Consider the following 56,576-nt stretch of genomic DNA (forward strand, 5'->3'; position numbering starts at 1 on the left):
GCCGCGCCATGCGGCTGATCGGGGACGGCGTCGTCGACCGGGAAGGCGTCACCGGACTCGCCGACCGGCTCGGCTACAGCGCCCGCCAGGTGCAGCGCCAGCTCAACGCGGAACTCGGCGCGGGACCGCTCGCCCTCGCCCGGGCGCAGCGCGGCCACGCCGCGCGCGTGCTGCTCCAGACCACGACCCTCCAGACGGCGGAGATCGCCTTCGCCGCCGGGTTCGCCAGCGTCCGCCAGTTCAACGACACCATCCGGGCGATCTACGCCGCCACCCCCACCGAACTGCGGGCCGCCCGCCCGGGCCGTACCGCACACGCCGTACGGCTGGCGCCCGCCGACGCGCCCGCGGGCGTACCGCTGCGACTGGCCCACCGGGGGGCCTGCGACGCGGCCCAGGTCTTCGACTTCCTCCAGGCCGGGGCGCTCCCCGGGGTCGAGGAGATCACCGGCCCGCCGGGCCGCCGGATCTACCGGCGCACCCTCCGGCTGCCCGGCGGCCCCGGTATCGCCGAGGTCGCCGAGGCCGGCGGCGGGCGGGACGGCGGTACCGGCTGGCTGGAGTGCCGGCTGCGGCTGAGCTGTCTGCGCGATCTGACCACCGCCACCCACCGGATCCGCCGGCTGCTCGACCTCGACGCCGATCCGCTCGCCGTCGCGGAACACCTCGGCGCCGACCCGGTCCTCGCCCCGCTCGTCGCCGCCCGCCCGGGACTGCGCGCCCCCGGCACCGCCGACCCCCATGAGACGGCGCTCCGGATCGTCGCCGGGGCCGACGGGCCCGGCCCGGACGGCAAGTCCCGGGCCACCGGTCTGGTCCTGGCGTACGGGGAGCCCCTCACCCAGCCCAGCGGCGGGCTCAGCCATCTCTTCCCGGAGCCCGCCGCGCTCGCCGACGCGGCACTCGGCGGAATCCCGGCCGGCCGCCGCGAACCCCTGCGCGCCCTCGCCGCCGCACTCGCCGACGGGACCGTGCCGCTCGACCCCGGAGCCGATCGGGCGGAGGCCGAGCGACTGCTGCTCGCCCTGCCCGGAACCGGCCCCTCCACGGCGGCCCGGATCCGGATGCGGGCCCTCGGCGACCCCGATGTCTGGCCCCCGGGCGATCCGGTCCTCGCGGCGGCCCTGCGGGGCGCGGGCGCGACCGGTGCGGCGCCCCTGAGCTGGCGCCCGTGGCGCTCGTACGCCGCCCATCACCTCTGGGCCGCCCGGACGCCGGGGCCGACGGCCCCGGGCGGGCCGCGAGAGTACTCTGGGAAGAGGAAAGCCCTGGTGAGGCCCGCGAGCAGGTGATGGCCATGGCGGACGACGACTTCTACACCCGCGACCGCCCCCCGGGCGCCGAACTTCCGGAGGACCGCCCGCGCGGTATCGGAGCGGGCCCTCCGGGGCCGAAGCTGCCCCACAGCGCGATCTGGCGGATCGTGCTCTTCGCCGTCGTGATCGTGGTGGTGATCGCCTTCGGGATCATGCTCTTCCCGTGACCCCGTGACCCCGTGACCCCGTGACCCCGTGACCCCGTGACCCCGTGACCCCGTGACCCCGGTCCCGGGCGCGGGGGGCGGCGTACCTCTTACGGCCCGTCGGGACGGACGGACGTGCGGACCGTGAGAGCGCCCCGGAAGGATCAGCCCTCGGTCCAGCCGTGGTTCTTGCCGAACTGGAGCAGCGCCTGGCGGACCTGGAGCAGCTGCTCACCGGTCAGCGACGGTGCCGACGCCAGCAGGACCTCGGTCAGTTCGTGCCGCAGCTCCTCCGGGGTGAAGACGTCGCACAGCGGGTCGTCCCCGTCCGCGGAGGTCCGGGTCGCCGCCGGTACGGCGCCGTGCCCGGCCGCCACCGGGGGCCGCCCGCCGCCGTTGAGAGGAACGGCGCCCGTGCCGTCGGCGAACCGTACCGACGACGCCTTGAGCCCCCGGTCGCCCTCCTCCACCTCGAACTGCACGGCCAGCCCCGGGCGTACGTACTGCTCGGGGATCAACAGATCGTTCACATGCAGGAAGACGTCCTCACCGCCGTGATCGGGAGCGATGAAGCCGTAACCCCGCATACCGTCGAACCGCACCACGCGACCGGCGACCATGCCAACAACCCCCCAACCGATCCGGACCCTGTGCCCGGATGACCACCTGGGGTAGACGATAAGCCCGGAGGGCGCGCCGCGGGAGAACCCCCGGACGGTGTACGCGCCCGGTGTCCGCCGGGCGCCGGGGGTAGCCTCCTGCACACGGTCGGCTCTGCTGTGGTACATGTGAACAGCTGTACGGAACACGGGAGTTGGCGCCGGTCGCGGCGACCGGCGGAGCCGGGGCGCACCCGGTGACGCACGGCCGATGGGCGGTCGGCGCGCGCAGGCAGGGGAGTGGTCACAGGTGGGCGAAGGACCAGGGCACGGGACACCGCCCCCCGCACTCCGGCAGGACACCGGTCCCGGTGGCCGGGGCACCGGCTCCGGTGGCCCGGGCGATGTCCCCGGCGGTCCGGCGGGCCGGAGCTGAGCCGTGCGGAGCACCGACTACTATCTGCCCGCCGCGACCCTGACGATCGCGTTCATCGCCAAACTGCCGTCGCTGCGGTACGGCTGGCGCGACCCCCTGGTCCGCTCCGTGTGCTTCCTGGTCTTCACGGCTGCGGCCTGCTTCTTCTTCGCCGCCCCGCCCACCATCACCTCGGTCAACCGGATCACCGGAGTACCCAATGTCTCCGGCCCCCTGGTCTATATGATCATGGGCTCGTTCAGCGCCGCCTGTCTCGTCCTGATCGTCAACTGGCGCGGCGGCCCCGAGGAGCGGGTCCGGCGCGCCTCCCGCCGCTGGCTCGCGCTCTACACCCTCGCGATCGCCGCGATCCCCGTCCTCTTCGCCCTCGGCGAAGCGCCGGTGGAGCGGCTCCGCGATCTGGACACGTACTACGCCACCACCCCGTACATCCGCGAGATGATCGTCATCTATCTCGTCGCGCATCTGCTCTCCGCCGCCGTCACGACCTGGATGTGCCTGCGCTGGGCGCGGGCCGTCGCGGGCTGGCTGCGGGCCGGACTCCTCGTCCTGATCGCCGGGTTCGGCCTCAATCTCACCTTCGCGCTGACCAAACTCTCCGCCGTGGTGGCCCGCTGGACCGGCCGGGACTGGGACCACCTCAGCACCACCGTCGCGCCCCCGATCGTCGCCGTCGGCGGATTCGTCGTCACCTGGGGCTTCCTGCTGCCGCTCATCGGCCCCCGGCTCGGCGCCTTCATCGGCGGCTGGGCCGCGTACCTCCGGCTCGGCCGGCTCTGGCGGCTGCTGAAGGACACCCGCGGCCCGGCCGACACGGCCTTCCACTCCGCCGTCCCCTGGTGGTCCGACGCCGATATGCGGCTGACAGTAAGGGAGACCGGTATCCACGACGCGCTGCTCAGGCTCCACCCCCGGCTCGACGACGCCGTCCGCCGCCGGACCCTGGCCCGGCTCGACGCCCGCGGACCCGCCGCCGCGCCACCGCCCGGGACCGACGCCGCCGACGCCGTCGCGATCGCCGCGATGATCCGGTACGCGGTCACCGGCCCGGCACCGGACCGGGCGGACGGCGAACGCACCCCGGCGGAGAAGCCCGCCGACGGCGCGGGGGCCGACGCCCTGGCCGAGTTCCTCGGCCCGGGCCGCCGACGCCTGCTGCTGCTCTCCAAGGCCCTCGGCTCGGCCGCGGTCACCGCCGCGACAGCGGCCCCCGGCCCGAGGGACCGCGCCACCGACGCCCATGCCACCGCCGTCGCGCCGGAGCCCCCGGCCCACCCAGAAAGCCGATCCGCGTCATGACATCACCGTCCTCGCCCGGCCCCTCCGCGTCCTCCGCGCGCCCGGCCCCCTCCGCCGTCGCCGTGCGCTCCGGCCCTCCGGCCGGGCCCACCCGCGCCGTCGTCATCGGCGGCGGGCTGACCGGAATGCTCGCCGCCACGGCCCTGGTCCGCCATATCGACGAGGTGACCGTGGTCGAACGGGGCGAACTCCCCGACGGCCCACGGCCGCGCCGGGAACTCCCACAGGCCCGGCACGTCCATGTCCTCTACTCCGGCGGCGCCCGGGTGATCGAGGACCTGATACCGGGCGTCACCGAAGGCTGGCTGGCCGCCGGGGCCCGCCGGATCCCGCTCCCCACCGGACTGGTCTCCTACACCGCCCAGGGCTGGCTCAGACGCTGGCCGGTCGAGATGCAGTACCTGATCGCCTGCACCCGTGACCTGCTGGACTGGGTCGTCCGGGACCGGGTGCTGCGCCACCGGGCCGTACACCTGCTCGACCGGCACGAACTGATCGCCCTCACCGGTGACCGCGACGGTGTCACCGGCGTCCGGGTCCGCACCCCCGACGGCACCGAACGCACCCTCGGAGCCGATCTCGTCGTCGACGCGTCGGGCGCGGGCTCCCCGACCCGCGAACGGCTCGCCGCAATCGGTGTCACCGGCATCGAGGAACGCGAGGTCGACTCCGGACTCGGCTACGCCAGCCGCTTCTACCGGGCCCCCGCCGGAACCGAGAACTTCCCCGTCGTCAATGTGCAGTCCGCGCCCCGGACCCCCGTACCCGGCCAGACCGCGACCATCGTGCCCGTGGAGGACCGCCGCTGGCTGGTCACCCTCTCCGGGACCCGCGGCGGCCGGCCCACCGGCGATCCGGACCTGTTCGAGACCTTCGCCCGCGGGGTCCGCCACCCCGTCGTCGGGGAACTCCTCTCCCGTGCCGAACCACTCCCCGGCGAGATCGCCGTCAGCCGCAGTACGGTCAACGGCCGCCGCTACTTCGAACGCGCGCCCCACTGGCCCGAGCGGTTCGTCGTCCTCGGCGACGGCGTCGCCACCTACAACCCCCTCTACGGGCAGGGCATGAGCGTCGCCGCCCAGGGCGTGGCCGCCATGGCGGCCGAACTCGCCCGCGCGGGCCGGGTCGACGCCCCGGGCCTGGCCCGGCGGATCCAGCGCGCCGTCGCCCGGCCCGTGGGTGTCGCCTGGGAGATGGCCACCTCCCAGGACGTGCTCTACCCCGGGGCCGAGGTGAAGTCCACCGGCGGCCCCCGGCCCCGCCCCTCCTCGTCGCTGGTCGCCGGGTACGTCGACCGGATCACCGAGGCCGCGACCGGCCGGATGAGCGTCACCCAGGCGTTCTTCGACGTCGTCACCCTCTCCGCGGGCGCCGCCCGATGGCTGCATCCGGACATCGTCGTCGCCGCGCTGCGCGGACCGGGCCGCCCGCCGCTGACCGCGCCGCCGCTGACCGCCAAAGAATGGGAGGCCATCGGGGGGTACCCCGGGCGGTAGCACGCGAACGAGCCCCGGGGCTGGGGGGTGTTCGGGCCACTTTCCGCGCTCTGTGGCGGAGCACCCCCGGGCGTCCCTAGAGTGAACCGTGACGGCCGCCGTCCGGCAGCCGGAGCGGAGGCGTCCGCCGGCCGGCCGGACCACCGGCCCGTGCGGAGACGAGAATCCGGGAGCGGCACGTGGGCACCAGGCGCGAGATGCGCAGACTCCGGGGCGAGCTGGCGCGCGCGGTGGAGCGGGAGTGGCCGGGGCCCGATCCCGACGCCGTCTTCACCGTGCTCTGCGACCGGCTCGGCGGCCTGCGCGAACGGCCCGTGATCCACCGGCTGGTGCCCTTCCCGCCGGGCACCGCCAGCGGCCTCTACCTCGACACCGCCGACCGGGACATCATCTGCGTCGAGGAGCGCACCAGCCTCCTCCACCAGCTGGTCATCTTCGGCCACGAGGCATGGCACATGATGGCGGGACACTGCTCGGCCCACCCCGACGGCGCCGGTACGGCGGCCCGGGTCATCGGCGACGACACCGATCTGACGGCCGTAGTCCAGCGACTGGCCCTGCGGACCGGGTTCGTCGCCGCGGAGGAGGCCGAGGCCGAGCAGTTCGGCGTCGGCCTCGCCACCCGCCTGCGCCCCTGCCTGGAGCGGTACGGCTGCGGCCCGCGCAGCCCGCTGGAGCGGCGCATCCAGGAGACGCTCTCCCACACGCCCGCCTGGCCCGGGTCCTTCCCCCGGCCCGCGCCCGTCCGCTTAACCGGATTAACCGGGCCCGCGACCCCGGATCCCGCCGGGCCGGACGGGACCGGTGGGGACGGCGATCCGCCGGACACCGAGGGGTGCCCCGGCCGCGGCCCGGCCGGGCGGGGCTGACCGGCCCGTGCGCAGCAGCGACTACTACTTTCCCGCCGCCCTGCTCGCCGTCGTCCTCGCCGCCAAACTCCCCGCCCTCGTCCGGGGCCGGGACAATCCCCTGATCCGGTCCGTCTGCGCGCTGATCGCCACGGCCGCCCTCTGCTTCTTCTTCGCCGCCCCGCCGACGATCTCCGCCGTCAACGAACTGACCGGGATCCCCAATGTGTCGGCACCGCTGGTCTACACGATCATGGGCGTCTTCGACTGCTCCTGCCTCGTACTGATCGTCAACTGGCGCGGCGGGCCGCCGGAGCGGGTCCGGCGCCGGATCCGGCAGTGGATCGCCGGGTACGCGGTGGCCACCGCCGCCGTGCCCGTACTGTTCCTGCTCGGCGAAGCGCCGGTGGAGCGGCTGCGCGATCTGGACACGTACTACGCCGGTACGCCGTACGTCCGCGAGATGATCGTGGTCTATCTCGGCGCGCACCTGGTCTCCGCCACCGTCACCACCGTGCTCTGTCTGCGCTGGGCCCGGCTGGTCGGCGGCTGGCTGCGGGCCGGGCTGATCGTCCTCGCCGGAGGATTCGTCCTCAACTGGGCCTTCGGCGCGGCCAAGCTGACCGCCGTCGTCGCCGCCTGGAGCGGTACGGACTGGTCCCGGCTCAGTACGGTCGTCGCCCCGCCGATCGCGGCCGTCGGCGCCCTGGTCATGGCGGCGGGCTTTCTGATTCCGCTGGTCGGGCCGCGCCTCGGCGAGCAGGCCGTGTCCTGGACCACCTATCGCCGGCTCGACCCGCTGTGGCGGCTGCTGCGGGGGACGCCCGGGGCGACCGCGGGCGGTCCCGGCGCCTCCGCGTGGGCGTCGCCCCGGACCCGCCGCACGGTCCGGGAGACCCTGATCCACGACCGGCTGCTGACGCTCGGACCGCTGCTCGACGACGGCGTACGGCGGACGGCCCGGGAGCTGGCCGCCGCGGGCGGTGCCCGGCCCGAGGACGCCGAGGCCATCGGTCTGGCCGCGATGGTCCGTACCGCCGTCGCCCACCGGGCCCCCGACGACGAGCCCGCACCCGATCCGGACCCGGGGCCCGGGGTATGGCAGGTATCGGTGGGGGCGGTGGCGCTGAACGCGGCGGTCCGGCCGGGCGGCGACGGTCTGGTCAGGCTCTCCCTGGCGGTCGGACGCGGGCTCGCCCCGGCCGACGGATGACGATCCGGGACAGCGGGCGCGGGCGTTCCCCGGCCGGTCAGACGCGTTCGATGACGAAGACCTGGCCGTCCGACCCGGTGCAGCGGCTCATCACGGCCTCCGTGCCCTCGTCGCCGGACCCGTCCCTGATTCCCGCACAGCCCCGGCCGGGGACCCGCAGTACGAACCCGCTGTCACCGGGTGGCCCGGACGGCTCGATATGGAACCGGCTCGCCCGCGCGCAGTCGTCCCACGGCTCCAGCAGCCCCTTGCCGACGCCGTCCGCGAGGGCCTTGAGACAGCCGGTGCCGTAGTCGGGGTGGTGCCACAGGACGCGGTACGAGTCTTTGCCCGTCGACTCCAGCGTCGTCGACTGCGGGGCCACCTCGTCACAGGGCCGCTGGACGGCAACCAACGGGGTATGGCGGCGGTCGGCGACCCGGCCGTCCGTGAGACACAACTCCGGTGCCGAGAGCGGCCGCAGCCGGACATAGCCGTCCGGCGGGGCCGCGACGGCGGAAACCGGGCCGTCGTCCGACGGGGGCCGGGGCCGCTCCGACGCGCCCACCAGCCAGACGGAGAGCCCGGCGAGCAGCGCCGCGGCGGGCAGCCCGGCCAGGACGGAGATCCGTCTCCGGGACGGTCCCGGCGGCCCGCCGCCCCGGCTCTCCCCGCCGCCCGGGGGGCCGCCGCTGTCCCGGAGCGGGCCGGGACCGGCGACGGCGGTGCGCGGACCGCCCCCGGCTCCGGGGCCCGTCCCGTCCTGTCCCCGGGCGGCCCGTCCCGCGCGCTGTCCCGCGAGCCTGGACCGGGCCGCCAGCCACTCCCCGACCCGGTCGCCCTCGCCGCAGACCCGGACGAAGACGGTGAGCAGTTCGGCGCGTGGCAGACCGCGCCCGTTGAGTACGGCGGCGCACGTACTGCGCGGCAGTACCTCGCCGCGCCGGGCCGCCGCTTCCTCCAGGCCCCGGTACGTCAGACCCGACTGTTCCTTCAGGCCCCGTAACAGGGCGGCGAAATCGGCGGCGTCCCGCGCCTCGCGTGGCGACATCTCACGCTGGTTCCCCACCTCGAACATCCTTGTGGACATTCCGAACGACCGCCAGAAGGGTTTCGGTCACGCCCGAAAGTGGTGAATGACCGGACAGGACGGTGGACGGGACGGTGATCCGCTCCAGGACACTGTCCAGGACACGGCGGAACTTCTGGCGCCACCTGCGGCGATGGTGTCCCGCCGCGGTGCGCGCCGGGATCCGCCGCTGTCCGTAACCCGCTTTCGGCGGTCATGCCCGACCGGGGCGCCCCTCGTCGTGAGGGCGCCGGAACAGGCGGTCGGCAGCCGTCCCCGCCGCCCCTTCGCGGGCCGGGCGCCGAGTTCTTCCGCCCGTCCGGTGGCCCCGCCCGGTCGTGGTCCGGTGGTGCCCCGGTCGCGGGCCGCTGGTGGCCGGCTGGAGACCGGCTCGTGTAGGGGCCGCCTAGGGGTTTCCCGCCGGGCGCCGCGGATCTACGTTGACGGTGAAGACCGGTCGGACTCCACCGGTCCCGTCAGGAGCGGACGGGAACCGTCCAAGTCCGCCGGTTTTCATCAGACCAGGACGCTGTGTGATCGCCGCCGTACCGGTGACCGACGGCAGCGGACGTCGAGAGGAGTCTCCCGCATGACCGTGGCCCGGCCGAATGTGGTCCTCCGAGGCTGCACCTCGCCCTATCTCGCCGAGGAGCAGCGCATCCGCCATGTACCGGACCCCGGCGAGAAGGTGAAGTTCCTCCTCGGCAACCGGTACGAGCATTTCACCGCGACCGCCGAGTGGGAGGACCACGAGGGCGTCTCCCTCCGGGTCTTCGCCTGGTCGGGAGCCACCAGCCCCGCCGAGTGATCCACCCCGGGTGAAGACGCCCGGGTCTCGTGCCCCGTACGGCGAAGGGCCCGGAACGCGCTGCGCGTTCCGGGCCCTGCCGTGTACCGGTACCTCAGCCCTCGACCCATCCGTGCTTCCGGCTGAACCGCAGCAGTCCCTCACGCACCTGGAGGATCTGCTCACCCGTGAGCGTCGGCGCGGCGCCCAGCAGCACCTCCGTGACCTCCTGCCGGAACTCGGCACCCCGCAGCACGTCGCAGAGGGCGTCGTCACCGTCGGCCGGACGCGCCGGCGCGGTACCCGTACCCGTACCCGGAACCGAAGCCCGGGGCGCCGCCCCGTCTGCGAGCCGTACCCCGGCCGCCTTCAGACCCCGGTCGCCCTCCTCGATCTCGAACTCCACCTCCAGTCCGGACCGCAGATACTGCTCGGGGAACCGCAGATCGTTGACATGGAGGAAGACGTCTTCCCCCTCGTCGTCCGGAGCGATGAACCCGTAACCCCTTGAGCTGTCGAACCTCACCACACGACCGGCAACCACGTCACAACCCCCAAAATGCCCTCTAGCCCCAGAAGGGCCACTGTTCCGCCGAGGATAGGACATCGACATCCAGACCGGTGAGCCCGGGGTCGGGGCCGGGGCGCGCGCCGGGTCCGGCCCGTGATGGCATCGGCGGATGGAGCAGACCCGGCGCGTGCTCGTCGTCGCCTACGACGACGCCCAGATCCTCGACATCGCCTGCCCCAGCGGGGCGCTGGACATCGCCAACCGGTACGGGGCCGACCCGCCGTACACCGTCGAACTCGGCACCCTGGGGCGCCGGGCCGTCCGCAGCTCGACCGGGATCGTGCTCGGCGCGGCCCGGCGGCTGGAAGGGGTGACGGGGCGGCTGGACACCCTGATGGTGGTCGGCGGGGCGGGCTCCGAGGCCGCCTCGGCCGATCCGCGGCTGGTCGCCCAGGTGGCCCGGCTCGCCGAACGCAGCCGCCGGGTCGCCGCCGTCTGCACCGGGGCGGCCGTACTCGCCGCGGCCGGACTGCTCGACGGCCGCCGGGCGACCACCCACTGGGGGTACGGCGAAGGGCTCGCGGCCCGGTATCCCCGGGTCGCCGTCGACACGGCGCCGCTGTACATCCGGGACGGGAACGTCTACACGTCGGCGGGTGTCACCAGCGCCCTGGACCTCACGCTCTCCCTGATCGAGGACGACCACGGCGCGTCGCTGGCCCGTTCGGTGGCCCGGGAACTGGTCACCTATCTGCACCGGCCCGCCGACCAGGCACAGCTCAGTGTCTTCCTGTCGGCCCCGCCGTCCGGGAGCCGGGCGGTCGCCGAGCTGATGGCCTACGCGGCGGGGCATCTGACCGCGGACCTCGGCCCCGGCGCGCTGGCGGCCCGGGCCGGGGTGAGCACCCGCCAGCTCACCCGGCTGTTCCGGGCGCATACGGGCACGACCCCGGCCAGGGCCGTTCGGGCGGCGCGGACCGAGGCCGCGGCACATCTGGTACGTACCTCCCGGCTCTCCCTCGCCGCCGTCGCCCGCCGCTGCGGATTCCGGTCGGCGCAGACCCTGCGGGAGGCGTTCATCGGCCACTACGGCATGAGCGGGGACACGATCCGCAGGATGCCGGACACACCCGTACCGAAGGCGGCGGCGGGACAGCAGACTCCGGCGGTATGACCAACACACCAGAATCACGGCCGACGGCCTCCCGGCGGTCCCTGATGCGTACCACCGCGGCCGCCGGGGCCCTGGTCGCGGCCGGGGCCGCGGGTACCGCCCCGGCCTCCGCCGACCCCGCGACCGGACGGCGGAAACCGGGCGGCGGCGGACCCCGGATCGGCATCGTGCTCTACGACGGCTACAGCCTGCTGGACCCGACCGGACCCGCCGAGGTGCTGTCCCGGCTCCCGGGCGCCGAGGTCACGATGGTCGCCGCCCGCCGCGGCCCGGTCCGTACCGACACCGGGGACGTGCGGGTGATGGCCGAGCTGTCGCTCGCCGAGGTGGACCGGCTGGACGTCCTGGTGGTGCCCGGCGCGGGCAACCGGGGCATCGTCGCGGCCCTCAACGACCGCGAACTCCTCGACTGGATCCGGCGGATCCACCGGACCACCCGCTTCACCACCTCGGTCTGCACGGGGAGCCTGGTCCTCGCGGCGGCCGGACTGCTCGACGGGCGCGAGGCGACGACCTATTGGGCCTCCGCGCCGTATCTGGAGGCCACGTTCGATGTGACGTACCGGCCCGAACGGTATGTCCGCTCGGGCCGGATCATCACCGCCGCCGGGGTCTCCGCCGGGCTCGACATGTCCCTCTACCTGGCATCGCTGATCGCCGGACGGACCACGGCGGAGGCGATCCAGCTCGCCCTGGAGTACGACCCCAGGCCCCCGTTCGACGCCGGGAACGCCGCCGAGGCCGACGACCGGCGCAAGGAGCTGGCGCTCCGGCTGCTGGCGGACTCCCAGACTCCGGCCTGACCGAGCCCGGAGCCCGGGGCCCCGGCCCCGCTCGCGCGCGGCGGTGACCGGGCTCCGGCCGCCCCGGCTCAGGCCAGCGGCTCGGACCTGATCCGCCGGATCGCGAGCGGAGAGCTCCAGTCCCGGTGTCCGGCCGCCGCCATGGCCTCCAGTTCCCCGGCGGTCCCCTCCAGCAGACCGGTGGAGACCCCCGCCTCCCGGGCGGTGAGGATCTTGTTCAGGGTCGCCGCCCGCTGGAGGTCGAGCGTCTGGGTCAGCACGGGGGCGGTGCCGTCGGCGCGATGCGCGTCGATCTCGGCCGCGAAGGCGGGCATCACCCTGGTCATGTTCGTCAGCCAGGAGACCAGATGCCCGGTCAGCCCGGTGGCGCTGCCGCCCTCCTGTGCCACCGCCAGCGCCACCGCGTGGTGGAAGCCGTCGAACATCATGTCCATGGCGGTCAGTAGGGCCAAGTCGTAGCCGGCGGCCAGTCCCGGCCCGGCCCCCAGGTAGTGCGGAGTGCCCAGCACCTCCAGCACCGCCCGGTGCTCGGTGAGTACGCCCTCGTCGCCGCTGTAGAAGAGGAAGGACTCCTCGGTCGCGACCGTCGACGGGATCGCCATGATCCCGCCGTCGAGATAGTCCGCCCCGTGCCCGGCCGCCCAGGCGGCGAACTCGGCCGCCTGGCCCGGTGTCCCGTTGGTCAGATTGACCAGGGCGCGTCCGCGCAGGGCACCGGCCGCCGGATCCAGCACCTCGTGCACCGAGTCGTAGTCCAGCAGACAGACCAGGACGAGCCGCCCGGCGCCGACCGCCGCCGCGGGCGACGGCGCGACCACCGCGCCCCGCTCCGCCAGGGCATCGGCCCGGGACCGCGTACGGTTCCAGACCGTCACCTCCAGCCCCGCGTCGAGGAGGGCCGCCGCCAGGGCCCCGCCCATCGCCCCGAGTCCGATCACACTCACCGTTCCGTCGGCCATGCCCGCTCACTCCCGTTCGCCCGGTCCTCGGCGGTCTCTTTCCCGCTGCCTCCACCCTCCGGTCCGGCGCCGGGACCGGACAAGTACCGACTTGAAAGTGCGTCACTTACCAGCGGGTAAGCGACCGGGTCGGCGACGGCCCGCCCGGACCGGGTTCCCGGCGGGTGTGGGGACCGCGTCGGCGGGGCAGGCAGCGTCCCATGGCAGCTATTCCGGACGAGCTCCGCCCCAGGGTCGGAGCGCCCCATATCTGGTACGTCGCGACCACCGCCGCCGACGGAGCACCGCACGTCAGCCCCATGTGGGTGGGGATCGACGGCGATACCGTGCTCCTCAACACCTCCGTCGGCCGGGTGAAGGAACGCAATCTCCGCCGCGATCCGCGGGTCTGCCTCTCGCACGCCGATCCCGCCGACCCGTACGACCGGATCCAGATCCACGGCCGGGTCACGGAGTTCGTCGAGGGCCCGGAGGCGGATGCCGTCATGGACCGGCTGGCCCGGTCGTATCTCGGTGTCGAACGCTATGAATGGATCGTTCCCGGTGAGCGGCGCGTCGTGCTGCGGATCGAGCCGACGCGGGTACGCCGGGTGACCGGCGTGGAGCCGCTGCCATCCGGCGCCCCGGGTGCCGGGCACCGCCCGCCGAGCCCCCGGAAAACCGATGGCGACAGCGCTGACCAGGGGCGACCATGACGCCTATGAGCGACGCACCCGCACGATGGACCCGGGCCACCGTCTACCCCGATATGTGGACGGACCCGGACAAGGACCCCCGAAACAATGAAGGGGGCGGCCCGGACGGCGAGCGCGCCACCCTGCTGGACTTTCTCGTCAACTACCGGCTGACTCTCCGGATGAAGTGCGAAGGGCTCGACCCGGAGCAGCTGGCCCGCCGCTCCGTACCGCCGTCGACCATGTCGCTGCTCGGGCTGGTCCGCCATCTCGCCGAGGTGGAGCGCGACTGGCGCAACTGGATCACCGACGACGAACCCCTGCCCAAGCTGTACGGCCGTCGCGACGCCGACTTCGACGAGGCGACCGGGGACCGGGCCGCGGTCGACGCCGCCTTCGCCGATCTCGAACGCGAGCAGGCCGCCACCGACGCGGCGCTCGACCGTTTCGACGACCTCGGCGAGCGCGCAGGGAAGGACCGGGTCTCCGTCCGCGAACTGATGGTCCACCGGATCGACGAGTACGCCCGGCACTGCGGACACGCCGACCTGCTGCGCGAGTGCGTCGACGGCCGGGTGGGGCAGTGACCCCGTCCGCCGGGCGGGCCGGAGGACGCGGACCGGCCCGACCGGCCCGCGCCCACCGGGTCACTCGCGCCAGAAGAGGTGGTGCGTCACCCCGCTCGGGCTGGGCACGACGTCCCGGTGGAACCGGTCCAGCAGCTCGTCGGGGGAGTCCCAGAGCCGCAGCCCCGACCCGGCTTCCACCGGTGAGACGGCCACATGGAGCGTGTCGACCAGATCCGCTTCGAGGAACTCGCGGATGGTGGTGACCCCGCCGCCGAGCCGGACGTCCTTGCCGTCCGCCGCCCGCCGCGCCTGTTCGAGGACGGCCGCGGGTTCCCCGGAGACGAAGTGGAACGTGGTGTCGGAGAGGGTGAGCGACGGCCGCTCGTGGTGGGTCAGTACGAAGACCGGGGTACGGAACGGCGGCTCGTCGCCCCACCAGCCCTGCCAATCGTGGTCCTCCCAGGGACCCCGCAGGGGGCCGAACTTGTTCCGCCCCATGATCTCCGCGCCGATGTTCCGCGCGTAGTCACGGGTGAGGTAGTCGTCCAGGCCCCGGCTGCCCCCGGGCTCCGTCCGCATCGGCCAGCTCGCCGTGGCGCCCGCCCAGGAGAACAGCCGCCCGGGGTCGAGAACGGTGCCGAAGGGGTGTTCGAGGCTCTGATCCGTACCGGCGGCGACACCGTCGCTGGAGACATTGAAGTTCTGGACCCGCAACAACTGGGGCATCTGCTACTCCCGTAGATGGTCGTGACGGTGATGGGACTCCTCCGGCGGGTACGACTCATCGGCCGGCGGAGCCGTGCCGGTTCGCGGCACCGCGGACGCGGCGACGGCTCAGAAGATCCGGACGATCCGCAGATCGCGGAAGACGAACTCGTTCGCGGGGATCGGGACGAAGCGCGTCGGATCGGCCGCGTCCTCCTGCCGCCACCGCTTCCCGACGCACCGCAGATACACGGTCGCGTTCATCGAGTCGTTCCGGACCGCCCCCACGCACACCCAGTCATGGGCGTCGACGTCATTGCGGGTGTACGCGGCGAAGTAGGGGCCCCGCCGCTCCAGCCGCAGCCGGGCCGCGAGTACCCGTCCGTCGCCGACGGGCGGCCCGTACTGATTGGTGTCGTAGAGCGTGCCCAGATTCCAGTTGATCCGGTAGCCGTCGTTCTCGTCGTGTTCGGCGCCGACGAACGGCGGCGCCCCGTGCGGATCGTAGAAGGCGTCCTTGTCCCGGGCCGAGCCGGGGAAGAACGGCGAGCCGTCCGCCCGGACCGGCGGGTGGTGGGTGCCGGGGTCGGCGTTGACCACCGCCATCTCGCACATGGTGGCCTGGACCGCCACGGCCGACTCGACCCGTACCTCGGCGGCGAAGTCCCCGCGCAGCCCCCGGTTCACCCCGAAGCCGCCGCCGCTGTAGAACGGCCAGTCCCCCAGCGCGTACCAGCTGCGTTCCTCCAGTTCGGCCAGCCGGCGTTCGACCGGGTCGGCGGGCCGGGGCGGCTGCGGGTCGCCCGGGAAGGGGGTGATCCGGACATGGACCCCGTCGTCCTGGAAGACCTGGCAGTGGCGGTTGGCCTTGGCGTAGCCGAAGGCGAAGCGGCGGGTGTCGACCCGGGTCCCGGCGAAGGACTCCTCGACCACCGGGGTGCCGGGCCGCAGGACCTCGGCGCTGTCGAAGGTGGACTCGGTGCCGACGGCCCAGGTGTACGGCTGCGCGGCGGCGAGCGCGTAGCCGTCGCGGCCCCGGCCCGGCTCGGGCAGGACGAGGGCGCCGCGCCGGACGCTGCCCGAGCGGGTGGCCCCGTCGAGTTTCCGGCCGAGTTCGGTGGGGCGGCCGTCGGGGCCGACCAGATCGCCGACGGCCGCGAGGACCAGATCGAGGCCGCCGTCCTGGATGGCCGTCTCCAGTGCGGCGGGGCCGGGGGAGGAGCCGGGCCCGGCGGCGGTGGGCGGCCCGGTCAGGGCGGTCCCCACCTCGGGGTCCAGCTCGCGGACCCGGCGCAGCGGCCCGGTCCCGGGCGCGGCGACCACCAGCCGGGCGGCGGCGGCGCGCCGGGCGAAGAGCTCCACCACGGCGGGGACCGGGTCCGCTCCCTCGCCGCCGACCCGTACGACGTAGACGAGGTCGTCGGGGAGGGCGTCGACGAGGTCGTCGAGGGCTTCGGCGCGTACGGGCGCGTGCCCCGGGGGCCGGTAGCGGAAGCCGGGGGAGCCACGCGGCCGGAAGGCGGCACCGAGGTCGAGCGCGCGGAGCCGGGTGAGGGTGAGTTCGCCGACGGCGGCGGCCGATCCGGCCTGGCGGGTCAGCCCGTGCGCGGAGCCGGGTACGACGCGTCCGTCGGCGGTCAGGGCGATGTCGAAGACCAGGACGTCGGCGCCCTGGACATAGGCGGAGGCCAGCGCCGTCCGGGTATGGGGCGGGGCGTGCAGGGCGTTGCCGCCGATCGCGGCGGTCCTCACGGCGGTCCTCATGGCGTCGTCAACTCCTCTTCCCGGATCGGACCGGCGGCGCAGAGCGCGTATCCCTGCGGGGGGAAGGGCGTGTTCTGCGCGAAGACCCTGATCGAGTACGTGCCGGGAGCCGGAGCGCCGATCCGGACGGTCTCGACGGTGTTGGCGCGGTCGAGGGGCAGTCCGGTGAGGGCGGCGACGGCGCTGCGGTCGAAGCCGGGGACCTTGTTGTAGGTGTGCTGCTCGTTGCCGACGTGGACGGTGCCGTCGGGGGTGGTCACCGCGAGGTCGAGATTGTTCTGCACGGCGCTGCCGGGCCGGTCGGTCCAGGCCAGGACGATCCGCAGCTCGTCGGTGTGCGGGCCGTCCGGCACGGTCAGCCGGTACGTCCGGCTGCCGCGCCGGTCGCCCTCCGGGTCGGCGAAGGCCTCCAGGGCGCCGGGGTCGGTGTCGGGCAGATCGGCCCAGATCAGCCGCCGGTCCGCCGGGGCGTCGGGGGTGGGCAGTACGGTCGTCAGCACCAGCCGCCCGAAGCCCTGGTCGAAGTCGGGGTAGCCGAGGTCCTGCGGCGTGTTCGGGGTCCGCAGCGACGGCAGCCGGCGGGTCGCGGCCACCAGCAGGGCCTTCATCAGCGCGGCGGACGGCGCGGCGAGCGCCCGGACCTCGCGCAGATACTGCCGGAGTACGGCGGCGGCGCCCGCGACCACGGGGGCGGCCATGCTGGTCCCGCCGATGTACACATAGCGCCCCTGGTGGTCGGGGCAGTCGCGCCAGGGCAGCCGGGGGTCGATCCGGTCACTGCTGCTGCGGGCCGAGAGGACGAAGGTCCCCGGGGCCAGCAGATGCGGTACGACACTGCCGTAGTCGCTGGGGCCCCGGCTGCTGATCGCGGCGGGCAGATCGGCGTCGCCGCAGACGTGCTCGCCGCCCGCCGGGGGCAGCGGGAACTGCGGCTGCCGGAAGCGGTCCCAGGTGAGGTCGGCCAGGCCGTCGTTGTCGCGGTCGGTGTCGCAGGCGCCGACGGTGAGCGCGTTCTTGGCGGTGGCGGGGGTGCCGCAGGTATTGAACTCATGGGTGCCCCGGGGGGCCGTACCGCTGTTGCCCGCCGCGATGATCACCAGCACGTCGGGGTGGTCGGCGACGAACCGGTCCACCGCGAGGCTGTACTGGTCGTAGCTGCCCGAGAGGGGATTGCCCCAGCTGAGGTTGAGGATCCGGGCCCCCGCGTCGACGGCCCGGGAGAGCATCGGGCCCAGGCTGGGTCCGGCCCGGAGCCGGTTGTCGTCGTCGAAGACGCGGAAGACGGCGAGTTCGGCGCCGGGGGCGACGCCGGTGATCAGACCGCCGCTGGCCGCCCCCGTACCGGCGACGATGCCCGCCACATGGGTGCCGTGGCCGCAGTCGTCGAACGCCTTGCCGCCGACCAGGGATTCGCTGACGGCGATCCGGCCGGTGAGATCGGGATGGGTGTCGTCGACCCCGCTGTCGAAGACTCCGACGGTCTCACCCGCCCCGGTCCAGGGAGCCGGGCCCGCCGCCGCGCCGCCGTCGGCCCGGGGCCCGATCCGGTCCACGCCGACCAGCCGCCTGGCGTGGTCGGCGTAGAGCAGCGGCGGCCGGTAGGGGGTGACCTGCCGGGTCTCGTACCGGGCGGCGACCACCGCGAGCAGATCGCGCAGCCGGTCGCCGCCGAGTCCGGTACGGAACCGCAGCATCACATCGGCCGCTGCCAGCACCTCCACCCCGGGCGTCGCCTCCAGCACCGGCCGGAGCGTGGCGAGGTCCCGGGGGTCGTGGACGAGGACGTCGAAGGTGTCGGCGTACGGCTCCGGCGCGGCGGCCCCGTCGTCCGCCAGCAGCCGGGGCCCCGGGGCGCGCTCCTCGTCCTCCTCCCGGGCGAGGACGGTGTCCAGGGTGGGCGTCACCGTGTCGGCGAGTTCCCAGGGGCGGGCCGCGACCACCCACGGCAGGGCGGCGACCAGGTCGCGTTGTCCGGGGGTGAGCCGGAGCCGGTAGGTCCCGGGCGGCTGGAACTGGACGATCCGGGCGCCGATCCCGGCGAGCACGGTCCGCCGGGCCCGGTCCAGCGGTCCCCGGAGCCGGACCAGATAGGTGTTGTGGTCCGGTTCGCCCGAGGGGACGGTGAGCGGCGCGGTGGCCTGCCGGTCCGCCGCGTCCGGGCCCCACGCCTGGTCGGCGCGTTCGGTGAGGTCCGCCAGGAAGGCCCGGTCGGGGGCGGGGTGGTCGGTGGTGGCGAAGGCGCCCGAGCCCCGGGGCGGCAGCATGCTCTGCGGCCCGTCACTGCCGGGCGGCGCGGCCCGCGCGGTGCTGTCGTGACGCACCGTCTCCTCGGCCGCCGTCAGATCGGCCCGGACGTCGACGAGGAAACCCTCGTCCCGGAGCCGGACGATCCGCTCCCCGGTGGTCTCGGCGAGGACGACGCCCTGATAGCGCCGCGAGCGGTCCCCGGCGATCGCCTCGACGCGCTCGGCCTCCGGGCCGCTGTCGACATAGACGGCGATCCGGTACCGCCGGTCGCGGGTCCCCTCGGGGTCGGCTCTGCCGGACATCGTGGTCTCGCTTTCGGAGCTGTTGGGGCCGGTGGCACGGCCCGCGGTCGGCGTCGTCCGTCGTCACTTCTCCCTGTCGTCGGTGTGCGCCCAGACCTCGGCGACGGGCGCGGCCCGTTCGGTGATGCCGTCGAGCAGCCGCAACTGGGTGCGTTTCTCCACGGCCGCGGACTCCGGCGCGCCCGCGAGCAGGGCCGGGCCGCCGCCGGGGAGCGGGGTGAGGACGTCGGCGTACGGGCAGGGGCCGATCTCCAGCAGCGGACAGAACGCGCACGACCCCTGGGGGCGGGTCAGATGCCCGATGCGCCCGTCGTGGGCGAGCCGTCCGGAGCGGGCCTCGCGCGACAGCTGGGAGACGAGCAGCGGCCGGGCCTCGGCGTAGTCGTCGGGGTTGCCGGTGGGGTGCGGGGCGAACAGCACCCGGGCGTCGATCTCCCGGCCGTCGTCCAGGGTGCCGTAGCGGAGCCGGATCTCGGTCGCCATCAGCTCCGCCATGGGCGTCGCCGGCTCCGGTACGGGCTCCAGCCGGTCCCCGAGTTCGCCGGTGAACGCGTTGGCGGTGTTCTGGCCGAGGACCAGGATCACGGCGGGCAGCGACTGGAAGAGCTGGCGCAGCAGATGGCGCCGGGTCCGGAAGCACTCGCCGACGATCCCGGTGCGCTGGCCCTCGCTCATCGGCGGCAGATCCGGGTCCTGCGGATCGGGTCTGGTGGTCCATTTCGCCGAGGCGCAGGCGACCATGTTGCCGTACGCGAGGTCCTCGCCGACGGTGAGCGTGCCCGGGGCGAGGCCGAGTTCGGTACCGAGGTCGTCCAGCAGCCCCTGGTATACGCGGTACATCCGCTGCGGCTGCTCCCGGACGGGGATCGGGCGCCGGCCGTCGGCGTCCTCGGGGACGTCGAGCGGTACCCCGGCCAGAGGATCGTCGTCGGGGCCGCCGCCGAACTCCAGATAGGCGTCGTCGTCCAGTTCGGGCTTGAACACGCCCCGGTACCGGAAGTAGTGCGCGTACTGGCGGACGGAGTCGAAGTCGGGGGTGAGCGAGTTGTGTCCGGCGGGCCACCAGCCCGGCAGATTGGGGTTGATGCCGACGGCGAGGACCGGGGCCTTGCGGCAGCCGGAGAGCGGCTCGGGCAGCGGCGTCATCCGGCCCGTGTAGTGCGAGGGCCGGATGATCGCCGGATCCGGCGGCGGCCCGTCGGCGTCGTAGTCGTAGGAGTGGTACGTGCCCCACGAGCGGAAGTAGGCGCACGGATGGTCCCCGGTCCCGGCGTACTGCGACGTACGGAGCGCGTTGCACGGCATCAGCTCGAACAGCAGCTCGACCTCGACCGGGAGCCGGGTGACCGCCGGGGGGTCAGGCATCGTCGAAGCCCTGCTCGGCGAGTCCGGCGACCAGGCCCCAGGTGGTGAGCGCGCCGCAGACGCTGGTCCAGTAGCCGTACGCCTCGTAGAAGGCGACCGCCCACATGGTCTGCGGGTTGAGCCGGAACTCCCGGGTGGGGAGCGCGCCGTTGATCTGGGGGTCGGACATATTGCGGACCACGACCCAGTCGGGGATGTGATCGGCACCGGCCTCGGTGAGGTCGGCGACGGTCAGTCCGAGTACCGCGTCGCCCATCTCGACGGCGGAGCCCTCCAGCTCCAGCTTGTTCGTCGATGTGCCGTACTCGAAGTAGTCGGTGGTCAGGATCGGGTGGAACTCGGGCATGTCCCGTTCGTCCTGCTCGATCCGGATGGCCGGTGCGTTGGCGGGCGGCTCGATCAGCGGCCCTTCGAAGGGGTAGCGGGTGGACGGCGGGCCGAGCGGGGGTTCGGTGAGCCGGTCGGAGAAGTCCAGCATCATGGTCTGCGCGTCCGCCAGCCGGTCGAGCGGGAGGGTCCACTCCGAGGTGAAGGTCCGGTCGTTGAACTCCTCGTTCCGGAACTCCTTCTGGCAGCGGAACTTCGCCCCTCGGGTGACCACGACATCGCCCAGCGGGAAGTCCTCGAAGACACTGCCCGAGGTGCCGATGGTGGCGATCACCCGCGGCTGGACCTCCTCGACGATCTGGTGGAAGAAGTCCCGTACGGGCAGGGTGGCGGTGCCCTCGCCGGTCTTGACGCCGTCCTGGTTGAGATGGAGCTCGGACTTCACACAGAGCACATCGAGGTCGCCGAGCTTGACCGGGAAGTACGAGCCCAGCCGCCCGGCGGCGAACGCGGGGGCGCTCCGGCGGATCAGCGGCCGGTAGTGCTCCTCGAACCGCCGGGTGTACCGGTACCACTTCAGCCGTCCGAAGCCCCGGGTGAACACATCGGCGAGGGCGTTCTGCTCCGCGACGGTCCAGGTGATCACGACGACATCGGCGTGCGGCAGCGGGGCGTCCGTGGGCGGCTCCGTGTCGAAGGGCTGGGGAACGGGCGCCAGCCCGTCGGGGAAGACCAGGCCCAGGTCGGCGGCGAGTACGGCACCGTCCGGCGCGGCGGCCAGATCGGGGGAGAGTTCCAGGTCGGCCCTGGTGATTCCGGCGGAGAGCAGATCGCGGGCGATGTCGACCCGCTGGTCGAGGTCGTTCATGGTGCTGCCTTTCGCGTCGTTTCCCCCTGGTCGGTTCGGTGTCGTCCGCGTCGGCCGGCCGCCGGGCGCGGACGGGTCAGCCGGGGGCCGGAAGCCCCTCGCAGACCCGGTAGGCGTTGGCGAGCAGGGTCAGGGTGGGGTTGGACGCCCCGGCCGTCGGCATGAAGGCGCAGTCCAGTACGTAGAGCCCGGCGACGGTGTGCGACTGGCAGTTCTCGTCGAGTACCGAGGCGCCCGGATCGGCCCCGGCGCGCAGGGTGCCCTGGACATGTCCGTAGCCGGGGTTCTCCGCCTCGGGGACGTCGTAGCCGCGCAGCTCGCCGCCCGCGTCCGTGATCACCCGGACCACCCGGTCGATGGCGTAGCGGGCGGCGGCCAGATCGTATGGGTGGTGCCGGTAGAAGACCCGGGCGGCGGGCAGCCCCCACGGGTCGGTGACCTCGGGGTCCAGCTCGACCCGGTTGTCGTACAGGGACATCGCCTCGCCGGTGAAGGAGAAGGAGACCCCGCCCTGCCGCCGCAGCTCGTCCAGATAGGTGTACAGCTCCTCGCCCCAGAGGCCGCCGCGCCCCGGCCCGAGCGCCGCGTTCTTGACCAGCCGGACCGGCGGCACACAGGTGTACGGGTCGTAGACCGAGAACTTGCCCGCCTTGGTGACGGGGGTGGCCGGGTCGTCGACCACGTACATGTCGCGCAGTTGCAGGGAGCCGATGGCGGTGGACGGCTGCCGGCTGCCGCCGCCGGTCCACACGGGTTGCAGCGGCAGTGTCAGCTCGGCGCTGCCATGGGTGTGGTACGTCAGATAGCGGCCGACCATCCGGTTGGGGTCGGGCACCTCCGACAGCAGGAAGAGCCGCGCCGACTCGATGGTCTGGACGGAGACCAGGACCTGGGGGGCGCCCAGGAACCGCTCGGGTCCGCCGGGCTCGGTCAGATACATCACCCCGCGCACCCGGCCGTCCTCGTGCACGATCCGGGTCACGCAGCGCCCGGTCAGCAGATCGCACCGGCCGGTGGCCAGGGCGCGCTGGAGGACCGTGTTCAGCGCCGACGCCCGGGAGTTGAGACCGCAGCCGAAGAACTGGTTGAAGCCGCAGAACGAGCAGGCCGGGCGGCCGTCGTGGACCCGGGAGTTGATCGCCCGCGGGCCGAGGTAGGGCCGCATCCCGACCCGGCCGAACGCCTCGGTCAGGAAGGGCACGGCGGCATGCGGGCGCAGCGGCGGCATGGCGTAGTCGTAGCCGATTCTGATCGGCTCCTGGGCGGGGGACTGCCGGGCCCGCCCGGAGACGCCCCACTCCCGTTCGGCCCGTTCGAACCACGGCTCGAACTCGCGGTACGTCCACGGCCAGTTCACCATGTCCGCGTCGGGCGGCACGTCCCGCAGATGGTCGAGGACGGTGAAGTCCTCCTCCGTGTAGCGGGGCACATTGGCGTCCCACACGGTCGTCGCGCCGCCGACCATATTGACGTTCCACCAGCGTTCCACCCGGGTGGGCCGGTCCTGGTCCGGTCCCGCCATATAGATATTGGGGTCGGTGTCGCGGTGCGGGATGAGCGTCTTGTGGGTGTGGAAGTGGAGTTCGTCGTACGGCAGGAAGTCGTCGGCGGCCGGCAGCGGCCCCTTCTCCAGTACGGCGACCCGGCGGCCCCGCGCGGTGAGCACCCGGGCCGCCGTACCGCCGCCCGCTCCCGCGCCCACCACGATCGTGTCGTAACCGCCCGGTGCGGCGGGGTCGGTGGTCATGGTGCCTCCCCGGTCCTGGCGCCGGCCGCCCCCGGCCGGTCGTCGCCGGTCACGGCCGGGCGGGTGAAGGGCTCGGCCGGGGCGGGATAGCCGAACCAGCGCCAGATCACCGCGTCGCGGTTGCCGCCCCAGCGGGGGTCGCCGAAGCAGCCCTCGACGCAGTGCGCCCGCAGCAGGGCGAACGCGGCGGGCTGGGCGAGGGCGCCCGGGGGCCAGTCGGACAGGGTCCCCGCCGCCAGCTCGCGCAGCAACGCGGTCGCCTCGTCCCGGTCGAGACCGGCGACGGCGCGTCCGCCGTACGCCCGGCGCGCGGCGGCGTCGAGGGCGGTGAGCAGAACGGGATAGGCGGTACGCCACCCCGGGATCTCGGGATGCGTCCCCGCGCCCATGGCCAGCAGCCGGTCGGGATACCCGGCGGCACCGGCGTCGGCCGCGCCGGGCCGCCGGTCCCCGCCGGGCAGGATCGCGTCGAAGAGAACCTCCACGGCGCGGCGCTGGTCCTGGTCGAAGAAGCCGGTATCGGGTGGTCTCAGCAGCCACATGGTCAGACCTTTCCGGCGGCGGCGCCGTCCGCCGCGACGGGCTGTTCCGTGATCCCCTCGGAGTCCAGCGCTTCTTCCATCGCCCCGACGATCGCCGCATAGGGCCCGATGTCCGGCGGGCCGGTGTGATGGACGATCGAGAGCACGGCCGCGTCGTCCGCGTCGGTCAGCCGGCGGCCCAGCTCCGGATACAACTCGTCGTTCTCCCGGATCGCGTGCGCCCGGAAGAGCCGGACGAAACTCTCCGTACAGCCGCGGAAGTCGGAGATCGCGTAGGCCACGTCCCGGGGGTCGCCGTGCTGGATCCGCCGCCAGGCCACCGCGATCGCCGCCCAGTAGGCGCGCGCCTGGTCGTGCTGGTCGAACATCCAGCGGGCCCGCTCGGGCGGCATCCCGCGGGCGACGGCCAGCGGCACGATCGCCTCCTCGGCCTTCAGATGCGCCTGGTCGGCGAATTCGGTGAGGACATAGACGAACATGCCCATCGCCGTGCGCACCCCCGGCGGAATGTCCTCCGCCCGCTCCACCGACGCCAGCGCCCCGACGATCCGGCCGCCGCAGCCGAAGACGCGCTCACCGAGCAGATGCTCCTGCTCCAGGGCCTCCTCGAAGGCCCGGCCGCTGTCCTGGACCGATTCCCCCTGCCGGGTGATCACCGAGGGCAGGAACTCCTTACCCGGCGGCGACGGTTTGAGCGTGCCGCGCATCCCGGCGGCCTGCGCGGCGAGCACCTCGATCAGGTTCTCCCCGACGAAGAGACAGCGCTCCACCGGCACCCGCATCTGATCGGCCGCGAAGCGGTAGATGGCGGGGTCGGGCTTGTCCAGCCGGGCCTCGTGATTGATCACGATGCCGCGGGGGTCGATGACATCGGCCAGCCGGACGACCTCGCCGTCGTGCTCCGAGACGACGGCCTCGGCGATCATCCGGTGCCCCTGCTCGGCGCTGACCTCGGCGGGCAGATTGGTGATCACCCCGATCCGCAGCCCCACCAGATCCCGCATGGCGTCGAGGAGTTTCTCGGTACTGGGCCGGTACAGCGCCAGATGGCCGGGCCGGTCGACATCACCGAGGGTGTCCCGCAGATCGAAGAAGACCGCATCGCAGTCGACGGCGGTGGCGGGCATGGGATGCCCCTTCCCTGAGGTCGTACGACCGGCGCCGGTGCGCCCGGGGTCCGCCGACGGCGTGTCCCGGGCCGGATCGGATCGGCGCTGGGCGGTCGCGACTCACCGCGACCGCCGTCCGGCGCCCGTACCCACGAGAGTGTGGAACTGTCCGGGACGACGACACGGGGCAACCGCGGCTGCCGGTCCGGTGCGTCGGCGACCTGACGCCGGTACGAATCCGGGACCGGGCCGCGACCCGCCCGTACTCCGGGGCGTCGCCCCCTCCCTTCCATGGTTGCCCCGGACCGTTTCCGCCGCCACTCGGCCGTGTGGGGGCCGGTTCCCGGGCCCGGGTGGATCCGGTGCCGTACGGCGACGCACCCACCCGGCCCGGCTCAGGCGGCCCGGTTCACCCGGCCCCGCTCAGGTGGTGCCGCGCCACCCGCCGGTGGCGCTCCCGCGTTCCTCGATGAACGACTTGAACCGCTCCAGATCGCCCTTGGCCCGGTGCCGGACGAAGCCGAGCTTGTCCCCGATGGTGTCGGCGATCCCGGACGGATCGTGATCGAGCTGGAGCATGACCTTGGTTCGGGTGTCGTCCAGCCGGTGGAAGGTCACCACCCCGGCCTGCCGCACCTCGCCCCCGACGGTGGTCCAGGCGATCCGTTCGCCGGGGCGCTGCTCGGTGATCTCGGCGTCGAACTCACGGCGTACCCCGCCGACCTGGGTCACCCAGTGGGTGAGTGTGGGGGTCCGTTGCTCGATCCGTTCGACCCCGTCCATGAAGTGCGGAAAGTCCTCGAACTGGGTCCACTGGTCGTAGACGGTGGTCAGGGGGACGGCGACCTCGACGGATTCCTCGATCTTCGACACGCGCGACTCCGTTCTGTCCTCTTCCTCGGCTCCCGTTTCCGGGCTGACCCTGTGGCGGGTACCCCGGCCACGCCATGCGATACCGACTGATTCGGGCGTATCGTCCGCCGGTTTCGGGGTACCGCGAGGGGAGGGATCGCCCGGCGGGACGAGTCCCGTCGAACCGGAGGATCACCACCCACCGGCGGAAGGAGTACGCCATGCCCCGGGGTTTCAGCGCCAAGCGGGAGCGGCAGTACGAGCACATCGAGGAGTCCGCGCGCGAACGCGGGGAGTCCACCGAGCGGGCGAAGGAGATCGCCGCCCGTACGGTCAACAAGGAGCGGGCCCGCGCGGGCGAGTCGAAGACCGCGAGCCGGACTTCGACCCGGGACCCGAAATCCGCCTCGGAGCGTGGCGGGCAGCGCTCCCACGGCGGGGCCGGGGGCCCGACGAAGGACCAGCTCTACGCGGAGGCGCGGAAGAAGAACATCGACGGCCGCTCGACCATGAACAAACAGCAGCTCAAGAAGGCGCTCGGGCGCTGACACCACCCCCCCGGCCCGCCCGCTCGCCGCGAGCGGGCGGGCCCGGTTCACCGGCCCGGGGTCAGGCTTCGGCCAGGGCGTGGTGGCGCAGCCGAGCGCAGGTGGTGTTGATGATGCGGGAGATATGGACCTGGGAGACGCCGAACTCGGCGGCGATGCTCTGCTGGGTCATGTCGCGGAAGAACCGGAGGTAGAGGATGCGGCGTTCGCGTTCGGGGAGGCGGGCGATGAGGGGGCGTACGGTCTCGCGGTCGACGACGGTGTCGTAGCCGGGGTCGGGGGCGCCGACGGTGCCCGCCAGGCCGGGTTCCGCGTCGGGGGTGCCGTCGCCGGGGGCGTCGAGGGAGAGCGCGCTGTGGCAGTGCAGGGCCTCCAGGCCCTTGCGGACCTCGGGCTCGGGCAGATCGGTACGGCGGGCCAGCTCCTCGACCGCCGGTTCCCGTCCCTGGTCGGAGAGTTCGCGGTAGGCGACGCGGACCCGGTTGCGTACCTCCTGGACGGTCCGGGGGACGTGGACGGACCAGGAGTAGTCGCGGAAGTGGCGCCGGACCTCGCCGGTGATCGTCGGGACCGCGAACGCCTCGAAGGCCCTGCCCCGGCCGGGGTCGTAGCGGTCCACCGCCTTCACCAGGGCCAGGGCCGCGACCTGCCGCAGATCGTCGATCGACTCGCCCCTGCCCCGGTAGCGGGAGGCGATCCGGTACGCCATCGGCAGCCAGGCGGCCGTCACCTCCTCCCGGACCCGGTCCCGCTCCGGCCCCTCCGGCAGCCGGGCGAGCCGCCGGAACGCGGCCTCGGTGTCGGGCGCGTCGTCATGGACACGGTTACGGCGAAAAGTGTGCGAAGTGTTCATAAAGACCGCTCCATCAATCCGGATCGCGGTTCGGGCCGGGAACACCCGGGGCGTGCCCCGGTGATCGACCGGGCCCGGTGGCAGTACCTGCATTCCGAAGTACGTGGGGCGCGCCTGCCCCTGCCTCACACCCGGAAACCTCCCGCCCCTCGGCACCCTCTCTCCTCACCGGACAGCCCCCGCGATCACCGCCGACGGGCCCGGCGGACCGGGCGCCGGCCGGGCCCGATGCCCCCTTCCGGCCATTCGCCCCGGCCCGCGCATGACGCGGGGGCGCCGTGGACAGAACACGCCGTGCACGGTGACGTCCGGGGCGACATCCGAGTGAACCGGAGGTTCCGACTCGTGAGTGACACATGTGCCCGAGAGGTGCGGACCGAGGGATTCGCCGATGACGGCTATCTCGTCCTCCCCGGCTTCCTGCCGGACGATCTGGTCCACCGGCTCGCGCCGGAGGTCGACCTCTGGGTGGAGAAGGGCTGGCGCCAGAGATCCATCGACGCCTGTCTGCGCCCCGGCGCCGAGCCGCCGGAGGTGGTCGAGCTGGATCTCCCCGCCCATGCCGAACTCGCGGTCCACGCGCCGCTGATGGAGCTGCTGGCCCGGCCCGGCCTGCTGGGGGAGTCGTTCGTCTTCCACCATCTGCACAGCGACCGGCGCCCGGCCGGCGGTCCCGGCAAGAGCTGGCACCACGACTACGAGCAGCGCCCGCAGCGCGATCGCGGGCTGCCGATGGTCCACGCCCTGCACTACATCGGCGGACTCTCCCCGGAACTGGGCGGTCTGGCCGTACTGCCGGGCTCGCACCGTGAGGTCGCGGAGAAGGACGCCCGCGGCCATCTGGGCACCGCGGTACTGCCGGGCGAGACCCTGATCGACGAACTGCCGCCCGGGTCGACCGTGGTGCTCCACTCGGCGCTCTTCCACAGCCGCCGGGCGGCGTCGGCGCCCCGGCCGGACGCGGGGCCGCGTTACATGATCGACGGCTCGTACTGCCGTACGGGCACCCGGTGGCCGCCGGTCAAGCCGTACTGGCGGCAGGTGCTGGCGGTCGGGCGCTCACGCGGTCTGGACGCGGGCCGTCCGGAACTCTTCGCCGAACGGCACTTCCGCGAGTACGGGCGATGAGGGGCCCGGCGACTCACCGGTCCGCGCCGTCGGCCGTGGTCCGGGCTATCCCCGGCCCACGTACGGCATGGCGCTCGGCATGACCAGGACGGACTGGATGTTCACCCCGGGCGGCAGGGCGGCCATGGTCCGCACCATGTCGACGACATGGCCGATATCCATGGTGGGTTCGGTCCGCAGCGACCCGTCGGCCTGGCGGACCGCGGGCTGGGGCCGGTCCTCCGGGGTGACATTGCCGATATCGATCTGCCCGCAGGAGATGCCGTAGCGGCGGCCGTCCAGGGAGAGCGACCGGGTCATCCCCGCCACCGCGTGCTTGGCCGCGGTGAAGGCGAGGGAGTCCGGCCGGGGGACCTGGGCGGACGGCGCGCCGTTGTTGATGATCCGTCCACCGCGCGGAGTCTGCTGCCGCATCACGCGGAAGGCGGCTCGGGAACACAGAAAGGTCCCGGTGGCGATGGAGTCCAGGACGCGGTGCCAGTCCTCGACGCGGACGTCCTCCGTCGGGGTGTAGGGCATGACGTCGGCGGCGTTGTTGAAGAGCAGATCCACCCGTCCGAACCGGGCCGCCACCGCCCCGAACAGTTCGTCCACCGCGGTGGCGTCGGTGATATCGGCGGGCCGGGGCACGGCCCGGTCGCGGTCGGCGGCCGGGGCGAGCGCCGCCGTCCCCGCCAGCCGCTCCTCGCGCCGCCCCACCAGGACCACCGTCCAGCCGTCCGCCAGCAGACCGAGCGCGCAGGCCCGCCCGATCCCGCTGCCCGCGCCGGTGACGATCGCGATTCTCCCCGCCACGCCCACCCGTCCTCTCCTCGCCCGGCCCCCTCGTCGGAAGGCTCTCCGAACGTGCCCCGGCAACCCTCACGCAAACAGGAGACAGCTATGACCGGCCAGAAATGGGAGTCGGGCACGACCGGCGGCAGCCGCGCCTGGTTCGACCGGGCCCAAGGGTCCCTGGCGGGCGGGGTCAGCTCCTCCGCCCGGCTCACCTCGACCGGCCCGCACCCCTACCCGCTCTATATCGCCAGTGGCTCCGGCACCCGGATCCGGGACGTCGACGGCAACGAGTACCTCGACTATCTGATGTCGTACGGCAGCGTGATCCTCGGCCACGCCGACCCGGAGCTGACCGCGGCCCTCACCGCCGTCCTCGAAACCGGCGCGATGTTCGGCACCTGCAACACCGCCGAGGTGGAACTCGCCGAGCTGATCCGCGAGATGGTGCCCTGCGCCGAACTGGTCCGGTTCGCCAACTCGGGCAGCGAGGCGATCCAGGGCGCCGTACGGGCCGCCCGCGGATACACCGGCCGGTCGAAGATCCTCAAGTTCGAGGGCCACTACCACGGCTGGTCCGACACCCTCGCCGTCTCCAACCGCCCCGGCCCCGCCGAGATCGGCCCGTACGGCGCACCGCGTTCCGTACCCCACTCCCCGGGCATCCCGGCCGGGGTCGTCGACGACGTCGTGGTCTGCCCCTGGAACGATCCGGAGGCGCTCCGTACCCTTCTCGACGTCCACCGGGGCGACCTCGCGGCGGTGATCTGCGAACCCGTCGTCGCCAACAACGCCTGCACCATGCCCGATCCGGGCTTTCTGCCCCTGCTGCGCGAGGAGTGCACGGCCCGCGGGATCCTCCTCGTCTTCGACGAGGTCTGTACCGGCTTCCGCACCGGACCCGGCGGAGCCCAGACCCTCTTCGGGGTCGTACCCGACCTCGCCGTCTTCTCCAAGGCGCTCGGCGGCGGCCTGCCGATCGCCGCCTTCGCCGGACGCCGCCATGTGATGGAGCCCGTGGCCCGGGGGGAGGTCAAACACGGCGGCACCTACAACGCCTCGCCGCTGTGCGCCACGGCCGCCCTGGTCACCCTGCGCCGGCTGAACCGGCCGGGCGTCACCCGGCATATCGAGGCGGCCGGCCTGCGCCTGATGGAGACGATCCGCCGCGCCGCCCACGACCGGCGGATCCCCTGCGCGGTCCAGGGCGTCGGGGCCATGTTCCAGGCCGTCTTCACCCCCGACGGCGCCCCCACCCGCCACTACCGCGAACTGCTCCGGGCCGACCAGGCCCGCTATCACGCCTTCCGGCACGAACTCCTGAAACGCGAAATCCACGCCAACGCCTTCGCCCTGGCCTGCTGGTTCGTCCCGGCCGCGATCACCGCCGACGATCTGGACCTCACCTGCGAGGCCGTGACGGAAGCCTTCAAGGCGCTGTGACGGTGGTGATCGCGGCCGTACGGGCCACACGGTGTAGCAGACGCTCGCGCCGAACTCGAAGACGCCCTCTCTCCGGGCTCGACCACACCGATGATGTTCCCCCGGCGGTCGCGCCGGTCGAAGACCAGGGCGATACCGGACGTGTCGCCGCGGACGGTCAGCGGCCGTCGGGTGGCGTTGACGCAACGGGGTGCCAGGGCCGCCGCCCCGGCCTCCGGCGGAGCCGGGGCCCGGACGTGCGCGGCCGGTTCGGCTCCGGATACCGGCGGCCGGGGCCGCCGATACCGGTAGCGCGGCCAGGACGGCCGCGCCGACGGCCGTCGTGAGGAGTGTGCCGATACGTCGCATGGGGGACCCACCTTCGATATCGATAGGGGAATGAGACGGGTGATACGGGTGTGGTGTCCGTATCCGAGCCGGGTACGGGCCACGCCGGTGCCGGAACGACGGCCCCGCCTGCCGCGCGCCGTGGCCCCGAACCACCCGATCGCCTCCGGGCGGGTGCCGCTGGGGGCGTTGGCGGGTGTCCCGGACGCGGACATGACCGGCCCCGCCCCCGGCCTCTGCGTGTCCCGGTGTCCCGGTGTGCGCTGTGGCCCCCGGCGCACCTTCCGAGCCGGACACGCGGCCGGCCGGCGATGCGTTGGTCATCGGTCGCGGGGGCGGTCGCGGGGCTCCCGTTCCGGGGAGCGTTGGGGCTCGTCACGCGGGCTGTGTGATACTGCCGTCTCGGTGAATCACGGAGTCCGCGTACCTCCGTGGATCCGCCGTCGCGACGCACCCCCGTCGTGTTTCCGTCCGTGCTCATGAGGGAGAAGGCCGCGTCCCATGGCGACTGCACCCGATCCGGCGGCCGACGAGGCCGACCGGTCCGCCGGTTCCGTCGACCGTGACGAGGCGTCCGGCTCGGAGCCCAGGACGACGGCCACGGTGCAGATCGTCGACCACGCCCTTCAGGTGCTCAAGGCCGTCGCCGAGGCGGACCGGCCGCGCGGGGTGCGGGAGCTGAGCCGCGATCTGGCGATCAGCAAGAGTTCGGTGCAGCGCATCCTCGCGTCGCTGGAGCGCGAGGGGCTCGCCGTCGCGGAGGAGAGCACCCGGAAGTACGTGATCGGACCCGCCGCGCTCACCCTCGCGTGGAAGCACGCGGCCAACAGCGATCTGGTCGGTGCCGCCTCGGCCACGGCCTCCCGTATCGCGGCCATGACCGGCGAGACGGCGTGCGTCTCCACGATCGTCGACGGGCGCCGGGTCACCGTCTACGAGGCGGAGAGCCCCCAGCCGCTGCGGCTGATCACCGGGGTGGGCCGCCCCTACTCCCTCTTCTCCGGCGCCACCGGCCGCGTTCTGCTCTCCATGCTGCCGCCGGAAGGACTCGAACGGCTGCTGGCGGACCATGCCGACACCGACACCGACACCGGGGCCGTGCTCGACCGGATCGGGGCGGCCCGCCGACAGGGGTACGCCGTCAGCCGCGAGGAGTGGATCCCGGGCGGCTGCGGAGTGGCCGTGCCCATCGGGACGCAGGGCCGGGTCGTCGCGGCGCTGAGCATCTACGGGCCCGACGCCCGGCTGACCGACGACCGGGCGGAGGCCCTCGTCCCCGTGCTGCGGGCGGCGGCGGCGGAGATCACGGTCCGCTGGCGGCAACCCGCCTGAGGCTCCCCGCGGGGCCCGGCTGCTGACGCCCTCGGCCTTCCTCGCGCTCTGCCCGCGGCCCGCGCCGGTCGTGGAGCGGTTGTCGTGGTCACCCGCGTCCGGCCCCCGCTGACCGCCGGGGCCGTTCTCCCGTGCGTGTCCGAGGGCCAACGCGCCCGGAGGGCCGGGTACTTCGCGTCCGGCTCCGACCCCGTGCCCCGGCCCCGGTCCCGGCCACGGCTTCGCCGGGCGGCCCCTTCGCCTTCGGCGGTACCGGGGGCCCGGGGTGTCCCACGCCCCGTCCCCGTGGCCCGCCCGCACCCCTCCCCGTCGCGGCGCCCGTGCCCCGGCAACCCGCCGCCGGCCGCTCCCGCCTGCTCGGGCGACGGCTGCCGCGCCCTCCCCGCCGAACCGCGCGGCGGCCTGCCCCGGGCGGGTTCGAACCCGTAGCCGTGATGGCCGGAACCCGTCAGAGGGATGGCGCGTTCACAGCTTTCCGTCACCCCATTGACCCGCCTCGATCTCGGTGGGTACGTTGTCCCAACAGAGCTGGTCCACTGTCCCAGATTCTTTCGCGGAGGCCCGGCCGGAGATCCCGGCGGCACCGCGCGATCCCTTCCGGACCCCGATCCGCGGGCCCTCGGGCCGGGTCCGCATTCCGTAGACCCCCTGCCGCGCCCGCCCGTCGGCCCCGACGGGCGCGCATACGTACACAGTCGAGAAAGAGGAGCTTCATATGCTGCTGGGATGGCGTGCACGAATTGGGCAGATACGCCCCGCCACCGCTATCGAGGGAGCCGAGGAATGGCGCTCGGTGGCCCCCACCGGCGTCGCCTTCGCCGACGCGCGCACCATCGTTCCCCGGGTGGACGCCGAGGGGCTGAAGACGATGATGTCGCAGGTACTGGAAGCCTCGCGGCAGCTCGCCACCGCGAAGGTGGACCTGATCGTGCAGTGCGGCGCGCCCGGTACCTTCATCCCCGGACCCGGAACCGACGAGAAGGTGACGGACGAGATCACCGCGGAGACCGGGATCCCGGCCATCACCATGATGCAGGCCCAGGTGGACGCCCTGCGCGCGTTCGGTGCCACGTCCGTGGCCGTCGGCAGTATCTACACCGACGAGGTCAACGAGGCCCTGCGCGCCTATCTCACCGCCGTCGGGTTCGAGGTCCCGGTCGTCGAGGGCCTCCAGATCACCGATCCGTACGAGGCCAGCGTCCATGACGCGGACAGCGCCTACCGGCTCGGGCGCCGACTGCACCGGGCCGCCCCCGACGCGGACGCCCTGCTGATCTCCTGCGGCACCTTCCGGACCTTCGAAGTGCTGCCCTACCTGGAGATGGACACCGGACTGCCGGTGGTCACCAGCAACCAGGCGTCCCTCTGGCGGGCGCTGCGCGGACTCGGCCTGCGGGACGAGATCCCGGCGCTCGGCCGCCTCGGCTCCCTCTCCTGACCGCCCGCCGCCCCCGGGGAACCGCGAGGTGCCCCGTAGCCACCGAAGCCCCCGAACATGAGGAGAAGACCGACGTGCTCGTCGACGCACTGCAGTTCGTGAAACCGTCCCGGGACCGCTTCGAGGAGTGGCACGCCGCGGGCATCACCGCGATCCACGCCACCGTGGCGATCTGGGAGGACTCCACCGAGACCATGCGCGAGGTCGGCCGCTGGCAGCGACTGCTCGCCGAGCACGCCGACCTCCTGTGCGAGGGCCGCTCCGCCGACGACATCCGGCGCGCCGGGGCCGAGGGCCGGACCGCGGTCGTCCTCGGCTTCCAGAACAGCAGCCCCTTCGAGGACGACCTCGACCTGGTCGGCGCGTTCCACCGGGCCGGGGTACGGATCGCCCAACTGACCTACAACACCCAGAACTCCGCCGGGGCGGGCTGCTGGGAGGGCGAGGACGCCGGGCTCTCCCGCACCTACGGGCGCAATCTCATCCGGGAGATGAACCAGGTCGGCATGGTCGTCGACATCTCCCACTGCAACGAGCGCACCTCCTTGGAGGCGATCGAGGCCTCCGAGCGGCCGGTGGCCGTCACCCACGCCAACCCCCGCGCCTTCGTGGGCGAGGACGTGGAACTCGCGATCCGCAACAAGTCCGACATCGTCCTCAAGAAGGCCGCGGAGTCCGGCGGGGTCGTCGGACTGAGCATGTACCCGAGGATCGCCCCCGACGGCGTCGACTGCACCGTGGACCGCTTCTGCGACATGGTCGCCTACACGGCCGAGCTGATCGGCGTCGAACACGTCGGCCTCGGCTCGGACTACTACGCGGGCCAGGGCGACGAGGAGCTCCACTGGTGGCGGCAGGGCCGCTGGAGCCGTACCCCGATGGTGCCGATCTCCGGCCCGGTCGAGTTCCCCGGCTGGTACGAGGCCGGGCGGGGCTACGAAGCCGTCCGGCGGCGGCTGCTGGAACGGGGCTTCGCCGCGGCCGAGGTCGAGCGGATCTCCGGCGGCAACTGGGTGGACCTGTTCGACGACGGCTTCACCGCCGCCCCCCGCCCCTGATATGCGCGCCCACGGTCGCGGGAGGACGAACCGGAGATGAACCGCTACGACGCAGTGATCGTCGGCGGTGGTCACAACGGACTGGTGACCGCCGCGTATCTGGGACGCGCGGGCCTGAAGGTCGCGCTCCTCGAATCCCGGCCCGGACTCGGCGGCCCCTGCGGGGCCTACGAGTTCCTGCCCGGCCGCCGACTGGCCTTCACCAACTCGCCGGGGTCGCTCGATCCGGCCGTCGTCGCCGAACTGGGCCTCGCCCGGCACGGGCTGCGGTTCGTCCGCGTGGACCCGACCGTGGTCCACCGGTTCGACGAGGGCTGCTTCATCGGCTACCGCGACCCCGCCCGGGTGGACGCCCAACTGGACTCCTTCGCCCCGGGGGAGGCCGCCCGCTACCGCGCCCTGATCGAGGGCCTGGAGCGGCTGGGCGCCCGGCTCGGAGTCCGCCCGGACCGTACGCCGCCGTCGGTGGACGTTGTGAAGAAACGTTTGTCCGATCCGGTGGACATCCGGCTCTTCGAAGCCGTCTTCGAAGGCGGGCTCACCGCACTGCTCGACACCCACCTCCGCTCCGACCGGGCCAAGGCGCTGCTCATGCTGCTCGCCCTCAACGCCCAGCTGGTGCCCCCGAGCACACCCGGCAGCGCCGTGGGACTGATGATGCGCCCCTTCGCCCTCGCCGCCACCGGCGGCGGGGGCCCGGACGCCGCGGAGCGCGTCGCGCTCCGCGGCTCCACCGGACTGCCGGTCGGCTCGATGAGCGCCATCGTCGACGCCCTGGCCGGCGCCTGCCGGGAATACGGGGTCGAGCTGCGCACCGGCACCCCCGCCGCCCGGATCCTGCACGGCCCCGACGGGGCGTACGGTGTCGTCACCCCCACCGGCGAGGAGTTCCACGCCTCCCGGGTGATCTCCACCGTCAACCCGCACCACCTCTTCCGCGACCTCCTCGGCGAGGGGGCGATGGACCCCGCCATCGGGGACGCCGTACTCGCCGAACCCCTCCGCGGCTCCGCCTTCAAGGTCGTCCTGGAAGTCGACTCGCTGCCGCCCTATACGGGGATCCCCGAGGACGCCGACCCCGACGCCGTACGGGCCTGCCAGTTCCGGTTCGGCTCGTCGCCCCGGAGCATCGAGACCGCGATCACCGAGGCCCTGGCGGGACGGACCGCCGACGAGATCCTGATGTGGGGACTCACCCCCACCCTCACCTCACCCGCGCTCACCCCCGGCACCACCCATCTGATCAGCGTCAACGCCTGGCACGCGCCCTACCGGCCGCACGACGGGCCCTGGGACGCCGCACGCACCGAACACTTCGGACGCCGCTGCGTCGAACAACTCGGGCTGCTCATGCCCGGCATCGCCGACCGGATCGTGGCCCACCGCTTCCTCGACCCCGTGCAGATCGAGGCGGAACTCGGCCTGGAGGGCAGCAACATCACCCACGGGGACATGCTCCCCGGCGGGCTCTTCGGGGGCCGCCCGCACCCCGCCCTCGCCGGCCACCGGACCCCGCTGCCCGGCTTCTACATCGGCGGCAGCGGTACCTGGCCGGGCGGCTATGTCACCGGTACGCCCGGCAGGAACGCCGCCGCCGCGGTCCTGCGCGACCTCGCCCACGACGAACAAAGGCCGCACCCATGAGAACCCCGCACCGCACCGGGCCGCCCCGACCACCCCGCACCACCGCCCGCGGTGTTCGCGGTGTGCGCCGCATTCTCGGTGCGGTGGCCGTCGCCGGTCTGCTGCTCACCGGCTGCACCTCGCCGCCCGCCTTCGGCCGGGACCCCGGCACCCTCGTCATCGGCGCCGAGGGCGAGATACCCGTCCTCGATCCGCACCGGCTCTCCGGCACCGTCGGCCTCCGGGTCGTCGACGCCCTCTTCGACCCCCTCATCCGCGAGGACCTCGGCACCGAGACCGACCGGGCGCCCCGGCTGCGCCCGGCCCTCGCCACCTCCTGGCAGATGTCGCCGGACGCCCGCACCTACACCCTCGCCCTGCGCACGGGCGTCGCCTTCGCCGACGGCACCCCCTTCGACGCCGGGGCCGTGAAGCTCAACTTCGACCGGATCACCGACGAGAAGTCCCCGGTGTACGACGCCACCGCCGCCGGGAACATGAAGTTCCTCACCCGGTGGATCGACCGGGTCGAGGTCCGCGGCACCCATACCGTCACCCTCCGGCTCACCAAGCCGTACACGGGTCTGCCCCGCGTCCTCACCGACCGCCGGATGTCGCTGATCAGCCCCGCGACGCTGCGCGCGCACGACCCCGACGACGTCGGACTCCACCCCGTCGGCACCGGCCCCTACCGCCAGAAATCCGCCGACCACGGCAAACGTGTCGTCCTGCGGCACAACACCGCCTACTGGGGCGGGACGCCGAAGACCGAGACCATCATCGTCGAGTCCGTCAGCGACCCCACCACCCTCGCCATCGCCGCCCAGACCGGCGAGGTGGACGCCGTCCTCAGCGCCGGGGCCCAGCAGGTACGGCAGCTCGCCGGACGGGGCACCATGACGGTCCAGTACCCGGACCCCGCCAACCAGTACTTCCTCCGGCTCAACACCCGTACCGCGCCCACCGACGACGCGGGCTTCCGGCGGGCTCTCAACCACGCCGTGAACCGGGAGGCCATCGCCACCCTGACCGCGGGCCAGACCGCCCCCTCGCACGGCCCGCTGCCCCGCGGCAACGAGGCGTACCGCCCGTCCGCCGCCGAAGCCGACCGCTACCCCTACGACCCCGAACTGGCCAAACGGCTGATCGCCGGGAGCGGCATCCGCACCCCCGTGACGCTCCGGCTGCTGGCACCCGACAGCGGCCCCGGCTTCTCCCAGGCCACCGAGATCATGTCGCTGATCCAGCAGGACCTCAAAGCGGTCGGCGTCCGGCTGGAGGTCAGATACATGGAGTTCGCCTCGCTCGTCGCCGAGGAGGGCGCCGGATACAAGAAGGGCGTCCACGGCTCCTTCAACGGCTGGACGACCGGTGCCGACGCCGGGGACTTCCTGGAGCGGATGTTCGGCGGCGACCTGCATCCCCCGAACGGTGTGAACCGGGGCTGGTACGCCAACCGGACCGTCGACGCCCTCCTCGACGAGGCCCGCGCCGAACCCCGGGAGGAGACCCGGACGGATCTCTACCGCAGGGCGGCGGAGTCCATCGCCGCCGACGCGCCCTGGGTCTTCCTCTACCAGGACCGCCTGCCCAGGCTGCTGAGCCGCAAGGTCGAGGGGGTCACCGCGGCACCCTCCGCCTATATCGACTACACCACCATCCGCCGCCGGTGAGGAGACCCCAGCCATGAAGGCCACAGCGGCACCCGAGCCCCGAGCCGCCACCCGCGCGCCCCTGCGCGAACGGCTGCGCGCGCTCGGCGGCGGCCACGCCACCACCGTCGTCGGCGGCTCGGTCGTCGCCCTCACCGTCCTCGTCGCCCTGCTCGCGCCCTGGATCGCCCCGGCCGATCCGCTCGCCACCGATCCGGCGGCCATCGGCCTCGCCCCCCTCAGCGACGGCCACCTCCTCGGGACCGACGAGGTCGGCCGCGACATCCTGAGCCGGCTCATGCACGGCAGCAGACTCGCCCTGCTCGTCGCCGTCGTGCCCACCCTGCTCGCCCTGCTGATCGGCGGCCTCATCGGCCTCGTCTCCGGCTACGCCGGCGGCTGGCTCGACAGCACCCTGATGCGCCTCTTCGACGTGATGTTCTCCTTCCCCGGCATCCTGCTCGCCCTGGGGATCGGCGTCGCCCTCGGACCCGGGCTCACCTCCATGGTCATCGCCATGGTCGTGGTTACCGTCCCCGAGTTCGGCCGGATCGTCCGCGGCTCCGTGGTCTCCCTGCGGCAGGAGCAGTACGTGGAGGCCGCCGGGGTACTCGGCTACGGGCACCGCCGGATCGCCCTGCGCCACATCACCCCCAACCTCCTCGGCGGACTGACCGTCTTCGCCACCCTCCAGACCGGACGGAACGTCATCCTCGGCGCCAGCCTCGCCTTCCTGGGACTGGGCGCCCAGCCGCCCGCCCCCGACTGGGGCCAGATGCTCAGCGGCGGCCGGGCCCTGCTGGTCACCTCGCCCCATGTGGCGACCGTCCCCGGCCTCGTGATCGTCGTCCTGGCCGTCGGGTTCAACCTGCTCGGTGACGGCGTACGGGACCGTCTCGACCCCCGCAGCCGCGGGACCCGGACCGCGCGCGACGCGGACCGCCGCCCCCGAAGGACCCTCCGGCCCCGATGGAGCCGGTCGTGAACAGCCCAGGAGACGCACCATGCTGACCTTCACCCTGCGCCGGGCGCTCCAGATGATCCCCGTCGTCCTCGGGGTGACCATCGCCACCTTCGGACTCGGCCAGATCATCCCGGGCGACCAGGCCACGGCCCTGCTCGGCCCCACCTCGTCCGAGGAGGACCGGCAGGCCCTCCGCGCCGACCTCGGCCTCGACGAACCCGCGATCTCCCGCTACTTCAGCTATCTCGGCAACCTCCTCGGCGGCGACCTCGGACGCTCCCTCTCCTTCGGCCGCCCCGTGTCGGAGGTGATCTCCGAACGGCTGCTCAACACGGCCCTGCTCTCCGGGACCGCGATCGTCGTCGCGGCGCTCGCCGGGGTGGCGATCGGCACCTGGGCCGCCATGAAGCCGGGCTCCCTCCGGGACCGCGGGCTCACCGTCGGCGTCCTCTTCCTCAACTCCGTGCCGTCGTTCTGGTTCGGCCTCGTCCTGATCGTCGTCTTCTCCCTCCAGCTCAGGATCCTCCCGGCCACCGGGATGACGTCCATCGGCGGCGGAGGCCCGCTCGACGTCGCCGCCCACATGGTGCTGCCGGTGATCACCCTCTCGGCCTGGTCCCTGGCGGTGATCGCCCGGATGACACGATCGGCGGTCCTGGAAGTGATCGGCAACGACTACGTCCGCACCGCCCGCTCCCGGGGCCTCGGTGAACTCCGGGTCGTCACCCGCCACGTCCTGCCCAACGCGATGCCCTCCGTCATCACCGTCATCGGACTCCAGGCCGGCTTCCTCCTCAGCGGCGCCGTCCTCACCGAGACCGTCTTCTCCTGGCCGGGCATCGGCCTCGCTCTCCACCAGGCCGTCTCCAGCCGGGACATCCCCCTCGTCCAGGGCGGAATCCTGGTGATCGCCGTCGCCTTCGTCCTCATCAACTTCCTGGTGGACGTGGCCCAGGCCTACTTCAACCCCAAGATCAAGCTCGCCTAGCGGGAGGCACCAGCGTGTCCGTTCTCGAAGTGGAACACCTCAAGGTCGCCTACCGGGGCGGCGCCGTGGAGACCGTACGGGACGTCTCGTTCGGCGTCGCCGAGGGCGAGGCCCTCGGGGTCGTCGGCGAATCGGGCTGCGGCAAGAGCCAGACCATGCTGGCCGTCCTCGGCCTGCTCGGCCACGAGGGCGCCGAGATCTCCGGGCGTGTCGTCTTCGACGGCCGAGACATCGGCGGACTCGGCCCCAAGGGCCTGCGCGAGATCCGCGGCAGCGGTATCGCCCTGGTCTCGCAGGACGCCCTCTCCGCCCTCAACCCGGCGATGACCGTCGGCGCCCAGATGGCCGAACCCCTCGTCCGGTACGACGGACACCGCCGCCGCTCCGCCGCCGACCGCTGCGCCGAACTCCTCGACCTCGTCGGCATCCCCGGCCCCCGGGACCGGCTCCGCTCCTACCCCCACGAACTCTCCGGAGGTATGCGCCAACGGGTCCTGATCGCCATGGCGATCAGCCGGGAACCCCGGCTGCTGATCGCCGACGAACCCACCACCGCCCTCGACGTCACCATCCAGGCCCAGGTCCTCGGACTGATCGACCGCCTCCGCCGGGAACTGCGGATGGCCCTCGTCCTGATCACCCACGACCTGGGAGTCGTCGCGGGCGTCACCGACCGGATCGCCGTCATGTACGGCGGCCGGATCGTCGAGACCGCGCCCACCACGGCACTCTTCGACGCCCCCGGCCACCCCTACACCCGCGCCCTGATGGCCTCCGTCCCCCGGATGGACCACCGGGTCGACCGGCTCCCCAACATCCCCGGCTTCCCGCCCCACCCCGCGGACCCGCCGCCCGGCTGCGCCTTCCAGCCGCGCTGCGGCGACGCGCGGCCCGCCTGCGCCGACTCCGTACCCGAACTGCTGCCCCTGCCCGGCGCCCGCCCCCACCACGTCCGCTGCCCCTACCCCGCCCCCGCCGCGGGCGCGGCGCATCCCGCAGGAGCCTCCGCATGACCCCTCGTACGCCCACCGCGCCCGACGCCGTCACCGTCGAGGACCTGGAGGTCCGCTTCCCCGTCCGGACCGGAGTGCTCCGCCGCGTCACCGGCGCCGCCCGCGCGGTCGACGGCGTCTCCTTCACGGTCCCGGCCCGCGGCATCGTCACCGTCGTCGGCGAGAGCGGTAGCGGCAAGACCACCACCGGACGGGCCCTGGTCGGCCTCTCCCCGGTCACCGCCGGACGCGTCCTGATCGAGGGCCGCCCGCTCGCCGAACTCCGCGCGGACAGATCGCTGGCCCGCGCCGTCCAGATCGTCCACCAGGACCCGTACGCCAGCCTCAACCCCCGGATGACCATCGGCGCGATGATCCGTGAGGTCGTCCGGGTCCACCGTACGGTCCCCGGGGCCGAGGCCCCCGCCCGGGCCGCCGCCCTGCTCGCCCGGGTCGGACTCGCCCCCGAACTCGCCGACCGCTACCCGCACGAACTCTCCGGCGGGCAGCGGCAGCGGGCCGCCATCGCCCGCGCCCTCGCCGTCGAGCCCCGCTTCATCGTCTGCGACGAGATCGTCTCCGCCCTCGACGTCAGCGTGCAGGGCCAGATCGTCAACCTCCTCAAGGACCTCCGCCGGGACGGCGAGGTCAGCTTTCTCTTCATCTCCCACGACATGGGTGTCGTCCGGCACATCTCCGACCGGGTCGTCGTGATGTACGGCGGCCGGGTCATGGAGACCGGGCCGTGCGCCGCCGTCTTCGACGGGCCCCGCCACCCCTACACCCATTCCCTGCTCGCCGCCGTGCCGGTACCCGACCCGCGCGCCCCCGCGCCCGGCACGGGCACCCGGCTGCGGGCCGAACCCCCGGACCCCACCGACCCGCCGCCCGGCTGCCGCTTCCAGCGGGCCTGCGCCTTCGCCACCGACCTGTGCCGTACCGAAGCCCCGCCGTCCACCCCGGTGGACGGCGCCGCGGACCACACCGTGGCCTGCCACCACCACGACACCCCCGCCGTGCGCACGGCGCTCACCACCGGAAGGACCCCGACACCATGACCTCGCCCGAGAACCCGGCCGACACCGGACCACCGCCGGTCTGGACCTCGTTCACCGGGGACCGCCGGGCCGCCCCCGCCGGTACGGAGATCCCGCTCGTCGATCCCGCGACCGGCGGCCGCTGGGCCACCGCCCACCAGGACCCGGGCGCCGTCGACACCGCCGTCGCCGCCGCCCGCGCCGCCCTGCGGTCCCCCTCCTGGGGCGGCCTGCCCCAGCACGCCCGCGCCGATTTCCTGTACCGGCTCGGGGATGTGCTCACCGCCCACCGGGACGAACTCGCGGCGCTGGAGACCCGCGCCAACGGCAAGCCGCTCGCGGCGACCCGGGCCGAAGTCGCCGTACTCGCCCGCTGGTACCGCTACTTCGCGGCCGTCGCCGAGACCCTGGAGGACCGCTCCCGTCCCCTCGGCGCCACCGCGCACGCCACGGTCCGCCGCGAACCCCTCGGGGTCGTCGCCGCCCTCACCCCCTTCAACGGCGCCCTGTCCCTGGGGTCCTGGAAGCTCGCCCCGGCCCTCGCCGCGGGCAATACCGTGGTCCTCAAACCCCCGCCGCAGGCTCCCGCCTCCTCCGTCCGCCTCGCCGAACTGGCCCTGGAGGCCGGATTCCCGCCCGGTGTCGTCACCGCCGTCATCGGCGGCGCCGACGAGGCCCGGCTGCTCACCGACCACCCGGACGTCGCCATGGTCACCTTCACCGGCAGTACCGAGGTCGCCCGGGAGATCGGCGCCCGCGCCGCCGCCCGGATGAAGCGGTTCGTCTGCGAGGCCGGTGGCAAGTCCGCCCATGTCGTCTTCGCCGACGCGGATCTCGGCGCGGCGGTGGCCGCCGCCCGGCAGGGCGCCTTCTCCGCGGCGGGCCAGACCTGTGTGGCGGGCTCGCGGATCCTCGTCCAGGACGAGGTGTACGAGGAGTTCGTCGACCGCCTGGCCGCCGCCGTGACCGATCTGCGGGTCGGCGACCCGCGCGACGCCCGTACCCAGATCGGCCCCCTGGCGTCGGCGGCGGCGCTGGCACGGGTCGCGGCGTACGTCGACGACGCGGTGGCGGCCGGAGCCCGCGTGGTCGCCGGTGGCCCGGCCCGGCCCGGCAGCGTCCCGGAGGGCGGCTTCTGGTACCGGCCGACGGTCCTCGTGGACGTACCGCCCGAGGCCGCGGTCGGCCGCGAGGAGGTCTTCGGCCCCGTCGCCACCGTCCAGCGGTTCACCACCGAGGACGAGGCCGTCGCCCTCGCCAACTCCCTGGAGTACGGACTCGCCGCCGGACTCTGGACCCGGGACGCCGGACGCGCCCACCGGCTCGCCGGCCGACTGGAGGCCGGGGTCGTCTGGGTGAACACCTACCGGCTCCTCCACTGGTCGGTGCCGTTCGGCGGCCACAAGCAGTCCGGGCTAGGCCGGGAGAACGGCGTCGAGGCCGTCGACGAGTTCCTCCAGACCAAGTCCGTCATCACCGAGTACGGGGTCCCGGCCGACCCCTTCGCCCACTGACACCGACCACCACACCGAGGACACCCATGGAATTCCTGGTCAACATCCGGATCGACTGGCCCCACGACATGGACCCGGAGCGGAAGGAGGAGGTCTCCGCCGCCGAACGCGCCCGCGCCGCCGAGCTGGCCGCCGCCGGTCACCTGGTCCGCATGTGGCGGGTGCCCGGCCGGACCGAGAACTGGGGGCTGTGGCAGGCCGCCGACCCCACCGAACTCCACGCGATCATCTCCGGCCTGCCGGTATGGCCGTGGATGACGGTGACCGTACACGCCCTGGCCCGCCACCCGGTCGACCCCCTGCCTGCGGGACCCGGCCCCGGACGCTGACGACCCGGCCCGGCGGGGGACCGCACCGTGACGGTGATCACGGGCGGGGACCCCGCCGGGTCGCCTGAAGTCAGCGGTCGGCCACAGCCGGACCGCCGACGCCGACTCTTCGGCGTGGTGGTCTGACCGGCGTCTTTGCGAGGCGTTCGATTCGGTTCTGGGCCCGTGGGCGCCCGGCCGCGCGGAGGAACGGCTCCGTCAACCCCTTCGCCCAGGGCCGGTCAGAAGCTCGGGCCGGTTCGCCGGTATCCGTGCGCCTCTCCAAAGGCAGGCAGCAGCGCTGCTCCCACAGCAAGGGTGGGCGGCGCAGTCCTGAAGATTCGTTCGACACGGTACGCATCACGCCCGGGCCCCACCGGCTCCAGGCTCGGTGCCTCCAGGGTGGTGTGGTTAGCCGGCGGAGTTCTGAGCTGCGACCCGGGCTCGGGTGAGGGTGAGTCGGTAGGAATCCGTGCCGGTCTGGATCAGGCTTCCACCGAAGGTGAGCCGGTCGGCGATGGCCGCGCAGAGCCGCGGGTTGGTGAAGATCTTGGTCCAGCCGCTGAAATTCTCGTTCGAGGCGATGGCGACGCTGTTCTTCTCATCGCTATCTGTCAGAACCTGGAATAGCAGCTCAGCGCCCCTGCGGTCCGGCTCCACACAGCCCAGCCCATCAATGCGGAGAAGACCGACACGGCCGTAGCGCGCGATGGTCCTGGCCGGCACCTTCTCGTCTGCGTCCTCGACCAGTCCCGAATCGTGAGACCGCCCTCAGGCATGGCCCTCGCAGGACTGGTGGCGGTTCGCGTGTGCCGGGCGCCGGGACGCTCCGGCCGCTGGACGTTCCGTTTGTGCTCGTACGGCCCTGCCTGCGGCTGTGTCCGCGTCGTGTACCGCAATACCGTTCACGAGGGTGAGCCGGACCTGGGTGCCGCTGATCTCCGGTACGGGTACGCGGGTGATGTCGCGGTCGAGGAGGACGAGGTCGGCGGCCCGGCCCGGGGTGAGCGTGCCGGTGATGTGGTCCATGCGGAGTTGTCGTGCGGCGCCGGTGGTGTGCATGCGCAGCGCGGAGGTGCGGCTGATGGCTTGGTGTTCGGGGTGGAGGGGGCCGTCGGAGTCGGCGCCTTGCCGGTCGATGGCGGTGCGGATCTGGTTCCAGGTGTGGAGTGGGTCGACGGGCCAGTCGGAGCCGCCGGCGAGTGGGGTGCCGTGGCGTTCGAGGCTGCGGGCGGGGTAGAGGCGGCGGTGGCGTTCGGGGCCGATGTAAGGAAGGAGGGCGTCCATGGTCCAGGTGTCGCGCATGGCCCACTGGAGTTGCATGGAGGCGATGACGCCGAGGTGGGCGAAGCGCTGGAGGTCGGTGGGGTGGACGAGTTGGAGGTGGGTGATGGTGTGGCGGTTGCCGCGCCGCCCGTGTGCGCGTTGGGCGGTTTCGTATCCGTCGAGGGCCGTGCGGACGGCGCGGTCGCCGATGGCGTGGGCGTGGATCTGCCAGCCGTTTTGGTCGAGGAGGGCGGCGAGGCGGGCGAAGTCGGCCGGTTCCAGGTGGAGCTGGCCGCGGTGTCGGGTGGGGTTGCCGTGTCCGTCGAGGTAGGGGTCGATCAGGGCGGCGGTGTGGGCGGGGTACTCCATGACGCCGTCCACGAAGACTTTCGCGGTCCGCAGATGGAGCCCGTCGACTTCCTGGTAGTGGCGGCGGGTGGCCTGAAGCCAGCTCAGTCCCTCGTACGGGTCTCGGATCTCGTGGGCGTCGAGCCTGAGGGCGGCGGCGGCGCGCTGCGGGAGGCGTCCGGTGCGGGCGAGTTCGGCGTAGACGCCGAGGTGCCACTCGTCGGCGGAGGCGTCCAGGAACGCGGTGATTCCCTGGGCGGCGGCCTGCGAGAGAGCCCGGGCGGTGGCCTCGACCACCGCGCTGACCGGGTGGTCCGGCAGCAGTTCGTGCACCAGGCCCTGGGCCTCCTCCTTGAGGAGTCCGGTGGGCATGCCGTCCGCGTCCCGCTCGATCTGTCCGCCCGGCGGGTCGGGGGTGGTGGCGGTAATCCCGGCGAGTTCGAGCGCGCGCCGGTTGACCCAGCTGTTGTGACCGTCCGAAGCGATGATCACGATCGGACGGCGGGTGGCGAGTGCGTCGAGGAACCGGTGGTGGGGAACGGTCCCGGCGGGCAGCAGCCCCACCGGGTCCCAGTCCGCCACCACCAGCCAGCCGTCCGGCTCGCTCCCGTACCCGGGATCGGCGAGGAATCCCCGCAGCAGCTCCTGCAGCCGCTCAATGGTCAGTTCCGGATAGCCCAGGCTCGGATTGAGCGTCGCGGCACCGGCGGCCACCGGGTGGGCGTGCCCGTCCACGATCCCGCTCATCACGGTCCCCCGCCGGGCGTCGACCACCTCGGTGTCCCGCCCCGCGAACCGCCGCATGTCCTGGGACCTCCCGGTCGCCAGGACCTTTCCGTCCCGGCCGACCGCGATGGCCTCCCGCACCCGGACCCCGCGCCCGCCCGTGAGCACGCGCGCGTTGTGGACGATCAGCGCCGCCGACCGCCGCCTCACGGGGCCGGAGCTCACGGCTGCGGCGGTGGCGGGCTGAGGGGTGAGCGCGGCGGCGGCGCCGACGGCTCCGGCGGCGGTGATCAGCCGGCGCCGGGAAAATGGATCATGGGTCATGCGGTCCAAGATCAGCACACAACTCCCGCCCCCGCGAGCCATTTCCCGCGGAGGCCTTCGCCTGGCGGCTCTTCCTCGTCGCCGGTGACCCGGCGGATCCGGCCACCTACTTCGCCGGATACCCGAAGGACCGGGTCAGCCCCATCTCCTGCCCCGACAACATCACCTTCGACCCCCACGGCAATATGTGGATCTCCACCGACGGCAACAACCTGGGCACCAACGACGGCCTGTTCGGTGTCGCCACCGACGGCGCCAGGCGCGGGGAGCTGAAGCAGTTCCTCACCGTCCCGCTCGGAGCGGAGACCTGCGGCCCCGTCGTCCAGGAACGCCGGATCCTGGTCGCCGTCCAGCACCCCGGCGAGACGGACGGCGCCACCGCGGAACACCCGGGCAGTACCTGGCCCGAAGGCCCCGGCCGTCTGGTCCGCCCCGCGGTCGTCGCCGTCCGGCGCCGGGGCGGAGGCGCCATCGGCTGCTGAACCACGCACGGAGGGCTCCCGGAGGAACGGCGCGTGGCGGCTGGTCTTCCGGGCCCGGCCGGGCCCGGTGTATCGCCCTGGGAGTCCGACCTCCGGTCGAGCGCCTTCGCTTCTGGCTGCGGTCCGGACCGTCCGCGTGACCGTTGTCACGGATGTCATTCGGGGGTGCTGCGTAGGCTTGGACCGTCACCACGGCAGGGTCCGCGAGGTTGGGCGAAGATCTCTTCAGCCATCTGGCGAGACGTCAGGAAAATCGGCAAGTGGTCAGCATGAGTCCTGAGGAACCTGGGGTCAGCTGCCTGGACATGCGACTCGTTATAGGGTGTCGAAGAAGCCCTTGACCTGCAAAAACACAGGCAGGGAGCCTACTGGTGGGAGTGCTCCGATGTTGCGTACAATGTTCAAGTCCAAGATCCACCGTGCCACCGTGACGCAGGCCGATCTGCACTACGTCGGCTCCGTCACGATCGACGGCGAGCTGATGGAGGCCGCCGATCTGCTCGCCGGTGAGCTGGTCCATATCGTCGACGTCACCAACGGCGCCCGGCTGGAGACCTATGTCATCGAGGGCGAACGCGGCTCCGGGGTGATCGGGATCAACGGTGCCGCCGCCCATCTGGTCCACCCCGGGGACGTGGTCATTCTCATCAGCTACGCCCAGGTGGACGACGCGGAGGCGCGGGCCCTGGTGCCGCGGGTGGTGCATGTGGACGCGGGGAACCGCATCGTGGAGCTGGGGAGCGACGTGTCGGCGCCCGTGCCCGGGAGCCGGACCGAGCGGAGCCCCGGTGCCGTCGCGGGCCCCGGCGGCGACCGATGAGCGAAGGAGCGGTGTGATGGCCGAGGCATCGGAGTACGAGCTGCGGGACGACCGGGCCCGGGGCCTGCTGGAGGCGTACGACGGCGACGGGACCGTGACCGGGCGGATCCAGTACTTCGTCCTGGACCGGGACGGCGCGCCCGCCGCGCTGGTCGCCGTGCACACCGTGGTCGACCGCGGCTACGAGGGCCGGGGCATCGCCGGCGCCCTGGTCCGTGAGTTCTACGCGATCGCCGGGCGGGCGGGCCTCGCCGTCGTACCGCTGTGCCCGTACGCCGCGCGCTGGGCCGAGCGGCACCGCGACGAGGCCCCAAAGGCCCCGGCCGGGCTGGTCGCGGCGGCCGAGGACGAGCTGAGGGCCCGGCCCGACCGGTGGTGAGCGACGGGGGCCCGGCGGGTTCCGCCGGGCCCGTACTGGCGCTGCTCCACACCTCGGCCGTGCATCCGCCGGTCTTCGACGCGCTGCGCGACCGGCACCATCCGGGGGTCGGGCTGCGCCATCTCGTCCACGAGGAGCTGCTGGCCCGCGCCGCCGCCGAGGGACCCGACGCGGTCGCCGACGAGGTCTCCGCCGCCGTGGGGCGGGCGGTCGCGGCCGGGGCGGGGGCGGTGCTCTGCACCTGTTCGACCATCGGGGCCGTCGCCGAGGCGAGCGCCGGACGGTACGGGGTGCCCGTACTCCGGGTGGACCGGCCGATGGCGGCCGAGGCCGCCGCCCGGGGCCGGGTCGCGGTGCTCGCCACCGTGGCGAGCACCCTGGGGCCCACGGAGGCCCTGATCAGGGCCGAGGCCGCCGGGCGCCCCCTCGAACTGCGGCACGTCCTGGTCCCCGGGGCCTGGGAGCGGTTCGAGGCCGGGGACACCGAGGGGTACGCCCGGACGGTGGCCGCCGCGATCGACGCCGTCCGCGATACGGCGGTGATCGTGCTCGCCCAGGCGTCGATGGCCCCCGCCGCCAAATACGCCCGTACGGCGATCCCGGTTCTGGCGGGGCCCGAGTCCGGGCTGCGCGCGGCGGTGACGGCCCTGAACGGAGGGTGACCGCCGGGGGGAGTGTGGGCCCGGCGGGCGCGGGAACCCGTACCGGGAGACAGTGGAACGCACGACTCCGGATCCTGGAGGACCGTATGACCCAGCCCCCCGTACCTCCGTCACCCGTGCCGTCGCCGGGCCCGCCGGGCCCCGGCCCGGGCCCGCTGCCGGGCCCCGTACCGACACCGCAGCCGCCGCCCACTCCGCCCGACCCGGTGAGGCCGCCCGGTCCCGGTCCCGGGCCCGATCCGGAGCCCCGGCCCCAGCCCGGCCCGGCCTGACGCCCGTCCGGGTGCGGTACGGGCCTGCGAGCCCCTGACGGCCGGGGCGCGTCCGGCGCGCCCCGGCCCCCGGGCCGTACGGCCGGTCAGTCCGCCGCGACCTCCGAGCGGTCCCCGCCCCAGAGGGTGTGGAACGACCCCTCGCGGTCGGTACGGCGGTAGGTGTGCGCGCCGAAGAAGTCCCGCTGGCCCTGGGTGAGGGAGGCCGGGAGGCGCTCCGCGCGCAGCGCGTCGTAGTACGCCAGGGACGCCGAGAAGCCCGGCGTCGGCACGCCCTGGCGGGCCGCCGTGGCGACGACCTCCCGCCAGTCGTCCTGCGCCGCGCCGATCTCCGCCGCGAACCGCTTGTCCGACAGCAGGCCCGGCAGGCCGGGCCGGGTGTCGTACGCCTCCCGGATCCGGTCGAGGAAGTCCGCCCGGATGATGCACCCCGCCCGCCAGATCGACGCCACCGAGCCGAGATCGACGTTCCAGCCGAACTCGTCGCCGCCCGCCGCGATCTGATGGAAGCCCTGGGTGTAGGAGACGATCTTCGAGGCGTACAGCGCCTGCTCCACGGCGTCGGCGAAGGCCGCGGCCTCGGCCGCGCCGAGGGGCCGCGGCGCCGGGCCGGGCAGGTCGCGCGACGCCTCCCGCAGCGCCGCGTGGCCCGAGACGGAGCGGGCGAAGACCGCCTCCGCGATCCCCGAGACGGGCACCCCGAGGTCGAGCGCCGTCTGTACGGTCCAGCGGCCCGTGCCCTTCTGCTCGGCCCGGTCGGCGACGACGTCCACGAACGGCTTCCCGGTGGCCGCGTCCGTATGGGCCAGTACCTCGGCCGTGATCTCGATCAGATACGAGCCCAGCCGCCCCCGGTTCCACCGCCGGAACGTCCCGGCGATCTCGGCGGGGGAGTAGCCCGCCACCGAGCGGAGCAGATCGTACGCCTCGGCGATCAGCTGCATATCCGCGTACTCGATGCCGTTGTGGACCATCTTGACGAAGTGACCCGCGCCGTCCGGGCCGATATGGGCCACGGTCGGCGCGCCGTCGGGCGCCTTCGCCGCGATCCGCTCCAGCAGCGGGCCCAGGGCGGCATACGACTCCTCGGAGCCGCCGGGCATGATGCTGGGGCCGTGCAGGGCGCCCTCCTCGCCGCCGGAGATGCCGACGCCCACGAAGTGGATCCCGCGTTCCCGCAGCTCCCGCTCGCGGCGCCGGGTGTCGGCGAAGTGCGCGTTGCCGCCGTCGATGATGACATCGCCCTCGTCGAGGAGGGGCGCGAACTCCTCGATCACCGCGTCCGTCGGCCCGCCCGCCTTGACCATGATCACCAGTCGGCGGGGCCGTTCGAGCGCGGCGACGAACTCCTCCGCCGACTCGGCGGGGACGAACTCCCCCTCGTCCCCGAACTCCTCGACCAGGGCCCGGGTCCTGGCCGCCGTGCGGTTGTGCACGGCGACCGTGAAGCCGTTCCGGGCGAAGTTGCGGGCGAGATTGCGGCCCATCACCGCGAGTCCCGTGACACCGATCCGGGCGCTACCACTCATCAGAAACTCCTGTGGTCAGAGGCGTGTGCCGAAGATCACCCGCGGGGTCCGCGGATGCCGTCCGGCCGGTCGATCCGGCGGTCGTGCGTGGTGCCGCGGCTCCGGCCGCTCACTCGTCGTCAATTCCCGCGGGGCCCGGAAAATTTCCCCGTTCGAGCCCGTGTTCGCCCCGATGGCGCGGGGTCGGGGCGGCGTTCGGGCGACGGCCCCGGACCGGCCCCAGGGGGGTGTCCGCCCCCGTCTGCCGCCGTGCGCGGGGCGCTGAGCCCTTGTCAGGGCCGGAGTGGACGGCCTAGGTTGACGGCTTGGTACGTGACCGTTCCGTGATCTACCGTGCTTGACCAGCCGTACTCGTCGTACCAGTCGTTTCAGTTCTGCCTGCCCCAGGGGGAGAAGCACCATGGCCGCAACCGGTCGCCACCGCCGCCAACAGCCGAGCCGTATCAACCGCGCGTCGTTGACGGTCACCGCGGGCGCGTCCGGCGTGGCGCTCCCGCTGATCGCCGCGGGCACCAGCCAGGCCGCCTCCGTCGACGTCTGGGAGAAGGTCGCCGCCTGCGAGTCGACCAACAACTGGAAGATCAACACCGGTAACGGCTACTACGGCGGGCTCCAGTTCAGCCAGTCCACCTGGGAGGCGTTCGGCGGCCGCGAGTACGCCCCGCGGGCCGACCTCGCCAGCAAGGACCAGCAGATAGCCGTCGCCGAGCGGGTCCTGGAGGCCCAGGGTCCCGGTGCCTGGCCGCACTGCTCCGGCAAGGCCGGGCTCAGCCGCGGCGGCGACGCGCCCGCCGTCTCCCCCGAGCGGGGCGACAAGGCCCAGGGCGGCCGGACCGCCGCCGCCGAGACGCGGCAGGCCGCCCCGCAGCGGACCGCGCCCCCCAAGCAGCAGAAGGCGACCCCGACCACGGTCCCGACCCAGCGCCAGGGGTACACCGTCGCGGGCGGCGACTCCCTCTCCTCGATCGCCGACGCCAAGAACGTCCGGGGCGGCTGGCCCGCCCTCTACGAGCAGAACCGGGCCACCGTCGGCTCCGACCCGGATCTGATCCACCCCGGCCAGAAGCTGGTCATCAAGATGTCGGCCCCCGCGAAGGGCTCGGCGCCGGTCCGGGAGCGCGCCGCCGGCACCGACCGCACCCCGAAGACGGCGGCCCCCGCGCCCCGGCAGCGGGCCACCGGCGAGCAGGCCCGCAAGCAGGCGCCCCGCAAGGCCGCGCCCGAGGTGCGGAAGGAGCGCGCCGAGCGGCCCGCCACCAAGCCCCAGCAGACCCAGAAGCCCCAGCCGAGGAAGACCCGGCAGGCCGCCCCGTCCCGGGCCGGGCTGAGCGCCCCGGTCGACGGCGCCATCGGCACCGCTTACCGCAAGGCGGGCTCCGCCTGGTCCAGCGGCTACCACACCGGGGTCGACTTCCCCGTCTCCACCGGTACCTCGGTCAAGTCCGTCGCCAACGGCCTCGTGGTCTCCGCGGGCTGGGCCGGTGCCTACGGGTACCAGGTCGTCGTCCGCCACGACGACGGCCGGTACAGCCAGTACGCCCATCTCTCCGCGCTCACCGTCCGCTCCGGCCAGCAGGTCGCCAGCGGCCAGCGGATCGGCCGCTCCGGGAACACCGGCAACAGCTCGGGCCCCCATCTCCACTTCGAGGTCCGTACCGGCCCCGGCTACGGCACCGACATCGACCCCCTCGCCTACCTCAGGTCCGGTGGCGTCTCAATCTGACCCCCGCGCCGCCGGGGTCCGCTGCTCCGGCGACGGCCCCGGCACGGTCCGGCGGCCCCGGTGCCGGGCGGCGGTCCGATATCCGGGTGCGCGGGATCCGCAGCCGCGAAACCCCCGCCTCCCGGTCCGGTCCGCCGCGCCCGGGCCGTACGACACCGGCGACGTACCGCCGGGACGCCCTTCGGCCTCCGCGCCGCCCCGCGACACCGGGTCCGCGTCCGGTCCGCCGTCCGCCCCGGCCGCGGTCTCGCGCGTGTTCCCCGGCTCCCCGGCGGCCACCGCGGCCTCCCGGTCCCGGGCGGCCGCCAGCCGCTCCGAGGTGAGCAGGGCGAGCCCGGCCGCCGCCACCGCGCCGAACCCGATCGCCAGCACCGCGCCCGGGGCACCGCCCCGGAACGACTCCCCGAGCATGGTCAGTCCGACCGCCGTCGCGACCACCGGGTTGACCACCGTCACCGTCGCCAGCGGCGCCGCGAGCCCCGCACCCCGGTACGACGCCTGCGAGAGCAGCAGTCCACCGGTGGCCAGGACGGCGACCGCGAGCAGACTGGGCCACTGGGCGAACGGCTCCGACCACTCCCAGTCGACCGCGACGGTCTTGGTGAACACGGAACCGATCCCGAACGCCACCCCGGCCGCCGCCGCGAGCAGCACGCTCCGCAGCACCGGCCGGTTGATCGTCTGCGCCACCAGGAACACCAGGGCGACCGCCCCGAACGTCACCGCGCCCAGCAGCGCCCGCTGCCCCGTACTCAGCGACGAGGAGGCCGAGTTCCCGGCGTCCCCGCTGAGCGCCAGCAGACCCGCGAGCCCCACGGTCGCCAGCAGCGCCCCGCGCCACGCGGTCGCCCCGGCCCGCCGCCGGACGAAGACCGCGGCCAGCGGCAGGGCGAACACGATCGTCAGCGCGCCCAGCGGCTGGACGACACTGAGCGGCCCGTAGGCGAGGGCTATCACATGCAGCAGCGCGCCGACCCCGTTCAGGGCGACGGCACACCACCACCCGGGGTGGTTCAGGGGGGCGTAGGCGCGCGCGGTCGCCGCGACGTGCTCCTGCACGATCGCCCCGGCCGCATAGGCGACCGCGGAGACCAGGGACAGCAGCACGGCGAGCAGAAGGGGACTCATAGAGATCACGATCCCTCTGTTACGGCGTCCCGTCGTCGTCCTGGAGCAGGCAATCCCTCCTACTGCCGACGGAGTACGAGCGTAGGCCCCAGGTCTGATCCCCGACATCCGGGCAGGTCGCGGGGCGTACCCCGGAACGAGCCCCGGGGCGCCGGAACCCGTGGATCCGCACCGGTCCGTACGCCGGCGGAGCCGCGCGGTGGCACGAAGGCCGACAGGACCACGGTACGCCCGGCATGGCACCATGCGACAGCCGTCGACGGCGGCACAGGGAGAGCGCGACGCGGGAACGGCCGACTACGGGCGACCAGGGAAGGGGCGGCGGATGAGCGGGGGAGCACGACCGGACGGCGAGGCCGGAACAGCGGGAGCAGCCGGAGCAGCCGAAATCGCTGCCACCGGTGTCATCGGGGGCTTCTTCGCCCTGCGCACCGGCGCGCCCCCGGCCGGTACGGATCCTGCCCCGGCCGCCACTCCGCTCGCCGCCGTCTACGCGGGCGACACCGCCCCGCTCGCCCGCCGGATCGACCTCGTCGCCGACCGGCTCGGCGCCCGGGAGCGGCGGGTCGCCGCCTCCATCGCCCAGTTCGGACTCGCCGCCCGGCTCTGGTCGGTCGCGCTCGGCTCCGCCGCCCTCCACGGCACCCTCCCCGCGCTCCGCCCCGGCGATCTCCGCTGGACCCCCGACCGGACGACCCCCGACGATCTGCTGCTGACCGATCCGGGCACCCTGACCGCGTCCGTGGCCGCGATCCGGGCCGCCGTCCAGGAGGCCCATCTCGTCCCGCTCGCCGCCGCCGTCCGCCGCGACACCCGGATCTCGCCCGGGCTGCTCTGGGGCAACGCGGGCTCCGCGCTCGCCGGGGCCGTCCGCGAGATCGACGCCTGGGCCCGCCGTACCGGCCGTACCGACGCCGCCGACCGGGCCCGGGCCCTCGCCGACGGCCTCTTCGACCACCCCGATCTGGCCCGGACCGTGCGGGACCCCGGGATGCGGCGGACCACGTGCTGCCTGCACTACCGGGTGGGCGGCGGGCTCTGCGGGGACTGCGCCTTCGACACCCCGCCCGGGGCGCGGGAAGCAGCTTCGGACGGCTGATCCGCGCGGCCCGGCCCCGGCCGCGTACCCGGCGGAACCGGCTCCGGCCCCCGGACGGGGCACCGGCCGGGACGATCACATTTGGTCCGTACCCCTCCGCTCGGTAAAATCGCGCTTTTGGAACCCCCGGGTGATCAGCGCGCGGTCAGCCCCGCGCGCCCCGCGATCGAGGAATGGCACAGCTCATGACGGTGACAGAGGACAGCCCCGCGTCGTACGGGCCCGGTATCGACCCGGAGCGGCTGGCCGTCTGCCTCAGCGTGCTGGACGAGCTGGACGAGCTGGACGTCGACCACCCCGACGCGATCACCGTCCGCCGGGCCACCGCGGGCATCTACCGTACGGTCAAGCAGCGCAGGCGCCAGGAGCGCCGGGCCTCCAAGACCGCGCACGACAAGGCCGTGACCGAGGCCACCGCCACCGGCTCCGCCGAGCGGATCGACGACGAGACCGAGGGCCTGCTGCCGTCCTCGTCGGCACAGGGGCAGCTCGCGGGCATACTCAAGCGCCCCCGGTCCTGCTATGTCTGCAAGTCCCGGTACGTCGAGGTCGACGCCTTCTACCACCAGCTCTGCCCGGACTGCGCGACCGAGAACCGGGCCCGCCGGGACGCCAGGACCGATCTCACCGGCCGACGCGCCCTGCTCACCGGCGGCCGGGCCAAGATCGGGATGTACATCGCCCTGCGGCTGCTGCGCGACGGCGCCCACACCACGGTCACCACCCGCTTCCCCAACGACGCGATCCGCCGCTTCAAGGCCATGCCCGACAGCGACGAGTGGATCCACCGGCTCAAGATCGTCGGTATCGATCTGCGGGACCCGGCGCAGGTCGTCGCCCTCGCCGACTCGGTCGCCGCCGAAGGTCCCCTGGACATACTGATCAACAACGCGGCGCAGACCGTCCGCCGCTCCCCGGCGGCCTACCGCGAGCTGGTCGCCGCCGAGTCCGCGCCGCTGCCCGCGGGCGTACTGCCTCCGGCCGAGGTGATCGGCACCTTCGGCAGCGGTGCCGTGGACCCGGTGGCCGCCCTGCCGCGCGCCGCCGGTGAGGGCCTGACGGCGGCGGACGTCACCGGGCTCGCCCTGGTCTCGGGCTCGGCCACCCCGGCCCGGATCGAGGCCGGTACGGCGATCGACGCGGGCGGACTCGTCCCCGACCTGGACGCCACGAACAGCTGGATCCAGACCGTCTCCGAGGTCGACCCGGTCGAGCTGCTCGAGGTCCAGCTCTGCAACTCGACCGCCCCGTTCATCCTGATCAGCCGGCTCCGCCCGGCGATGGCCGCCTCGGCCGCGCGCCGGACGTACGTCGTCAACGTCTCCGCCATGGAGGGCGTCTTCGCCCGGGGCTACAAGGGCGCCGGACATCCGCACACCAATATGGCGAAGGCGGCGCTGAACATGCTCACCCGGACCAGCGCCGAGGAGATGTTCCGTTCCGACGGGATCCTGATGACGGCCGTCGACACCGGCTGGATCACCGACGAGCGCCCGCACCCGGACAAGATGCGGCTGGCCGACGAGGGCTTCCACGCCCCGCTCGACCTGGTCGACGGCGCGGCCCGGGTCTACGACCCGATCGTGCGCGGCGAGGCGGGCGAGGATCTGTACGGCTGCTTCCTGAAGGACTACGCGCCCGGCAAGTGGTAGTCCTCCGGGACGCCGCCGGGCCGCGGGGCCGCGGGCGTCCCGGCCGCAGCGGTGGAAACGCGCCGTTTCCGGGGGCGCCGTCGCACGACGGCGCCCCCGGAAACGATTCCGCACGGTGGCCGCCCGTGAACCGCTCGTGCCGCTGACGCCACTACTCCATCCGTGGCATCACCCGTCACAGCGACCCGGCGCTTCTCCGGCGCCCCGCCGTCGTGGACCTTCGACCGGATCACGGCTGGAATGCGAGGAATTCACCAGCCCCCATCGAGCGGTGCCCCGCTCATGTGGTTACTCTGAGACCCACGGACGCCACCAAGAGGATCCACAAAAGCCTTCCGGCCGTCCTGGGACACGTCTGCAACCAGGCTGCGGTCCCGCCCGAACGCCGGCGCCACCGCGACCGATTCGCCCTGTCCCTTGTTGCGCGACACAGAGGAGTTCGCGGTGACACCTGAGGTGAAGCAGTACGAGACGCGCCCCC

The 56,576-nt window shown here is 73.5% G+C and carries 50 protein-coding genes and 2 pseudogenes (2 of these 52 cut by a window edge); 33 read left to right on the forward strand and 19 right to left on the reverse strand.

What is annotated here, in order from left to right:
- Together ABZ714_RS03085 and ABZ714_RS03090 are read left to right on the forward strand one after the other, a co-directional pair.
- A protein-coding gene (locus ABZ714_RS03085) for an AlkA N-terminal domain-containing protein (RefSeq protein WP_358823376.1) crosses the window boundary here: on the forward strand, positions 1-1,292 show its 3' portion. It extends 307 nt beyond the left edge of the window; only the last 1,292 of its 1,599 coding nucleotides appear in the window; its start codon lies off the left edge, out of view; the stop codon is at positions 1,290-1,292.
- A 5-nt stretch (positions 1,293-1,297) separates the two neighbouring features.
- The gene (locus tag ABZ714_RS03090) at positions 1,298-1,483 is read left to right on the forward strand and encodes a hypothetical protein (RefSeq protein WP_358823377.1); all 186 of its coding nucleotides are present in this window, start codon (positions 1,298-1,300) and stop codon (positions 1,481-1,483) included.
- A 143-nt stretch (positions 1,484-1,626) separates the two neighbouring features.
- Here ABZ714_RS03090 and ABZ714_RS03095 read toward each other — a convergent pair whose 3' ends face one another.
- Positions 1,627-2,082: a cold shock domain-containing protein gene (locus ABZ714_RS03095; RefSeq protein ID WP_358823378.1), complete on the reverse strand. Its 456-nt coding sequence runs from the start codon at positions 2,080-2,082 to the stop codon at positions 1,627-1,629.
- Positions 2,083-2,500: 418 nt separating this feature from the next.
- Here ABZ714_RS03095 and ABZ714_RS03100 point away from each other — a divergent pair, with 418 nt between their 5' ends.
- The 4 genes from ABZ714_RS03100 to ABZ714_RS03115 all read left to right on the forward strand — a co-directional run bounded on the left by ABZ714_RS03100 (position 2,501) and on the right by ABZ714_RS03115 (position 7,353).
- On the forward strand, positions 2,501-3,796 hold the full coding sequence (locus ABZ714_RS03100; protein ID WP_358823379.1) for an MAB_1171c family putative transporter: 1,296 nt from the start codon (positions 2,501-2,503) through the stop codon (positions 3,794-3,796).
- Positions 3,793-5,292, forward strand: coding sequence for an FAD-dependent monooxygenase (locus ABZ714_RS03105; RefSeq protein ID WP_358823380.1), 1,500 nt, complete (start codon positions 3,793-3,795; stop codon positions 5,290-5,292). Before ABZ714_RS03100 ends, ABZ714_RS03105 begins: the two co-directional genes overlap by 4 nt.
- Positions 5,293-5,471: 179 nt before the next feature.
- A complete protein-coding gene (locus ABZ714_RS03110; RefSeq protein ID WP_358823381.1) occupies positions 5,472-6,161 on the forward strand; it encodes a toxin-antitoxin system, toxin component in 690 nt (229 codons plus the stop codon).
- A gap of 7 nt (positions 6,162-6,168) precedes the next feature.
- The gene (locus tag ABZ714_RS03115) at positions 6,169-7,353 is read left to right on the forward strand and encodes an MAB_1171c family putative transporter (protein WP_358823382.1); all 1,185 of its coding nucleotides are present in this window, start codon (positions 6,169-6,171) and stop codon (positions 7,351-7,353) included.
- Positions 7,354-7,390: 37 nt separating this feature from the next.
- On the opposite strand, the gene ABZ714_RS03120 is transcribed toward ABZ714_RS03115, so the two are convergent.
- Positions 7,391-8,401, reverse strand: coding sequence for a hypothetical protein (locus ABZ714_RS03120; RefSeq protein ID WP_358823383.1), 1,011 nt, complete (start codon positions 8,399-8,401; stop codon positions 7,391-7,393).
- Positions 8,402-8,990: 589 nt separating this feature from the next.
- Here ABZ714_RS03120 and ABZ714_RS03125 point away from each other — a divergent pair.
- Positions 8,991-9,209: a DUF5988 family protein gene (locus ABZ714_RS03125; RefSeq protein ID WP_358823384.1), complete on the forward strand. Its 219-nt coding sequence runs from the start codon at positions 8,991-8,993 to the stop codon at positions 9,207-9,209.
- 94 nt (positions 9,210-9,303) lie between these two features.
- On the opposite strand, the gene ABZ714_RS03130 is transcribed toward ABZ714_RS03125, so the two are convergent.
- A complete protein-coding gene (locus ABZ714_RS03130) occupies positions 9,304-9,732 on the reverse strand; it encodes a cold shock domain-containing protein (protein ID WP_358823385.1) in 429 nt (142 codons plus the stop codon).
- Between the two features lie 136 nt (positions 9,733-9,868).
- Between ABZ714_RS03130 and ABZ714_RS03135 the strand changes: the two genes are divergently transcribed.
- Positions 9,869-10,873 carry a DJ-1/PfpI family protein gene (locus ABZ714_RS03135; protein WP_358823386.1) on the forward strand — a complete coding sequence of 335 codons (1,005 nt, stop codon included), beginning with the start codon at positions 9,869-9,871 and terminating at the stop codon, positions 10,871-10,873.
- Positions 10,870-11,676 (forward strand): DJ-1/PfpI family protein, encoded by an 807-nt coding sequence (locus ABZ714_RS03140; RefSeq protein ID WP_358823387.1) that lies wholly within the window; start codon positions 10,870-10,872, stop codon positions 11,674-11,676. The genes ABZ714_RS03135 and ABZ714_RS03140 overlap by 4 nt, the downstream gene beginning before the upstream one ends.
- 68 nt (positions 11,677-11,744) lie before the next feature.
- Here ABZ714_RS03140 and ABZ714_RS03145 read toward each other — a convergent pair whose 3' ends face one another.
- Entirely contained in the window at positions 11,745-12,635 is an 891-nt protein-coding gene (locus ABZ714_RS03145) for an NAD(P)-binding domain-containing protein (protein ID WP_358823388.1), read from the reverse strand.
- Between the two features lie 200 nt (positions 12,636-12,835).
- On the opposite strand from ABZ714_RS03145, the gene ABZ714_RS03150 reads away from it, so the two are divergent.
- Together ABZ714_RS03150 and ABZ714_RS03155 are read left to right on the forward strand one after the other, a co-directional pair.
- A complete protein-coding gene (locus ABZ714_RS03150; RefSeq protein WP_358823389.1) occupies positions 12,836-13,330 on the forward strand; it encodes a PPOX class F420-dependent oxidoreductase in 495 nt (164 codons plus the stop codon).
- The gene (locus ABZ714_RS03155; protein WP_358823390.1) at positions 13,327-13,896 is read left to right on the forward strand and encodes a DinB family protein; all 570 of its coding nucleotides are present in this window, start codon (positions 13,327-13,329) and stop codon (positions 13,894-13,896) included. Before ABZ714_RS03150 ends, ABZ714_RS03155 begins: the two co-directional genes overlap by 4 nt.
- A 60-nt stretch (positions 13,897-13,956) precedes the next feature.
- Here the strand turns inward: ABZ714_RS03155 and ABZ714_RS03160 are convergent, their stop codons facing one another.
- The 9 genes from ABZ714_RS03160 to ABZ714_RS03200 form a co-directional block, all read right to left on the reverse strand.
- Positions 13,957-14,604, reverse strand: a complete 648-nt coding sequence (locus ABZ714_RS03160) for a dihydrofolate reductase family protein (protein WP_358823391.1) — start codon at positions 14,602-14,604, stop codon at positions 13,957-13,959.
- A gap of 108 nt (positions 14,605-14,712) precedes the next feature.
- Positions 14,713-16,347, reverse strand: a complete 1,635-nt coding sequence (locus ABZ714_RS03165; protein ID WP_358823392.1) for a glycerophosphodiester phosphodiesterase family protein — start codon at positions 16,345-16,347, stop codon at positions 14,713-14,715.
- Complete coding sequence (locus ABZ714_RS03170) at positions 16,344-18,896, reverse strand: S8 family serine peptidase (protein WP_358823393.1); 2,553 nt, start codon at positions 18,894-18,896, stop codon at positions 16,344-16,346. Before ABZ714_RS03170 ends, ABZ714_RS03165 begins: the two co-directional genes overlap by 4 nt.
- 63 nt (positions 18,897-18,959) lie before the next feature.
- On the reverse strand, positions 18,960-20,261 hold the full coding sequence (locus ABZ714_RS03175; protein WP_358823394.1) for a hypothetical protein: 1,302 nt from the start codon (positions 20,259-20,261) through the stop codon (positions 18,960-18,962).
- Positions 20,254-21,456: a hypothetical protein gene (locus ABZ714_RS03180; RefSeq protein WP_358823395.1), complete on the reverse strand. Its 1,203-nt coding sequence runs from the start codon at positions 21,454-21,456 to the stop codon at positions 20,254-20,256. Before ABZ714_RS03180 ends, ABZ714_RS03175 begins: the two co-directional genes overlap by 8 nt.
- Positions 21,457-21,532: 76 nt before the next feature.
- The gene (locus ABZ714_RS03185; RefSeq protein ID WP_358823396.1) at positions 21,533-23,203 is read right to left on the reverse strand and encodes a GMC family oxidoreductase; all 1,671 of its coding nucleotides are present in this window, start codon (positions 23,201-23,203) and stop codon (positions 21,533-21,535) included.
- The gene (locus ABZ714_RS03190; RefSeq protein WP_358823397.1) at positions 23,200-23,745 is read right to left on the reverse strand and encodes a gluconate 2-dehydrogenase subunit 3 family protein; all 546 of its coding nucleotides are present in this window, start codon (positions 23,743-23,745) and stop codon (positions 23,200-23,202) included. Before ABZ714_RS03190 ends, ABZ714_RS03185 begins: the two co-directional genes overlap by 4 nt.
- 2 nt (positions 23,746-23,747) lie before the next feature.
- On the reverse strand, positions 23,748-24,872 hold the full coding sequence (locus ABZ714_RS03195; RefSeq protein WP_358823398.1) for an HAD family hydrolase: 1,125 nt from the start codon (positions 24,870-24,872) through the stop codon (positions 23,748-23,750).
- Between the two features lie 405 nt (positions 24,873-25,277).
- Positions 25,278-25,727 (reverse strand): SRPBCC family protein, encoded by a 450-nt coding sequence (locus ABZ714_RS03200; protein ID WP_358823399.1) that lies wholly within the window; start codon positions 25,725-25,727, stop codon positions 25,278-25,280.
- Positions 25,728-25,927: 200 nt separating this feature from the next.
- Here ABZ714_RS03200 and ABZ714_RS03205 point away from each other — a divergent pair, with 200 nt between their 5' ends.
- Complete coding sequence (locus tag ABZ714_RS03205; RefSeq protein WP_358823400.1) at positions 25,928-26,254, forward strand: plasmid stabilization protein; 327 nt, start codon at positions 25,928-25,930, stop codon at positions 26,252-26,254.
- Positions 26,255-26,315: 61 nt separating this feature from the next.
- On the opposite strand, the gene ABZ714_RS03210 is transcribed toward ABZ714_RS03205, so the two are convergent.
- A complete protein-coding gene (locus ABZ714_RS03210) occupies positions 26,316-27,107 on the reverse strand; it encodes a SigB/SigF/SigG family RNA polymerase sigma factor (RefSeq protein ID WP_358823401.1) in 792 nt (263 codons plus the stop codon).
- A 345-nt stretch (positions 27,108-27,452) separates the two neighbouring features.
- On the opposite strand from ABZ714_RS03210, the gene ABZ714_RS03215 reads away from it, so the two are divergent.
- Positions 27,453-28,235 carry a phytanoyl-CoA dioxygenase family protein gene (locus ABZ714_RS03215; RefSeq protein WP_358823402.1) on the forward strand — a complete coding sequence of 261 codons (783 nt, stop codon included), beginning with the start codon at positions 27,453-27,455 and terminating at the stop codon, positions 28,233-28,235.
- Between the two features lie 45 nt (positions 28,236-28,280).
- Here ABZ714_RS03215 and ABZ714_RS03220 read toward each other — a convergent pair whose 3' ends face one another.
- Complete coding sequence (locus tag ABZ714_RS03220) at positions 28,281-29,030, reverse strand: SDR family oxidoreductase (protein ID WP_358823403.1); 750 nt, start codon at positions 29,028-29,030, stop codon at positions 28,281-28,283.
- Between the two features lie 87 nt (positions 29,031-29,117).
- Between ABZ714_RS03220 and ABZ714_RS03225 the strand changes: the two genes are divergently transcribed.
- The 12 genes from ABZ714_RS03225 (at position 29,118) to ABZ714_RS03280 (ending at position 43,706) form a co-directional block, all read left to right on the forward strand.
- Positions 29,118-30,452: an aspartate aminotransferase family protein gene (locus tag ABZ714_RS03225; RefSeq protein WP_358823404.1), complete on the forward strand. Its 1,335-nt coding sequence runs from the start codon at positions 29,118-29,120 to the stop codon at positions 30,450-30,452.
- A gap of 828 nt (positions 30,453-31,280) precedes the next feature.
- Positions 31,281-32,111, forward strand: a complete 831-nt coding sequence (locus ABZ714_RS03230; RefSeq protein ID WP_358823405.1) for an IclR family transcriptional regulator — start codon at positions 31,281-31,283, stop codon at positions 32,109-32,111.
- A 715-nt stretch (positions 32,112-32,826) separates the two neighbouring features.
- The gene (locus ABZ714_RS03235; protein ID WP_358823406.1) at positions 32,827-33,549 is read left to right on the forward strand and encodes an aspartate/glutamate racemase family protein; all 723 of its coding nucleotides are present in this window, start codon (positions 32,827-32,829) and stop codon (positions 33,547-33,549) included.
- Positions 33,550-33,623: 74 nt separating this feature from the next.
- Positions 33,624-34,607, forward strand: a complete 984-nt coding sequence (locus ABZ714_RS03240) for a membrane dipeptidase (protein WP_358823407.1) — start codon at positions 33,624-33,626, stop codon at positions 34,605-34,607.
- Between the two features lie 36 nt (positions 34,608-34,643).
- A complete protein-coding gene (locus ABZ714_RS03245) occupies positions 34,644-36,251 on the forward strand; it encodes an NAD(P)/FAD-dependent oxidoreductase (RefSeq protein WP_358823408.1) in 1,608 nt (535 codons plus the stop codon).
- Positions 36,248-37,903 (forward strand): ABC transporter substrate-binding protein, encoded by a 1,656-nt coding sequence (locus ABZ714_RS03250; RefSeq protein WP_358823409.1) that lies wholly within the window; start codon positions 36,248-36,250, stop codon positions 37,901-37,903. Before ABZ714_RS03245 ends, ABZ714_RS03250 begins: the two co-directional genes overlap by 4 nt.
- Positions 37,904-37,916: 13 nt before the next feature.
- Positions 37,917-38,867, forward strand: a complete 951-nt coding sequence (locus ABZ714_RS03255) for an ABC transporter permease (RefSeq protein ID WP_358823410.1) — start codon at positions 37,917-37,919, stop codon at positions 38,865-38,867.
- Positions 38,868-38,886: 19 nt separating this feature from the next.
- A complete protein-coding gene (locus tag ABZ714_RS03260) occupies positions 38,887-39,834 on the forward strand; it encodes an ABC transporter permease (RefSeq protein ID WP_358823411.1) in 948 nt (315 codons plus the stop codon).
- A 14-nt stretch (positions 39,835-39,848) separates the two neighbouring features.
- Positions 39,849-40,847 (forward strand): ABC transporter ATP-binding protein, encoded by a 999-nt coding sequence (locus ABZ714_RS03265; RefSeq protein WP_358823412.1) that lies wholly within the window; start codon positions 39,849-39,851, stop codon positions 40,845-40,847.
- Entirely contained in the window at positions 40,844-41,884 is a 1,041-nt protein-coding gene (locus ABZ714_RS03270) for an oligopeptide/dipeptide ABC transporter ATP-binding protein (protein ID WP_358823413.1), read from the forward strand. The genes ABZ714_RS03265 and ABZ714_RS03270 overlap by 4 nt, the downstream gene beginning before the upstream one ends.
- The gene (locus ABZ714_RS03275) at positions 41,881-43,377 is read left to right on the forward strand and encodes an aldehyde dehydrogenase family protein (RefSeq protein ID WP_358823414.1); all 1,497 of its coding nucleotides are present in this window, start codon (positions 41,881-41,883) and stop codon (positions 43,375-43,377) included. Before ABZ714_RS03270 ends, ABZ714_RS03275 begins: the two co-directional genes overlap by 4 nt.
- Positions 43,378-43,403: 26 nt before the next feature.
- Positions 43,404-43,706: a muconolactone Delta-isomerase family protein gene (locus ABZ714_RS03280; RefSeq protein ID WP_358823415.1), complete on the forward strand. Its 303-nt coding sequence runs from the start codon at positions 43,404-43,406 to the stop codon at positions 43,704-43,706.
- A gap of 390 nt (positions 43,707-44,096) precedes the next feature.
- Here ABZ714_RS03280 and ABZ714_RS03285 read toward each other — a convergent pair.
- Positions 44,097-44,441: pseudogene (locus ABZ714_RS03285) on the reverse strand (ATP-binding protein); the annotation flags it as partial.
- A 15-nt stretch (positions 44,442-44,456) separates the two neighbouring features.
- Complete coding sequence (locus ABZ714_RS03290) at positions 44,457-46,349, reverse strand: amidohydrolase (RefSeq protein WP_358823416.1); 1,893 nt, start codon at positions 46,347-46,349, stop codon at positions 44,457-44,459.
- A 47-nt stretch (positions 46,350-46,396) separates the two neighbouring features.
- Between ABZ714_RS03290 and ABZ714_RS03295 the strand changes: the two are divergent.
- From ABZ714_RS03295 to ABZ714_RS03310, 4 genes and pseudogenes are all read left to right on the forward strand, one after another.
- Positions 46,397-46,831, forward strand: a pseudogene (locus ABZ714_RS03295) (alkaline phosphatase PhoX); the annotation flags it as partial.
- A gap of 385 nt (positions 46,832-47,216) precedes the next feature.
- A complete protein-coding gene (gene panD, locus ABZ714_RS03300) occupies positions 47,217-47,651 on the forward strand; it encodes an aspartate 1-decarboxylase (RefSeq protein ID WP_358823417.1) in 435 nt (144 codons plus the stop codon).
- Between the two features lie 16 nt (positions 47,652-47,667).
- A complete protein-coding gene (locus tag ABZ714_RS03305) occupies positions 47,668-48,030 on the forward strand; it encodes a GNAT family N-acetyltransferase (RefSeq protein ID WP_358823418.1) in 363 nt (120 codons plus the stop codon).
- Complete coding sequence (locus ABZ714_RS03310) at positions 48,024-48,692, forward strand: aspartate/glutamate racemase family protein (protein WP_358823419.1); 669 nt, start codon at positions 48,024-48,026, stop codon at positions 48,690-48,692. The genes ABZ714_RS03305 and ABZ714_RS03310 overlap by 7 nt, the downstream gene beginning before the upstream one ends.
- 358 nt (positions 48,693-49,050) lie before the next feature.
- On the opposite strand, the gene gndA is transcribed toward ABZ714_RS03310, so the two are convergent.
- Positions 49,051-50,493 carry an NADP-dependent phosphogluconate dehydrogenase gene (gene gndA / locus ABZ714_RS03315; protein WP_358823420.1) on the reverse strand — a complete coding sequence of 481 codons (1,443 nt, stop codon included), beginning with the start codon at positions 50,491-50,493 and terminating at the stop codon, positions 49,051-49,053.
- A gap of 400 nt (positions 50,494-50,893) precedes the next feature.
- On the opposite strand from gndA, the gene ABZ714_RS03320 reads away from it, so the two are divergent.
- Positions 50,894-52,216: a transglycosylase family protein gene (locus ABZ714_RS03320; RefSeq protein WP_358823421.1), complete on the forward strand. Its 1,323-nt coding sequence runs from the start codon at positions 50,894-50,896 to the stop codon at positions 52,214-52,216.
- Here the strand turns inward: ABZ714_RS03320 and ABZ714_RS03325 are convergent.
- Entirely contained in the window at positions 52,208-53,344 is a 1,137-nt protein-coding gene (locus ABZ714_RS03325; RefSeq protein WP_358823422.1) for a DMT family transporter, read from the reverse strand. The genes ABZ714_RS03320 and ABZ714_RS03325 overlap by 9 nt on opposite strands.
- A gap of 325 nt (positions 53,345-53,669) precedes the next feature.
- Between ABZ714_RS03325 and ABZ714_RS03330 the strand changes: the two genes are divergently transcribed.
- From ABZ714_RS03330 to ABZ714_RS03340, 3 genes are all read left to right on the forward strand, one after another.
- Complete coding sequence (locus tag ABZ714_RS03330) at positions 53,670-54,443, forward strand: (2Fe-2S)-binding protein (protein ID WP_358823423.1); 774 nt, start codon at positions 53,670-53,672, stop codon at positions 54,441-54,443.
- A 185-nt stretch (positions 54,444-54,628) separates the two neighbouring features.
- On the forward strand, positions 54,629-56,095 hold the full coding sequence (locus ABZ714_RS03335; RefSeq protein WP_358823424.1) for an SDR family NAD(P)-dependent oxidoreductase: 1,467 nt from the start codon (positions 54,629-54,631) through the stop codon (positions 56,093-56,095).
- A gap of 444 nt (positions 56,096-56,539) precedes the next feature.
- Positions 56,540-56,576: the beginning of a hypothetical protein gene (locus tag ABZ714_RS03340; protein WP_358823425.1), read on the forward strand. It continues 137 nt past the right edge of the window; only the first 37 of its 174 coding nucleotides appear in the window; its start codon is at positions 56,540-56,542; its stop codon lies off the right edge, out of view.

It is taken from the genome of Streptomyces sp. NPDC006798, assembly GCF_040635975.1.
Classification (GTDB): Bacteria; Actinomycetota; Actinomycetes; order Streptomycetales; family Streptomycetaceae; genus Streptomyces.

What these genes read in the sequence shown, in the direction of transcription:
- ABZ714_RS03225 (WP_358823404.1), top strand. Translation starts at nt 29,118, where the DNA reads ATGACCGGCCAGAAATGGGAGTCGGGCACGACCGGCGGCAGCCGCGCC.
- gndA (WP_358823420.1), bottom strand. Translation starts at nt 50,493, where the DNA reads ATGAGTGGTAGCGCCCGGATCGGTGTCACGGGACTCGCGGTGATGGGC.
- ABZ714_RS03180 (WP_358823395.1), bottom strand. Translation starts at nt 21,456, where the DNA reads ATGAACGACCTCGACCAGCGGGTCGACATCGCCCGCGATCTGCTCTCC.
- ABZ714_RS03280 (WP_358823415.1), top strand. Translation starts at nt 43,404, where the DNA reads ATGGAATTCCTGGTCAACATCCGGATCGACTGGCCCCACGACATGGAC.
- ABZ714_RS03230 (WP_358823405.1), top strand. Translation starts at nt 31,281, where the DNA reads ATGGCGACTGCACCCGATCCGGCGGCCGACGAGGCCGACCGGTCCGCC.
- ABZ714_RS03335 (WP_358823424.1), top strand. Translation starts at nt 54,629, where the DNA reads ATGACGGTGACAGAGGACAGCCCCGCGTCGTACGGGCCCGGTATCGAC.
- ABZ714_RS03160 (WP_358823391.1), bottom strand. Translation starts at nt 14,604, where the DNA reads ATGCCCCAGTTGTTGCGGGTCCAGAACTTCAATGTCTCCAGCGACGGT.
- ABZ714_RS03190 (WP_358823397.1), bottom strand. Translation starts at nt 23,745, where the DNA reads ATGTGGCTGCTGAGACCACCCGATACCGGCTTCTTCGACCAGGACCAG.
- ABZ714_RS03320 (WP_358823421.1), top strand. Translation starts at nt 50,894, where the DNA reads ATGGCCGCAACCGGTCGCCACCGCCGCCAACAGCCGAGCCGTATCAAC.
- panD (WP_358823417.1), top strand. Translation starts at nt 47,217, where the DNA reads ATGTTGCGTACAATGTTCAAGTCCAAGATCCACCGTGCCACCGTGACG.
- ABZ714_RS03125 (WP_358823384.1), top strand. Translation starts at nt 8,991, where the DNA reads ATGACCGTGGCCCGGCCGAATGTGGTCCTCCGAGGCTGCACCTCGCCC.
- ABZ714_RS03210 (WP_358823401.1), bottom strand. Translation starts at nt 27,107, where the DNA reads ATGAACACTTCGCACACTTTTCGCCGTAACCGTGTCCATGACGACGCG.
- ABZ714_RS03090 (WP_358823377.1), top strand. Translation starts at nt 1,298, where the DNA reads ATGGCGGACGACGACTTCTACACCCGCGACCGCCCCCCGGGCGCCGAA.
- ABZ714_RS03260 (WP_358823411.1), top strand. Translation starts at nt 38,887, where the DNA reads ATGCTGACCTTCACCCTGCGCCGGGCGCTCCAGATGATCCCCGTCGTC.
- ABZ714_RS03150 (WP_358823389.1), top strand. Translation starts at nt 12,836, where the DNA reads ATGGCAGCTATTCCGGACGAGCTCCGCCCCAGGGTCGGAGCGCCCCAT.
- ABZ714_RS03330 (WP_358823423.1), top strand. Translation starts at nt 53,670, where the DNA reads ATGAGCGGGGGAGCACGACCGGACGGCGAGGCCGGAACAGCGGGAGCA.
- ABZ714_RS03255 (WP_358823410.1), top strand. Translation starts at nt 37,917, where the DNA reads ATGAAGGCCACAGCGGCACCCGAGCCCCGAGCCGCCACCCGCGCGCCC.
- ABZ714_RS03165 (WP_358823392.1), bottom strand. Translation starts at nt 16,347, where the DNA reads ATGAGGACCGCCGTGAGGACCGCCGCGATCGGCGGCAACGCCCTGCAC.
- ABZ714_RS03325 (WP_358823422.1), bottom strand. Translation starts at nt 53,344, where the DNA reads ATGAGTCCCCTTCTGCTCGCCGTGCTGCTGTCCCTGGTCTCCGCGGTC.
- ABZ714_RS03155 (WP_358823390.1), top strand. Translation starts at nt 13,327, where the DNA reads ATGACGCCTATGAGCGACGCACCCGCACGATGGACCCGGGCCACCGTC.
- ABZ714_RS03175 (WP_358823394.1), bottom strand. Translation starts at nt 20,261, where the DNA reads ATGCCTGACCCCCCGGCGGTCACCCGGCTCCCGGTCGAGGTCGAGCTG.
- ABZ714_RS03250 (WP_358823409.1), top strand. Translation starts at nt 36,248, where the DNA reads ATGAGAACCCCGCACCGCACCGGGCCGCCCCGACCACCCCGCACCACC.
- ABZ714_RS03205 (WP_358823400.1), top strand. Translation starts at nt 25,928, where the DNA reads ATGCCCCGGGGTTTCAGCGCCAAGCGGGAGCGGCAGTACGAGCACATC.
- ABZ714_RS03185 (WP_358823396.1), bottom strand. Translation starts at nt 23,203, where the DNA reads ATGACCACCGACCCCGCCGCACCGGGCGGTTACGACACGATCGTGGTG.
- ABZ714_RS03170 (WP_358823393.1), bottom strand. Translation starts at nt 18,896, where the DNA reads ATGTCCGGCAGAGCCGACCCCGAGGGGACCCGCGACCGGCGGTACCGG.
- ABZ714_RS03290 (WP_358823416.1), bottom strand. Translation starts at nt 46,349, where the DNA reads ATGACCCATGATCCATTTTCCCGGCGCCGGCTGATCACCGCCGCCGGA.
- ABZ714_RS03275 (WP_358823414.1), top strand. Translation starts at nt 41,881, where the DNA reads ATGACCTCGCCCGAGAACCCGGCCGACACCGGACCACCGCCGGTCTGG.
- ABZ714_RS03245 (WP_358823408.1), top strand. Translation starts at nt 34,644, where the DNA reads ATGAACCGCTACGACGCAGTGATCGTCGGCGGTGGTCACAACGGACTG.
- ABZ714_RS03095 (WP_358823378.1), bottom strand. Translation starts at nt 2,082, where the DNA reads ATGGTCGCCGGTCGCGTGGTGCGGTTCGACGGTATGCGGGGTTACGGC.
- ABZ714_RS03105 (WP_358823380.1), top strand. Translation starts at nt 3,793, where the DNA reads ATGACATCACCGTCCTCGCCCGGCCCCTCCGCGTCCTCCGCGCGCCCG.
- ABZ714_RS03270 (WP_358823413.1), top strand. Translation starts at nt 40,844, where the DNA reads ATGACCCCTCGTACGCCCACCGCGCCCGACGCCGTCACCGTCGAGGAC.
- ABZ714_RS03195 (WP_358823398.1), bottom strand. Translation starts at nt 24,872, where the DNA reads ATGCCCGCCACCGCCGTCGACTGCGATGCGGTCTTCTTCGATCTGCGG.
- ABZ714_RS03140 (WP_358823387.1), top strand. Translation starts at nt 10,870, where the DNA reads ATGACCAACACACCAGAATCACGGCCGACGGCCTCCCGGCGGTCCCTG.
- ABZ714_RS03235 (WP_358823406.1), top strand. Translation starts at nt 32,827, where the DNA reads ATGCTGCTGGGATGGCGTGCACGAATTGGGCAGATACGCCCCGCCACC.
- ABZ714_RS03135 (WP_358823386.1), top strand. Translation starts at nt 9,869, where the DNA reads ATGGAGCAGACCCGGCGCGTGCTCGTCGTCGCCTACGACGACGCCCAG.
- ABZ714_RS03305 (WP_358823418.1), top strand. Translation starts at nt 47,668, where the DNA reads ATGGCCGAGGCATCGGAGTACGAGCTGCGGGACGACCGGGCCCGGGGC.
- ABZ714_RS03145 (WP_358823388.1), bottom strand. Translation starts at nt 12,635, where the DNA reads ATGGCCGACGGAACGGTGAGTGTGATCGGACTCGGGGCGATGGGCGGG.